Source organism: Streptomyces sp. AC555_RSS877 (assembly GCF_019049245.1).
Lineage (GTDB): Bacteria > Actinomycetota > Actinomycetes > Streptomycetales > Streptomycetaceae > Streptomyces.
Genome location: NZ_JAGMUK010000216.1, coordinates 156726 through 213819, shown reverse-complemented (window position 1 = coordinate 213819; position 57094 = coordinate 156726). Strand labels below are relative to the sequence as shown.

General features: G+C 70.8%; 51 protein-coding genes, 1 tRNA gene and 1 pseudogene (1 of these 53 running past the window's edge). 28 read left to right on the top strand and 25 right to left on the bottom strand.

Annotated features, from left to right (window positions below):
- The 3 genes from KUM49_RS43455 to KUM49_RS43445 all read left to right on the top strand — a co-directional run.
- A protein-coding gene (locus KUM49_RS43455) for an ABC transporter permease (RefSeq protein ID WP_308407003.1) crosses the window boundary here: on the top strand, positions 1–2060 show its 3' portion. Its footprint begins 430 nt before the window's first position; only the last 2060 of its 2490 coding nucleotides appear in the window; the start codon falls outside the window, past its left edge; it ends in the stop codon at positions 2058–2060.
- A 210-nt stretch (positions 2061–2270) separates the two neighbouring features.
- Positions 2271–3896 (top strand): DUF4157 domain-containing protein, encoded by a 1626-nt coding sequence (locus KUM49_RS43450; RefSeq protein ID WP_308407002.1) that lies wholly within the window; start codon positions 2271–2273, stop codon positions 3894–3896.
- Between the two features lie 583 nt (positions 3897–4479).
- Positions 4480–5151, top strand: a complete 672-nt coding sequence (locus tag KUM49_RS43445; RefSeq protein WP_217242461.1) for an IS3 family transposase — start codon at positions 4480–4482, stop codon at positions 5149–5151.
- Here KUM49_RS43445 and KUM49_RS49500 read toward each other — a convergent pair.
- Positions 5137–5370, bottom strand: a complete 234-nt coding sequence (locus KUM49_RS49500) for a recombinase family protein (protein ID WP_308407001.1) — start codon at positions 5368–5370, stop codon at positions 5137–5139. The genes KUM49_RS43445 and KUM49_RS49500 overlap by 15 nt on opposite strands.
- Before the next feature lie 199 nt (positions 5371–5569).
- Between KUM49_RS49500 and KUM49_RS43435 the strand changes: the two are divergent.
- Positions 5570–5692 (top strand): annotated as a pseudogene (locus KUM49_RS43435) (EamA family transporter); the annotation flags it as partial.
- A gap of 163 nt (positions 5693–5855) precedes the next feature.
- A complete protein-coding gene (locus KUM49_RS43430) occupies positions 5856–6131 on the top strand; it encodes a DUF1876 domain-containing protein (RefSeq protein WP_217242460.1) in 276 nt (91 codons plus the stop codon).
- Positions 6132–6135: 4 nt separating this feature from the next.
- Here KUM49_RS43430 and KUM49_RS43425 read toward each other — a convergent pair whose 3' ends face one another.
- From KUM49_RS43425 to KUM49_RS43400, 6 genes are all read right to left on the bottom strand, one after another.
- Positions 6136–7311 carry a serine hydrolase domain-containing protein gene (locus KUM49_RS43425; protein ID WP_217242459.1) on the bottom strand — a complete coding sequence of 392 codons (1176 nt, stop codon included), beginning with the start codon at positions 7309–7311 and terminating at the stop codon, positions 6136–6138.
- Positions 7312–7345: 34 nt separating this feature from the next.
- Entirely contained in the window at positions 7346–7816 is a 471-nt protein-coding gene (locus KUM49_RS43420; RefSeq protein WP_308407000.1) for an organic hydroperoxide resistance protein, read from the bottom strand.
- Positions 7817–7936: 120 nt separating this feature from the next.
- Positions 7937–8407: a MarR family winged helix-turn-helix transcriptional regulator gene (locus KUM49_RS43415; RefSeq protein WP_217242458.1), complete on the bottom strand. Its 471-nt coding sequence runs from the start codon at positions 8405–8407 to the stop codon at positions 7937–7939.
- A gap of 10 nt (positions 8408–8417) precedes the next feature.
- Positions 8418–9185, bottom strand: a complete 768-nt coding sequence (locus tag KUM49_RS43410) for an energy-coupling factor ABC transporter ATP-binding protein (RefSeq protein WP_217242457.1) — start codon at positions 9183–9185, stop codon at positions 8418–8420.
- Positions 9173–9934 (bottom strand): cobalt ECF transporter T component CbiQ, encoded by a 762-nt coding sequence (gene cbiQ, locus KUM49_RS43405; RefSeq protein ID WP_217242456.1) that lies wholly within the window; start codon positions 9932–9934, stop codon positions 9173–9175. Before cbiQ ends, KUM49_RS43410 begins: the two co-directional genes overlap by 13 nt.
- Before the next feature lies 1 nt (position 9935).
- Complete coding sequence (locus tag KUM49_RS43400) at positions 9936–10979, bottom strand: energy-coupling factor ABC transporter permease (RefSeq protein WP_217242455.1); 1044 nt, start codon at positions 10977–10979, stop codon at positions 9936–9938.
- Between the two features lie 179 nt (positions 10980–11158).
- Here KUM49_RS43400 and KUM49_RS43395 point away from each other — a divergent pair, with 179 nt between their 5' ends.
- Entirely contained in the window at positions 11159–11533 is a 375-nt protein-coding gene (locus KUM49_RS43395) for an SsgA family sporulation/cell division regulator (RefSeq protein ID WP_217242454.1), read from the top strand.
- Here the strand turns inward: KUM49_RS43395 and KUM49_RS43390 are convergent.
- Positions 11510–13192, bottom strand: a complete 1683-nt coding sequence (locus KUM49_RS43390) for a penicillin-binding transpeptidase domain-containing protein (RefSeq protein ID WP_217242453.1) — start codon at positions 13190–13192, stop codon at positions 11510–11512. The two genes, KUM49_RS43395 and KUM49_RS43390, sit on opposite strands and share 24 nt — an antisense overlap.
- 95 nt (positions 13193–13287) lie before the next feature.
- Entirely contained in the window at positions 13288–14931 is a 1644-nt protein-coding gene (locus KUM49_RS43385) for a penicillin-binding transpeptidase domain-containing protein (protein ID WP_217242452.1), read from the bottom strand.
- Positions 14932–15171: 240 nt separating this feature from the next.
- On the opposite strand from KUM49_RS43385, the gene KUM49_RS43380 reads away from it, so the two are divergent.
- Complete coding sequence (locus tag KUM49_RS43380) at positions 15172–15453, top strand: SCO0607 family lipoprotein (protein WP_217242451.1); 282 nt, start codon at positions 15172–15174, stop codon at positions 15451–15453.
- 21 nt (positions 15454–15474) lie between these two features.
- Here the strand turns inward: KUM49_RS43380 and KUM49_RS43375 are convergent, their stop codons facing one another.
- Entirely contained in the window at positions 15475–17217 is a 1743-nt protein-coding gene (locus tag KUM49_RS43375) for a dolichyl-phosphate-mannose--protein mannosyltransferase (RefSeq protein ID WP_217242450.1), read from the bottom strand.
- 63 nt (positions 17218–17280) lie between these two features.
- On the opposite strand from KUM49_RS43375, the gene rsmI reads away from it, so the two are divergent.
- From rsmI to galK, 13 genes are all read left to right on the top strand, one after another.
- Positions 17281–18138, top strand: coding sequence for a 16S rRNA (cytidine(1402)-2'-O)-methyltransferase (gene rsmI, locus KUM49_RS43370; protein WP_217242449.1), 858 nt, complete (start codon positions 17281–17283; stop codon positions 18136–18138).
- A gap of 324 nt (positions 18139–18462) precedes the next feature.
- Entirely contained in the window at positions 18463–18861 is a 399-nt protein-coding gene (locus tag KUM49_RS43365) for a hypothetical protein (RefSeq protein WP_217242448.1), read from the top strand.
- Between the two features lie 47 nt (positions 18862–18908).
- Entirely contained in the window at positions 18909–19787 is an 879-nt protein-coding gene (locus KUM49_RS43360) for a TatD family hydrolase (RefSeq protein ID WP_217242447.1), read from the top strand.
- Positions 19788–19927: 140 nt separating this feature from the next.
- Complete coding sequence (locus KUM49_RS43355) at positions 19928–21238, top strand: resuscitation-promoting factor (RefSeq protein ID WP_217242446.1); 1311 nt, start codon at positions 19928–19930, stop codon at positions 21236–21238.
- Between the two features lie 236 nt (positions 21239–21474).
- Entirely contained in the window at positions 21475–22419 is a 945-nt protein-coding gene (rsmA, locus tag KUM49_RS43350; protein WP_217242445.1) for a 16S rRNA (adenine(1518)-N(6)/adenine(1519)-N(6))-dimethyltransferase RsmA, read from the top strand.
- On the top strand, positions 22416–23312 hold the full coding sequence (locus KUM49_RS43345) for a 4-(cytidine 5'-diphospho)-2-C-methyl-D-erythritol kinase (protein WP_217242444.1): 897 nt from the start codon (positions 22416–22418) through the stop codon (positions 23310–23312). Before rsmA ends, KUM49_RS43345 begins: the two co-directional genes overlap by 4 nt.
- A gap of 266 nt (positions 23313–23578) precedes the next feature.
- Positions 23579–25387, top strand: a complete 1809-nt coding sequence (locus tag KUM49_RS43340; RefSeq protein WP_217242443.1) for an ABC-F family ATP-binding cassette domain-containing protein — start codon at positions 23579–23581, stop codon at positions 25385–25387.
- 194 nt (positions 25388–25581) lie between these two features.
- Positions 25582–27369 (top strand): PQQ-binding-like beta-propeller repeat protein, encoded by a 1788-nt coding sequence (locus KUM49_RS43335; RefSeq protein ID WP_217242442.1) that lies wholly within the window; start codon positions 25582–25584, stop codon positions 27367–27369.
- A 67-nt stretch (positions 27370–27436) separates the two neighbouring features.
- On the top strand, positions 27437–29296 hold the full coding sequence (locus KUM49_RS43330; protein ID WP_217242441.1) for a PQQ-binding-like beta-propeller repeat protein: 1860 nt from the start codon (positions 27437–27439) through the stop codon (positions 29294–29296).
- 263 nt (positions 29297–29559) lie between these two features.
- A complete protein-coding gene (locus tag KUM49_RS43325; protein WP_217242440.1) occupies positions 29560–30273 on the top strand; it encodes a LuxR C-terminal-related transcriptional regulator in 714 nt (237 codons plus the stop codon).
- Between the two features lie 189 nt (positions 30274–30462).
- Complete coding sequence (gene galT / locus KUM49_RS43320; RefSeq protein ID WP_217242439.1) at positions 30463–31524, top strand: galactose-1-phosphate uridylyltransferase; 1062 nt, start codon at positions 30463–30465, stop codon at positions 31522–31524.
- Positions 31521–32483, top strand: a complete 963-nt coding sequence (gene galE / locus KUM49_RS43315; RefSeq protein WP_217242438.1) for a UDP-glucose 4-epimerase GalE — start codon at positions 31521–31523, stop codon at positions 32481–32483. The genes galT and galE overlap by 4 nt, the downstream gene beginning before the upstream one ends.
- Before the next feature lie 55 nt (positions 32484–32538).
- The gene (galK, locus tag KUM49_RS43310) at positions 32539–33702 is read left to right on the top strand and encodes a galactokinase (RefSeq protein ID WP_217242437.1); all 1164 of its coding nucleotides are present in this window, start codon (positions 32539–32541) and stop codon (positions 33700–33702) included.
- Here the strand turns inward: galK and KUM49_RS43305 are convergent.
- Positions 33695–34150 (bottom strand): N-acetyltransferase, encoded by a 456-nt coding sequence (locus KUM49_RS43305; RefSeq protein WP_217242436.1) that lies wholly within the window; start codon positions 34148–34150, stop codon positions 33695–33697. The two genes, galK and KUM49_RS43305, sit on opposite strands and share 8 nt — an antisense overlap.
- A gap of 259 nt (positions 34151–34409) precedes the next feature.
- Here KUM49_RS43305 and KUM49_RS43300 point away from each other — a divergent pair, with 259 nt between their 5' ends.
- A complete protein-coding gene (locus KUM49_RS43300) occupies positions 34410–35183 on the top strand; it encodes a response regulator transcription factor (protein WP_217242435.1) in 774 nt (257 codons plus the stop codon).
- A 58-nt stretch (positions 35184–35241) separates the two neighbouring features.
- Here KUM49_RS43300 and KUM49_RS43295 read toward each other — a convergent pair whose 3' ends face one another.
- Complete coding sequence (locus tag KUM49_RS43295) at positions 35242–35739, bottom strand: MarR family winged helix-turn-helix transcriptional regulator (protein WP_217242434.1); 498 nt, start codon at positions 35737–35739, stop codon at positions 35242–35244.
- A 118-nt stretch (positions 35740–35857) separates the two neighbouring features.
- Here KUM49_RS43295 and KUM49_RS43290 point away from each other — a divergent pair, with 118 nt between their 5' ends.
- Both KUM49_RS43290 and KUM49_RS43285 read left to right on the top strand, forming a co-directional pair.
- The gene (locus KUM49_RS43290; protein ID WP_217242433.1) at positions 35858–36676 is read left to right on the top strand and encodes a trans-aconitate 2-methyltransferase; all 819 of its coding nucleotides are present in this window, start codon (positions 35858–35860) and stop codon (positions 36674–36676) included.
- The gene (locus KUM49_RS43285) at positions 36676–37044 is read left to right on the top strand and encodes a VOC family protein (RefSeq protein WP_217242432.1); all 369 of its coding nucleotides are present in this window, start codon (positions 36676–36678) and stop codon (positions 37042–37044) included. Before KUM49_RS43290 ends, KUM49_RS43285 begins: the two co-directional genes overlap by 1 nt.
- Here KUM49_RS43285 and KUM49_RS43280 read toward each other — a convergent pair.
- The 3 genes from KUM49_RS43280 to KUM49_RS43270 form a co-directional block, all read right to left on the bottom strand.
- A complete protein-coding gene (locus KUM49_RS43280; protein WP_217242532.1) occupies positions 37031–37633 on the bottom strand; it encodes a Uma2 family endonuclease in 603 nt (200 codons plus the stop codon). The genes KUM49_RS43285 and KUM49_RS43280 overlap by 14 nt on opposite strands.
- An 85-nt stretch (positions 37634–37718) precedes the next feature.
- The gene (locus KUM49_RS43275) at positions 37719–38396 is read right to left on the bottom strand and encodes a TetR/AcrR family transcriptional regulator (RefSeq protein ID WP_124003795.1); all 678 of its coding nucleotides are present in this window, start codon (positions 38394–38396) and stop codon (positions 37719–37721) included.
- Entirely contained in the window at positions 38393–39403 is a 1011-nt protein-coding gene (locus tag KUM49_RS43270) for a fatty acid desaturase (RefSeq protein WP_217242431.1), read from the bottom strand. Before KUM49_RS43270 ends, KUM49_RS43275 begins: the two co-directional genes overlap by 4 nt.
- Positions 39404–39694: 291 nt before the next feature.
- Here KUM49_RS43270 and ppc point away from each other — a divergent pair, with 291 nt between their 5' ends.
- A complete protein-coding gene (gene ppc, locus KUM49_RS43265) occupies positions 39695–42436 on the top strand; it encodes a phosphoenolpyruvate carboxylase (protein ID WP_217242430.1) in 2742 nt (913 codons plus the stop codon).
- 70 nt (positions 42437–42506) lie between these two features.
- Here the strand turns inward: ppc and KUM49_RS43260 are convergent, their stop codons facing one another.
- The 8 genes from KUM49_RS43260 to KUM49_RS43225 form a co-directional block, all read right to left on the bottom strand.
- Positions 42507–43187, bottom strand: coding sequence for an LPXTG cell wall anchor domain-containing protein (locus tag KUM49_RS43260; protein WP_217242429.1), 681 nt, complete (start codon positions 43185–43187; stop codon positions 42507–42509).
- Positions 43188–43325: 138 nt separating this feature from the next.
- On the bottom strand, positions 43326–43829 hold the full coding sequence (locus tag KUM49_RS43255) for a hypothetical protein (protein ID WP_217242428.1): 504 nt from the start codon (positions 43827–43829) through the stop codon (positions 43326–43328).
- A gap of 104 nt (positions 43830–43933) precedes the next feature.
- Positions 43934–44536 carry an aminoacyl-tRNA hydrolase gene (gene pth, locus KUM49_RS43250; protein ID WP_217242427.1) on the bottom strand — a complete coding sequence of 201 codons (603 nt, stop codon included), beginning with the start codon at positions 44534–44536 and terminating at the stop codon, positions 43934–43936.
- A 70-nt stretch (positions 44537–44606) separates the two neighbouring features.
- Positions 44607–45191 (bottom strand): 50S ribosomal protein L25/general stress protein Ctc, encoded by a 585-nt coding sequence (locus KUM49_RS43245; RefSeq protein WP_217242426.1) that lies wholly within the window; start codon positions 45189–45191, stop codon positions 44607–44609.
- 212 nt (positions 45192–45403) lie between these two features.
- Entirely contained in the window at positions 45404–46384 is a 981-nt protein-coding gene (locus tag KUM49_RS43240) for a ribose-phosphate diphosphokinase (RefSeq protein WP_217242425.1), read from the bottom strand.
- Between the two features lie 136 nt (positions 46385–46520).
- Positions 46521–47969: a bifunctional UDP-N-acetylglucosamine diphosphorylase/glucosamine-1-phosphate N-acetyltransferase GlmU gene (gene glmU / locus KUM49_RS43235; RefSeq protein WP_217242424.1), complete on the bottom strand. Its 1449-nt coding sequence runs from the start codon at positions 47967–47969 to the stop codon at positions 46521–46523.
- A 114-nt stretch (positions 47970–48083) separates the two neighbouring features.
- A tRNA-Gln gene (locus KUM49_RS43230) sits at positions 48084–48155 on the bottom strand.
- A gap of 8 nt (positions 48156–48163) precedes the next feature.
- Positions 48164–49045: a hypothetical protein gene (locus KUM49_RS43225; protein WP_217242423.1), complete on the bottom strand. Its 882-nt coding sequence runs from the start codon at positions 49043–49045 to the stop codon at positions 48164–48166.
- Positions 49046–49213: 168 nt separating this feature from the next.
- Between KUM49_RS43225 and KUM49_RS43220 the strand changes: the two genes are divergently transcribed.
- Positions 49214–50524 (top strand): sensor histidine kinase, encoded by a 1311-nt coding sequence (locus KUM49_RS43220; RefSeq protein WP_217242422.1) that lies wholly within the window; start codon positions 49214–49216, stop codon positions 50522–50524.
- 18 nt (positions 50525–50542) lie between these two features.
- On the opposite strand, the gene KUM49_RS43215 is transcribed toward KUM49_RS43220, so the two are convergent.
- Together KUM49_RS43215 and KUM49_RS43210 are read right to left on the bottom strand one after the other, a co-directional pair.
- A complete protein-coding gene (locus KUM49_RS43215; RefSeq protein WP_217242421.1) occupies positions 50543–51037 on the bottom strand; it encodes an SUKH-3 domain-containing protein in 495 nt (164 codons plus the stop codon).
- 214 nt (positions 51038–51251) lie between these two features.
- Positions 51252–51848 carry a YwqJ-related putative deaminase gene (locus tag KUM49_RS43210; RefSeq protein ID WP_217242420.1) on the bottom strand — a complete coding sequence of 199 codons (597 nt, stop codon included), beginning with the start codon at positions 51846–51848 and terminating at the stop codon, positions 51252–51254.
- A 297-nt stretch (positions 51849–52145) separates the two neighbouring features.
- On the opposite strand from KUM49_RS43210, the gene KUM49_RS43205 reads away from it, so the two are divergent.
- From KUM49_RS43205 to KUM49_RS43195, 3 genes are all read left to right on the top strand, one after another.
- Positions 52146–53135, top strand: coding sequence for an SMI1/KNR4 family protein (locus tag KUM49_RS43205; RefSeq protein ID WP_217242419.1), 990 nt, complete (start codon positions 52146–52148; stop codon positions 53133–53135).
- A gap of 8 nt (positions 53136–53143) precedes the next feature.
- Entirely contained in the window at positions 53144–55981 is a 2838-nt protein-coding gene (locus tag KUM49_RS43200; RefSeq protein ID WP_217242418.1) for an SUKH-4 family immunity protein, read from the top strand.
- 261 nt (positions 55982–56242) lie between these two features.
- Positions 56243–57094: cellulose-binding protein (locus KUM49_RS43195; RefSeq protein WP_217242417.1), on the top strand; the 852-nt coding region annotated here is incomplete at its 3' end.

The following is a 57094-nucleotide window of genomic DNA, read 5'->3' as shown; positions in this document are numbered from 1 at the left end:
GGGTCGGCGACCGGGTGCGAGTGGTCGTCGCCGGGGAGGCCCGTACGGTCCGGCTGACCGGGGTGTTCACCGTGTACGACTTCGCCGTCGCGGCGGGCGGCACGGTCACCGCGTTCGACCGCGCCACCGCGCGTGCCCTTTTCGCGCCGGGCCCCGGCCGGTACGGGTCGGTGACCCTGGAGGCCGCCGCGGGTACCTCCGACGAGGCCCTCGCGGACCGGGTGGCCGCCGTCCTGCCGCGCGGCCTGGACGTCGCCACCCGCGCGGAGCTGGACGCCGAGGCGGCGGCGTCCCCCGATCGAAAGAAACTCGGCACGATCCTGCTGCTGTTCGCGGGGATCGCTCTGTTCGTCTCCGCGTTCCTGGTGAGCAACACCTTCTCGATGCTCAGCGCGGTGCGCGCCCGCGAACACGCCCTGTTGCGCGCGGTGGGGGCGGGGCGGCGCAGGGTGCTGGGGCAGGTGCTCGCGGAGGCTGCCCTGGTCGGCACCGTCGCGGCCGTGGCCGGTTACGCGCTCGGCCTCGGTGTCGCCGCGCTGCTGGGAGCCCTGTTCGGACCGGCGGCCGGCCCCACGAGTACGGTCCGGCCCGCCGTCCTGGCCCCGCTTCCGCTGGTGACCGCCCTCTGCGTCGGCGTGGGATGCACGGCCGTCTCCGCGTACCTGCCCGCACGACGGGCCGCCGCCGTCGCCCCCGTCGCGGCACTGCGCACGGACCTGCCCGTACCGGCCGGTGTCTCCCGGCGCCGCGCCTGGATCGGCTTCGCCGCTGTGGCGCTGAGCGCGCCGGTCCTGGCCGTGGCCGGTGGGAACCTCGGCGTCCTGTGCCTGGCCACTCCGGTGCTGATGGCCGGCCTGATCCTGCTCACTCCGATGCTCGCACGGGGCGTCACCCGCGCGCTGCGGACGCCGGTGCGCCGGCTGACCGGGGTACGCGGCACCCTGGCCCTGGCCAACGCCCGCCGTGATCCGAGGCGTACGGCGGCGACCTCCGGGGCGCTCACCGTGTGCGTGGCACTGGTCGGCGCGGTCACCGTGGCGGTGTCCTCACTGGGCGCCACGGCGGAACGGGAAGCCGCGGCTTCCGTGCCCAGCGATCTGCGGATCACCGCGGTCGACTTCGCGGAGATCGGTGCCGCAACGGCGGCCCGGGTGGCGCGGCTGCCGCACGTGGCGGCGGTCAGCTCGGTGCGCGAGGCGGGTTTCGGCCTGCGCGACGGCTCTCGCCTGTGGACGGTCGTGGTCGATCCGCACGCCGTGGACGAGGGCCGCCTGGTCGGTCTCCGGGTGCGCTCCGGTGACCTCTCCGACCTGCCTCGGGGTATCGCGGTGACAGGGGCCCTGGCCGAGGAGCACGGCTGGCGGGTGGGCGATCGCGTGGTCGGCAGGCAGCTATCGGGCACGGGTACTGTCGACGGCCCGCCGCTGGACCGTGAGATCGTCGCGGTCTACGACGGCCCCGACGTCCTCGGTCCCGCCCTGCTGCCGGAGCGGGCCGTGACCGGACGCGGGACGTCCGCGGGCGAGGTGGACACGGTGCTGGTGCGGGCGGAGCCGGGTCGTACGGCTGCCGCCAAGGCGGAGATCCGCCGGGCGCTGCGCGATCCGGTGCTGCTGGTCGAGGACCGGGCGGACGCCGGGCGTGCGGCTCGCGACGCGTTCGGCTCGCTGTTGTCCGTGCTGTACGCGCTGCTCAGTGTGACCGTGGTCGTCGCGGCGCTCGGCGTCGCCAACACCATGAGCATGGCGGTCCTCGAACGCGGGAGGGAGATCGGCCTGTTGCGCGCGGTCGGCATGGAGCGTGCCGCGGTGCGGTCGATGCTGCGGGTGGAGTCGGTGGTGGTCTCGGCGCTGGGCGCGGGACTAGGCGTCCTGGCGGGCACTGCGGCCGGGGTGGCGGCGGTGGCCGGACAGGAAGGTGCCGTGGTCGGCGTGGACTGGGTGTTCCTGCTCGCGGTCTTCGCGGGCGCGGGCGTCATCGGTGTGCTCGCCGCGCTCGGCCCCGGCGTCCGGGCGACGAGGGCGCCGGTGACGCGCGCGGTGGGTGGCGAGGTCGGATGACGGGCAGCACGCGATGCCCTTGAGGGAATACCGGGGCGGGATTCAAGTGGAGCCTTTCGTCTCGTCCGGTGACGACGGTTCCCCGGATATATCTGAAGGGTCATCCACTTGGAGGTTGTGCTCGTGCACGCGCGTAAACCGATTCGCAGGGCAACAGGGAGCTGGGAACGATACGGGCGTGCGGAGGCGCATACGGATGCCGAGGGGCTCGTGGCTCTGCAACGTCTGGTGGGCAATGCCGTCGTGGCCAGAGCGGTCGAGGAGCAGCGGCACAGCCATGGCGCCGGCTGCGGACACGGATCCGAGGTGCAACGATCGGCGGTCCATGACGTGCTGGGCTCCGCCGGCCGTCCGCTGGACACCCCGTTGCGTACGGAGATGGAAGCCCGGCTGGGCGCCGACTTCGGTGACGTACGACTGCACACCGACGAGGCCGCCAGGGATTCCGCGGCGGAGGTCGGCGCACGGGCCTACACATCCGGTCATCACGTCGTCGTCGGCCACGAGGGCATGGACAAGCACACGCTCGCCCATGAGCTCACCCATGTGGTGCAGCAGCGCCAGGGCCCGGTGGCCGGGACCGACAATGGGTCCGGACTGACGGTCTCCGATCCGTCGGACCGTTTCGAGCGTGAGGCGGAGGCGAACGCGACGCGGGTGATGAGCCGGCAGTACGTCGACGAGGGGGCGGTTCAGCGCTCCACCCACGCGACTCGCGGCGCCGAGGACCCGGTGTCGACGCCGTCGGCGACGGCCGGTACCGCGTCGGTACAGCGGGCGGGCGGCAGACAGGCCGCGGCAGGAGCGCGCACCCCGGGCTCCGGGGAATCGTCCGGGTCGGAAGACGGAAAGGCGATGGCGCAGGCGGAACTCAAGTTCAAGTCGGATGCGAGGGTTTTGTGGGATCGCATCGGCCGCATCAAACCGCTGGCCGCGAAGCCCCGATTCAGGAAGGGGGTGGTGGACTGGCTGGCCACCGTCAGGAATGACATGGAAATGGCCGTGGACGGGGAGGCGGGCAGGAATGAGGTCAACAAGTCCGCCGTCGCCGACATCATGGCGGGGTTCCACGCCGACGATGTGAGGGGACACCAGGTCAATTACATGTGGTTCCTTCAGCACCAGGACACGGAAGGAATGTTCGAGGGAGGCCTGACGGGTCGCGCCACGGCCTCTTCGGAACACGGTCAGATCTGGTCGAAGATGGGCGCGGCCGAGGCCATCAATGATGCCAACGTAGGTCGCGGCGTCGCCTTGGAATCGTCGGTCCAGGGCTACATCTTCAACGGCCTCGGCTTCGGACTCCCCAGGTGGAACGATTCCCCGACCATGGGTGAACTGTGGCACCAGTTGTCCCGTACGTTCGCCAAGGACCTCACGAACTGGGTCACCGCTCATGTGTTGGACGGTATCGACAGCAGCAGCGTCCTCACCACGACCGAGTGGCCCGAGATCAAGAAGAAGATCGAGAGCGGTGAGGTCAACGGTCTGAACGTCCTCGTCTACGCGGCCTCCCCCGGTGAGAAGCGGCACGAGTTGCGGCCGGTGGACATGTTCACGGTGCAGACGCAGGAGGAGTTCGACAGCCTGCCCAAGGTGCCCGGCAACGACGAATGGCGAAAGAAGCAGTGGAAGATCGACTCCGAACAGAAGGACGCGCTGGAGGAGGTCTACGCACGTCAGCGGGATATCAACGGCCTTGACGCCTACCTGAAGAACGTGTTCAGGGAGCACGGCGGCGAGGACAAGGTCCGCTTCCGTGCCATGCGCACGCCGAACAACACCGCGGTCGGCACCTTCTCGCACCGCACCTTCACCTTCTACAAGCCCTCCTGATACCGAGCCGTTCCGGGGCAGGCAGCGGGCGCTGATCCTCGGAAGGACGCGTCCGTGCCTGCCCAGCGGAAGCACCGGCCGGAGCTGATCGACGAAGGAATGTGAGGGGTGCCTCTTGCCGGGTCGGCAAGCAGGGCGGCTTCGAGTTCCCGGTAGGAGTGGGCTGTCGGTGATGCCCCAGATCCAGATGGCGTGTTCGGGTGCGTCCCGGATCGCTCGGGTGGTCTTGGCGATGTTGTCGGCTCCCAGCAGCCGCAGCCTGCCGATGGCCAGGTTCCGCAAGGCTGCCATCGCCCGCGGCGCGTTGCCGGTGTGGACGGTGGAGGCGTCCTCGGCGAACACCACATCTCTGACATGGTGGCTGGAATTTTCGATTCCCCAGTGGCCGCGCACGTATCCGCCCAGGTCGGTGGGCTGGCCTGGTGTGAAGCTTCCCCTTGATCTTGGACACCTGGAGACTGGGGCCCGAGGTTCCAGAGGAAGTAGCACCAGGTGGGAAACAAGTACACGAAGCGGTACACAGAGGAGTTCAAGCGGGACGCGATCGCGCTCGTCGACTCCTCGGGCAAGACGGTCACCGGCCGTGGCCCGGGAACTCGGCATCAAGCCCGAGTCCCTGCGCGGCTGGTACCGCAAGGCCAAGACGGCCCGGGGCGAGGGCGACTCCGGCGAGTTGACCAGTGCCGAGCGCGAGGAGCTCAAGCGGCTGCGCAAGGAGAACCGCGAACAGCAGCAGACGATCGAGATCTTGAATCTAAGCCGCCTTCTTCGTGAAGGAGAACGACCGGTGAGCGAGTTGTGCCGGTTCATCCATGCGGAGAAGGCGAACTATCCGATCGTTCTGCTGTGCCGGGTCCTGCACGTGACCCGCTCCTCCTACTACGCCTGGCGCGCGAGCGGGGCCGCCCGGTGCGCCCGCCAGGCCGCCGACGACTCGCTCGCGCACGAGATCACCGTGCTGCACCTCGCCTCCCGGAAGACCTATGGTGGTCCGCGCATCCATGCCGAACTGCGGCGCCTGGGACGACGGGTGAACCGAAAGCGCGTCGCCCGCGTGATGCGACCGGCGGCGTCGGATGTTGCGAGCCATTTCGGGGACACCCCCCCCGCGAAGTCTGACGGATACTCGGGCTTCTCTGACGTATCGTCACTCATTGAAGATCATCTTGCACGTGCGTTGCGCAAGGTGTTGAAAGACAACAGTGATCGCTGGAGGGTAGTGAAGGTAAGTATCCACAGGTCAGCAGGCATTTGAGGGGTCCGACAGGTCGCGTCGGTTCGCCTCGCCGTGCAGCAGGATGCGCTTGTCGTCGGCTATCGAGAGAAGCTCTTCGAGGTCCTTGGGTTGTCGCATGAGGCGGTCGGGGTGGTAGACGATGACGTGCCGGATCTCTCCGTCGCCCATCGCCTTCAGCATCTCCTCCCACCCGGGCCGCTTCCGGTTGCGCTGCCATGCCGAACGGTTGTTGTCCACGTAGACATGGCCGCTTCAACACGAAGCTGGAGGCGTTCGGCGATCTCCCGGCAGATGCGTTCCTGTCGGTCGACTCCCGTCTGATCCTCGTCCCGCGTGTGGGAGATCCGGCAGTAGATCGCCGCGGGCTCGCCCGGCGTGATGGCGGTCTTGGGTAACTTCGATCGGCTCATGACAAACACTGTATGAGCCGGGTAGGACATCGATCATCGTGGGCGCGGCGATCGGTGCCGTGTTCTTCAAGGAGAGGTTCGGAGCCCCGCGCATCGCTGCGGCGGGGCTCCTGGTGCTCGGGATCGGGCTGATGCTGCACGCCGGGTAGGGGACATGGCCGTACGGTCACCGTGGCCAGCAGCTTGGCGTCTTGCCTGGGCGAACGTCCCGCGAGGGGCGGACCGTTCCGGGACCCGCGGGCGGCTCCTCAGGCCGTGCGCCCGTGCCGCCGGAGGAGCACCCTGGAAGCAGATGTTCCGGAGGTGATCGTCATGATGCACACCGCTGTGGGATGGCACGTCGAGCTGGAGTTCCGGGAGGACGATCAGCACACGCGAGCGGTCGCGATGGTCCGGCTGCCCGACGGTTCCGAGGTACGCGCGCAGGGGCACGCGAGCCGCCACCGCACCGACGCGAACCAGCCGAGGGTGGGGGAGGAGGTCGCGGGCGCGCGGGCCCTGAACGAGCTCGCCATGCGCCTGCTGACCAAAGCCCACGACGAGATCGACGAGGCGTCCGGCCGGACGTCCCACCCGATCAACGTCTGAGCCGCTACGCCGCCACGACGACGCCGCGCACCGCCCTGACCAGGGCCTGCGCCCGCGGATCCGCCGTCACGGTCTTGCGGAAGCCGTTCGTCACATAGCCGAGGGCGATGCCGGTCTCCGGGTCGGCGAAGCCGAGGGAGCCGCCGCGGCCCGGGTGGCCGAAGGAACCCGGGCCGAGGAGCGGCGACGCGCTGCCGTGCAGCATGTAGCCGAGGCCGAAGCGGGTGTTCACGACCAGGACGCGGTCGGGTCCCGCCGACTGCTCGGTCCGGGCCGCCTCCATGGTGGCCGGGTCGAAGAGCCGGACGCCGTCGACCTCGCCGATCAGCGCCGCGTAGAAGCGGGCCAGGCCGTCGGCGGTCGCGATGCCGTTGGTCGCGGGAAGGGCGGCCGCCCGGTACGCCGGGGCGTTCTGGTCGGGGAAGGGGGTGATCGCGGCGAAGGCGCGGCGGGTGAGGGAGGCGGGGTCGTCGTAGGCCTCGGTGACCGCCCGCTTGGGGCGGACGCGCAGGTTCGCTCCGGCGGCGGGTTCCGGCGTCTCGATCCGGCCCACCCGCCCGGTCCGTCCCGCCTCCTCCTCGGCCTGCGGCAGCCCGAGCCAGAGGTCGGCGCCCAGCGGGCCGGCGATCTGTGCCGCGATCCACTCGCCGGCCCACAGGCCGGTCACGCGCCGCACGAGTTCGTCGAGCATCCAGCCGTACGTCAGCGCGTGGTATCCGTGGTCGGTGCCCGGCTCCCAGACCGGGGCCTGGGCGGCGACCGCCTCGGCGCCCCGCGCCGGGTTCAGGGCCTCGCCGGGCGTGAGCGGACGGTCGAGGACCGGGAGGCCGGCACGGTGGTTCAGCACGTGCCTGACCAGCACCCGCTCCTTGCCCCGTGCCTTGAACTGCGGCCAGTACTCGCCCACCGGCGCGTCCAGGTCCAGCAGCCCGCGCTGGCGCAGCAGCAGCGGTACGGCGGCGGCGACGCCCTTGGTCGCCGAGCGCACGATCTGCGCGGTGCCGCGCCGCCAGGGTTCGGTCCCGTCGATGTCCCTGGTGCCGGCCCACAGGTCGACGACCCTGCGCCCGTCCCGGTAGACGGCGACCGCCGCGCCCCGCTCCCCGAGCGCCTCGAAGTTCCTCGCGAACGCTTCCCTGACCGGCTCGAAGCCCTCGGCGACCGTGCCGTTCACGTCCACGTCCGTACTCCTCGTCTCGCCGTGCGGGTCCCCCTCAGCCAAGCAGGATCGTCACGTCGATGTTCCCGCGGGTCGCGTTGGAGTACGGGCAGACCTCGTGCGCCGCGTCCACCAGCTTCGCCGCGATGTCCGCGTCGAGGACCGGCAGCGAGACGCTGAGGGCGACGGCGAGGCCGTAGCCGCGGTGCTGGTTGGGGCCGATGCCGACCTTCGCGGCGACCGTGGAACCGGACAGGTCGTAGCCGGACCGGCGGCCGACCATCACCAGCGCGTTGTGGAAGCAGGAGCTGTAGCCGGCCGCGAACAGCTGCTCCGGGTTGGTTCCGTTGCCGTCCCCGCCGAGCTCCGGCGGCATCGCGACCTTCAGTTCGATCTGCCCGTCCTGACTGGTGACGTAGCCGTCCCGGCCGCCGTGCGCGGTGGCCTCAGCGACGTATGCGATCTTCGTCGGACGGGTGTCGACGGAGACGGCGACGGCGGCACTTTCGACGGTCTCTTCGATCACGGCAGAACCTCCCCCAGCAAGTACATCGTGCACAAGGTACCGGCCGGTAGCCATGCCTTGCACGGCCGGGAGGGGCAACCGCGGGTAACGCGATGTCAACGAGTGATGCCGGGGCCGGGGTCAGCGGCCGCGCTCGGCCGCGGCCTCCGCCCGGTCCGCGAGCCGCCACAGCTCCTCGCGCAGCCGCGCGGCCTCCGCGCCGTCCAGCTCCGTGGCCGTGAGCAGGGCGCCGGGCACCCGCCCCGCGCGCTCCTTGAGTGCCTCCCCGCGCCCCGTGCACGCGACCAGCACCGAGCGCTCGTCGCTCACCGCGCGCTCCCGGCGCACGAGCCCCGCGCTCTCCAGTCGCTTCAGCAACGGCGACACCGTGCCGTAGTCGAGGCGCAGGGCGCCCGCCAGCTCCTTGATCGTGATCTCGCCGCGCTCCCACAGCACCAGCAGCACGAGGTACTGCGGGTAGGTGAGGCCGAGGTCCTCCAGGAGCGGCCGGTACGCGGCCGTCACCGCCCGCTGGGCGGCGTACAGCGCGAAGCACAGCTGGTCGTCCAGCAGCAGCGAGCCCTCGGCACCGGCGTCCTCTTGGTTCGTCACGCGCCCATTGTCACGGACGGCCTCCGGGCACCGGCGCCGGACGCGGATCGAAACCGAACGGCAGCTCCAGCCGGTGGGCGCGCATCAGCTCGTCGTCGGCCAGGAGTTCCCCGGTCTTCCCGTCGGCGGCGATCGTGCCGTCGCTCAGGATCAGCGAGCGCGGGCACAGCTCCAGGGCGTACGGCAGGTCGTGCGTGACCATCAGGACGGTCACGTCCAAGGACCGCAGGATGTCGGCCAGTTCGCGGCGGGAGGCGGGGTCGAGGTTGGAGGAGGGCTCGTCGAGGACGAGGATCTCCGGCTCCATCGCCAGCACCGTCGCGACCGCCACCCGGCGCCGCTGGCCGAAGGAGAGGTGGTGCGGGGGCCGGTCGGCGAAGTCCTGCATGCCGACCCGCTCCAGGGCCGTCCGCACGCGTTGCTCCAGCTCGGGCCCCTTCAGCCCGGCCGCCGCCGGCCCGAACGCCACGTCCTCGCGCACGCTCGGCATGAAGAGCTGGTCGTCCGGGTCCTGGAAGACGATGCCGACCTTGCGCCGGATCTCGGCCATGTGCTGCCTGCCGACGGGCAGTCCGGCGACCTTCACGGTGCCGGTGCCGCCGCTCAGGATGCCGTTGAGGTGCAGCACCAGAGTCGTCTTGCCGGCGCCGTTCGGCCCGAGCAGCGCGACCCGCTCGCCGCGGGCGATGGCGAAGTCCACGCCGAACAGGGCCTGATGGCCGTCGGGATAGGCGAAGGCGAGGCCGGAGACCTCGAGGGAAGCGGTCACAGCGTCCATCCCAGCAGACATACGACGAGGGCGGCGAACGGGAGGGTCAGCGCGGACGACCACTGCGCCCGGGACGCGGTCACCTCGTCGATGACCGGCATCGAACCGGCGTACCCGCGGCTGATCATGGCCAGGTGCACGCGCTCGCCGCGTTCGTAGGAGCGGATGAACAGCGCCCCCGCGGACTTCGCGAGGACGCCCCAGTGTTTGACGCCGCTCGCCTCGAAGCCCCGCGACTCCCGGGCGATCCGCATCCGCCGCATCTCGTCCGTGATGACGTCGCCGTACCGGATCATGAAGGAGGCGATCTGCACGAGCAGCGGCGGGAGCTTCAGCCGCTGGAGTCCGAGGAGGAGTTCGCGCAGTTCGGTCGTGGAGGCGAGGAGTACGGACGCGGCGACGCCGAGGGTCCCCTTGGCGAGCACGTTCCAGGCGCCCCACAGGCCGCTCACGCTCAGCTGGAGGCCCAGGACCTCGACGCGCTCGCCCTCCGCCACGAACGGCATCAGCACCGCGAAGGCGACGAACGGCACCTCGATCAGCAGCCGCTTGAGCAGGAAACCGGCGGGCACGCGGGCCGCGTACGCGACGCAGGCCAGGAGCACGGCGTACAGCCCGAACGCCCACATCGCCTCCCGCGGGGTCGACACCACGACCAGCACGAAGGCGAAGGTCGCCGCGAGTTTCGTGTGCGGCGGCAGGGCGTGCACGGGCGAGTGCCCGTGCCGGTAGAGCTTGTGCGCGTGCCCGGCACCCATGTCACACGCCCGTGCTGACGGGCGAGGTGTCGTTGGTGCGGCGCCTGCGCACCGCCCAGAACACGGTGCTGCCCGCGACGACCGTGACCCCGACGCCGATCACACCGGCGAGACCACCGGACAGGCGGGCGTCGTCCACGTCCTTGACGCCGTAGTCGGCGAGCGGGGAGTCCGCGGCCGCGTGCTCCTCGGTCTTCGCGTCGATGCCCTTGTCGGCGGCGACCTTCTCCAGACCGTCGGGGTTCGCGGAGGCGTAGAAGCTGACGAACCCTGCCAGGACGAGGGAGGTGACCAGGCCGACGGCCCACACCTTGCGGTGGGACCGGGCGGCGACCGGCACCGGTTCGGCGTCGGGCACGTCGACCAGCTCGCCGTTCACCCGCAGCTTCAGCTTCTGGTGCAGGCCACGGGCGCCGTACACGAGGTCCGGGCGGACGGCGACGACGGCGCCGACGGTCAGCGCGGTGATCGCGGCCTCGCCGACGCCGATCAGGATGTGCACGCCGACCATGGCGGTGGCGACCTTGCCGATCGAGACGTCGGTGGTGCCGCCGAGCCAGTAGAGGAAGGTGAAGGCGAGAGCCGCGGTGGGCACGGAGACCAGGGCGGCGACGAAGGAGGCGACGGTGATGGAGCGCCGCTTGCGGGGCAGCACCTTCACCAGCCCGCGGAAGAGGACGTAGGCGACGACCGTCGTGACGACGCCCATGACCGTGATGTTCACGCCGAGCGCGGTGAGGCCGCCGTCCGCGAACAGGATGCCCTGCATGAGCAGGACCACGGCAATGCACAGCACACCGGTGTAGGGGCCGACGAGGATCGCCGCGAGCGCACCGCCGAGCAGATGTCCGCTGGTCCCCGCCGCGACGGGGAAGTTCAGCATCTGCACGGCGAAGATGAACGCCGCCACCAGGCCGGCCAGCGGCGCGGTGCGTTCGTCCAGTTCACGGCGGGCGCCGCGCAGGCTCACAGCGACCGCGGCCGCGGCGACCGCGCCGGTCGCCACCGAGATGGGGGCGTCGATGAATCCGTCAGGAACATGCACCGTTCGATGATAGTGGCTTGTTGCGAACTACTTGCAAGAGAGGTGCACCACGAACAGCTGTCCGTAGCCAGGAGCAAGGAGCACGGCCCCGGGGGCGGAATCCGGGAAATATGCGACGCTGGAGAGGCAGTGGATGCACAGCTTCCGCACAGGTTACGCAGCGTGAGAGGCCCGTCACGATGTCTGTAGTCGAACAGTACGCGCGAGCCCACATCGTTTCGGACGCGGACGTCGTGGAGGACGAGGCCGTCCCGGTGATCCTTCGTTACGACCCCGAGACCGACCCGCGTTCGGTCCGGGTCGGTCTGCCGAGCACCCACGACGAGTGGACGTTCTCGCGCTCACTCCTCGAACAGGGGCTGCGCGCCCCGGTCGGCAGCGGAGAGGTCCGCGTGTGGCCGTGCGGCCGGGTGCAGGCCGTGGTCGAGTTCCACTCCGCGCAGGGCGTCTCGGTGGTGCAGTTCGAGACGAAGGCGCTGCTCAGGTTCCTGCGGCGGACGTACCTGGCGACGCCGGTGGGACGCGGGGAGTCAGCCGCCCAGCTTCAGCAGTGACGCCACGATCGGTCCCGCCGTCTCGCCGCCGTGGCCGCCCTGCTGGACCACGCCCGCGGCCGCCAGGTCGCCCCGGTACGCGGTGAACCAGCCGTTCGGCTTCTTCTGGCCGTCGACCTCCGCCGAACCGGTCTTCGCGCCGACGTTCCCGGTGACCCCGGACATCGCCTCGGCCGCCGTGCCGTAGGCCGCCGTGTACGCCATCAGCTCCCGCAGCTGGGAGAGGGTGCCCGCGGACAGGGTGCGCGAGGCCTTCGCCAGGGTGCGGTCGTCGACCGTCGGGGACACCAGGTAGGGCTGCTTGAAGGTGCCGGACGCGACCGTCGCCGACACCGACGCCATGTTCAGCGGATTCATCCGGACCCCGCCCTGCCCGATGAGCGAGGCCGCCATCTGGGCCGCGCTCTGCACCGGCACCGAGCCGTCGAAGGACGGCACACCGATGGCCCAGTTGTTCAGTCCCAGGCCGAACACCTGCTGGGCCTGCTTGGTCAGGTCGTCGTTCTCCAGGTCGGGCGCCTGGCTGATGAAGGCGGTGTTGCAGGACCGGGCGAAGCTCGCCTTGAAGGTGCCGCCCTTGATCTGGAACTTGTCGTCGTTCTGGAACTTCCAGCCGCCGTACGTGAAGTACTTCGGGCACGGATGCGGCTTGTCCGCCGACGCGAGCCCCTTCTCGATCAGCATCGACGAGGTGATGACCTTCATCGTGGAGCCCGGGGCGAGGGAGCCCTGGAAGGCGGTGTTGAAGCCGTGGGAGGCGTTCGCCGCGGCGAGGATCTCGCCCGTGGAGGGGCGCATCAGGACGACCGACGACCGTGCCTTCCTGGCCACCTGTGCCTCGGCCGCAGCCTGGAGCCTCGGGTCCAGGGTCGTCTTCACGGTGCCCGGCGTGCCCTTGCTCAGCTCCAGCAGGGTCTTGTCGGACGCCTTCGACGACTTCGCGGACGTGCCGCGCACGACCCGCAGCTCGATGCCCGCCTTGCCGCCGGCCGTCTTGCCGTACTTCTCGCGCAGCCCGTCCAGGACCGTGCCCAGCGATGGGTACTTCGCCTCGGTCAGCTCCCCGCCGTCCCGGTCGACCGCCTTGATCGGCGGGGTCCCGGACTCGCCGGTGACCAGGGTGTCGCCGTCCTGGAGGTCCGGGTGGAGGACGGAGGCGTGCCAGTCGACGACCGGCTTTCCGTCGCCGGTGCCGCGGACCACGGTGAGCGCGCTGTCGTACGACAGCGGCTTCTCGGTGCCCTTGTACGACACCGTCCCCTTCACGGAGAAGGGGACCTTGTCGCCGGTGCGCGCGCCCGCGGTGAGCGTGACGCCCTTGATGTGGGCGTCCTTGGTGTAGCCGGTCAGCAGGGCGGTGGCCGGCTTCGCGTCGTCGGTGGCGGCCGCGGCGGCGGTCACCTCGCCCTGCTGCCAGGCCGTGAGGAACTTCCGCGCGGCGGTGGTGACCTCGGTCGCCGACAGCGGACCGGACGGGATGTCCTTCGCCTTTTCCTCGGCGGTGGCGGACGTCGACTGGGTGCGGTCGTCGGCCGCGGCCCCGCCGCCGTACAGCGCGTAGACGCCGACGCCGGCGCCGCCGACCACCACGGCGATCATCCCGCCGATCACGGCGGGCTTGGTCTTCCGTCGCTCGGCGACGCGCCTTCTGTTACCCACAGCCTTCGATCCTCCGCAAGATCTCCAGGGTCCCCGTTGCCCTCATTCACCTCAACGACGACCCCACCCTAGAGTCCCGTCCCCTGCGGATGACTTCAGCCGGCAGCTCGTAGCACAGCTGCGACAATCGGCCCGGCCGCGTCGCCGCCGTGCCCGCCCTCCTCGGTCATCGCCGCCGCGGACACGTCGTCGCGGAAGCCGGTAAACCAGCTGTTGGACACGGCCTGCCCGTCGACCTCGGCGGAACCGGTCTTCGCGCCGATGTCGCCGCCGAGCCCGGCCATCGCCTTCTGGGCGGTGCCCTGGGTCGCGGTCAGCCGCATCATCTGCTTCAGCTGGGAGGCGGTGTTGTACGGCAGCCCCTTGGCGGTGGCCAGTTGGCGGTCGTCGAGCTGCGGCGACACCAGGTAGGGCTGGCGGAAGTCGCCGGTGATGGCGGTGGCCGTCACGGAGGCCATGTTCAGCGGGTTCATCTGGACCTGTCCCTGCCCGATGGCGTTGGCCGCGCGGTCCGGGCCGCCGGAGGCGGGGACACGGCCGTCGAAGGAGACGACGCCGGTCTTCCAGTCCAGGCCGATCCCGAAGCGCGTCTGCGCCTCGGTGGTCAGCGACTCGTCGGTGAGCGGCTTCTCGTCGATGAGCTTGACGAAGGCGGTGTTGCAGGACCGCAGGAAGCTGTTGGCGAGGGTGGCGTTCTCGTTGGGCTGCATGTTCGTGAGGTTCTTGAAGGTCTGGCTCTGCCACACGGCCGTGTTGTCGCAGGGCGCCGGACCGTTCATCGAGGTCACGCCGTTGTCTATGAGCATCGCGGCGGTGATGATCTTCATGGTGGAGCCGGGCGCGACGGTGCCCTCGAAGGCCGCGTTGAAGGCGTCCTCGCGGTTGTTCGCCACCGCCAGCACCTCACCCGTGCTGGGCTTGACGGCGACGACCGACGACTGGGCGTACAGCTTGACCGCCTTCTCCGCGGCGGCCTGCGCGGTCGCGCTGAGCGTGGTCTCCAGCTTGCCCGGCTTGCCCTCGACGAGCGTCAGCAGCGGGGTGTCGGCGGCGCCCCCGGCGGCGTGCCGGATCGCCAGTTCGACGCCGGGGGTGCCGCCGGCCTTGTCGCCGTACTTGCCGCGCAACGCGTCCAGGATCGGCCCCAGGGACGGGTACTTCTCCTCCGTCAGCACCGTCCCGTTCCGGTCCACGGCCTCGATCGGCGGGTTCGCCGACTCCTCGGTGACCAGGGTGTCGTCCCGCTGCAGCTCGGGGTGGATCACGGACGGCTGCCAGTCGACCAGCGCGCGCCCGGTGGTGACCCCGCGCACCACGGTCAGTTCGCTCTTGTACGTCAGCGGCTTGGACTTCCCGTCGTAGGCCACCTTCGCCTTCACCGTGTAGGGCACGGTGGCACCGGACGCCGCACCGGGAGTGATCTTCACGTCACTGATGTGGGCGGCCCCGGCGTAGGCCGTGAGCAGCGGCTCCGCCGCCGTGTCGTTGTTCGTGTACCCCGCCGCGTCCGCCGCGTCGCCCTTCTCCCAGGCCGCGAAGAACCTGCCGGTCGTCTCCTTGACCTCGTCCGCGCTCGGCGGCCCGCTCCTGACCTCGGCCGGACCGGCCGAACCCGTCCCGCCGCCCCCGTCCCCGCCGCCGTTCAGCGCGGACACGACGTTGTACGCCCCGTACCCCGCGCCGCCGACCATGACGGCGAACACACCGCCGATGACGGCGGTCTTCACCCCCTTGCCCATTGGGCTTCCCCTCCCCGTTGTGCCTTCCACGCATCTTCTGAACGCGTTCAGAAAGGCTCCTGATCGCTCGCACTCTATGCGGAAGCCGTGACGGCTGTAACGGGTGTTTCGCTTTTGTTGAGCGAATCGGTGGGAACACGTGACCGAATAGCACGACGCCCTACATTTGAGTACGGCTACTCATGCGGGCCCTCCCGCGCCTCGCCCAGGCTGGTCCCACCGACCAAGGGGGAGTCAATCGTGCGCAAGAACATCCCGGGCCTCGCACTGGCCGTCACGACCGCCGCCGTCCTGCTGACGGGTTGCTCGTCACAGGACGCGACCTGTGGCGGCGGCGAGTACGGCGTCCTCGCCGTGGGCAGCACCGGAAGCGCCTGCGTTCCCGACGACCAGGACCCGCCGAAGGGGTACGCCCGCTACCCCGAGGGCAAGGAGCCCGAGCACGTCGGCGACAAGTGGGACGTGTACTGGGAGACCCACACCGTCGACGAGAACGGCCGGATCATCGAGGTCTCCGGCTAGCCGGCACCAGGTGCCGGCCGGCTAGACCCAGGTGTCCAGCCACATCCGTGACCGCCACTGGTCTATCGGGATCGGGGTGCCCGTGAAGATCGGCCAGAAATAGACGAAGTTCCAGGCGATCAGCAGGACCAGGACACCCGCACCCGTGGCGCCCGCCACCCGGCGGGTGTCGCTGGAGCCGGGTGGGCCGATGATCGCGCCGAGGAGCATCGCGACGGCCAGGCAGAGGAACGGGACGAAGACGATCGTGTAGAAGAAGAAGATCGTGCGGTCCTGGTAGAGGAACCAGGGCAGGTAACCGGCCGCGATGCCGCAGGCGATCGCGCCGGCCCGCCAGTCGCGGCGGAAGAACCAGCGCCACAGGACGTACAGGATCGCGAAGCAGCCCACCCACCACAGCAGTGGCGTACCGATCGCCAGCACCTCACGGGCGCACTTCTCGCCCGCGTCGGCGGGGCAGCCGTCCTTGCCGGGCGCGGGGGACTCGTAGAAGTACGAGACCGGGCGGCCGGTGACGATCCAGCTCCACGGGTTGGACTGGTAGGTGTGCGGCGAGGAGAGGTTGATGTTGAACTTGTAGACCTCGTGCTCGTAGTGCCACAGGCTGCGCCACCACTCCGGGAAGAGCCACGACCAGCTGCTGCCCTTGCCGTCGGTCGCCGCCCAGTTGCGGTAGTAGCCGCCGGTGCCGTCGGACGGGGAGAGGATCCAGCCGGTCCACGAGACGATGTACGTGGCGATCGCGACCGGCACGGTGGCCAGGAACGCGAAGCCGAGATCGTGCTTGAGCACCGCCTCGTACGGGCGGCCCGCGCCCGCGACCCTGCGGGAGCCGACGTCCCACAGCACCGCCAGCACGCAGAAGAAGACGAGGACGTACAGGCCGTTCCACTTGGTGCCGATGGCCAGGCCCATCATCAGGCCCGCCAGCCAGCGCCAGGGGCGCCACCCGAAGCGGATGGTCTCGGCGATGTGCGCGTCGGGGCGGACCCGGCCGTCGGCGTCGGCCGGGAGCGCGGCGGCGAGCTTCTCACGCGCCCTGTCGCGGTCGATCAGCAGGCAGCCGAACGCGGCCAGCACGAAGAACATCAGCACGCCGTCGAGCAGCGAAGTGCGGGCCATCACGAACGCCAGGCCGTCCACCGCCATCAGTGCGCCGGCCAGGCAGCCGAGGAACGTGGAGCGGAACAGGCGGCGGCCGATCCGGCACAGCATCAGGATCGCCAGGGTGCCGAGCAGGGCGGTCATGAACCGCCAGCCGAAGGGGTTGAACCCGAAGATCAGCTCCCCGAGCCCGATGACGTACTTGCCGACCGGCGGGTGCACCACGTACGCCGGGTCCGTCGGGACCGGGACGTTCCCGTTGTTCGACAAAATCAGGTTGTTGACGTTCTTGTCCCAGTTGACCTCGAAGCCGCGGTGGACGAGGGCCCACGCGTCCTTCGCGTAGTACGTCTCGTCGAATATCACCGCCTTCGGGTTGCCCAGGTTCCAGAACCGGATGACGCCCGCGAACAGCGTCACCAGCAGCGGACCGCCCCAGGCGGACCAGCGGCCGATGCGCCCGGCGAACTCCTTGGACACCCCGAGGACCTGCCACAGCCGCGGGCTCGGCTCGACATAGGGCGGCACCAGGCGATCGCGGACGTCGCTTCTGGGCCCCGCCGCATAGCCGAAGCGGCGCAGCCGCTGCTGCCACGACGGCCGCTGGTCCTGGTGGGCCTGCTCCTGCCGGGTGTCCATGGAGGACGCGGTACTGGTCACCGCGCCATCGTAGGGAACGGCGCTGTGTGAGTCCCGTGGTTGGGCCCCTGCGAGGATGGAAACGTGACAGTTACGCCCGGAACCCTGGTCCTTGCCGGTACTCCCATCGGCGACATCTCCGACGCCCCGCCCCGGCTCGCCGAGGAACTGGCCGGTGCCGACGTCGTCGCCGCCGAGGACACCCGCCGACTGCGACGGCTCACGCAGGCGCTGGGCGTGACGCCCAAGGGGAGGGTCGTCTCCTACTTCGAGGGCAACGAGGCCGCCCGGACGCCCGAGCTGGTCGAGGCGCTGGTGGGCGGCGCCCGGGTGCTGCTGGTGACGGACGCGGGCATGCCGTCCGTGTCCGACCCCGGGTACCGGCTCGTCGCCGCCGCCGTCGAGAAGGACATCCGGGTCACGGCCGTACCGGGGCCGTCCGCCGTGCTCACCGCGCTCGCGCTGTCCGGGCTGCCCGTCGACCGGTTCTGCTTCGAGGGGTTCCTGCCCCGGAAGGCGGGCGAGCGGCTGTCCCGGCTGCGGGAAGTGGCCGAGGAGCGGCGCACCCTCGTCTACTTCGAGGCCCCGCACCGGCTCGACGACACCCTCGCGGCGATGGCCGAGGTGTTCGGCGCCGACCGGCGGGCCGCCGTGTGCCGGGAGCTGACCAAGACGTACGAGGAGGTCAGGCGCGGCGGGCTGGGTGAGCTGGCGGCGTGGGCGGCGGAGGGCGTACGCGGGGAGATCACCGTCGTCGTGGAGGGGGCGCCGGAGCGCGGCCCCGAGGAGCTCGACGCCGTGGAGCTGGTGCGGCGGGTGCGGGTGCGCGAGGAGGCGGGGGAGCGGCGCAAGGAGGCGATCGCCGCGGTGGCCGCCGAGGCGGGACTGCCCAAGCGGCAGGTGTTCGACGCGGTGGTGGCGGCGAAGAACGCGGGGGCGTGAACAGGGAGAACAGGGGGCGGATCGGGAGGACGAGGGGGCGTAAGGGTGGGCGCACGGCTTGTTGTGTGCACCCGGCGTACGCATCTTGTGAGCTGGCGCACACGACCCCTGAGCAGGGCGTATCTCCTCTGAGCGAGCGCCCCATGCATGCGCAAAGAGTCGGCCTGGAAGGCAAAGCCCCAAGACGGTCAAGGGGGCGGTTTGGCAAGGGACGCCCAAATCGACGCCAACACTCGACAGGCTTGCTGCGTTCATGCTGGTGGAGGCGTCCACTGAAGCGAGGGGCTCATCCGTCCCTCGATCCAGCGGACAACAGGAGCTGGCATGAGTGAGATCGCAGGGCAGACCGGACTCCGCGCCGGCGCCACGGCCGTCGTCCACGAGTCGTATTCCTTCGCCTGCATGCGCTGCGGGCACGGATGGGAGCAGTCGTACGAGATAGAGCACCACGTGGACGCCGACGACCACGAGTTCGTGCTGTACGTGGCGAACGGCCAGGTCGTGCCCTCCCCGCTCTCCCGGCCCACGTGCAGCAACTGCGACAACCACGTCGTACGGATCATGCGGCCGGGCCGGGTCGCGTCGGCCCGCGACGCGGCGTACCGGCAGCACCGCACGCCGCCCGCCGGTCCGGCGGAGGCACCGGCGTCCGACGCCGAGGGGCAGCAGCATCACTGGCACCTCTCCGACCTCCTGCACCCGTTCCAGCGCAAGGCGAGCTGACCCGCTCCGGCACCGTCGAAGGCATGCCCCTTTCGTAGGATCGGGGCATGCCTTCGAACGCCGACAAGAACGCCGCCCCGCCGCTCCCGGAACCCCTGCGGGTACCGGTCGCCGACTCCCACACCCACCTCGACATGCAGTCGGGGACCGTGGAGGAAGGGCTGGCCAAAGCAGCGGCGGTGGGCGTGACCACGGTCGTGCAGGTCGGCTGCGACGTGGCCGGCTCGCGGTGGGCGGCCGAGACGGCCGAACGCCACGACGCCGTCCACGCGACCGTCGCCCTGCACCCGAACGAGGCCCCGCGGATCGTTCACGGCGACCCCGACGGCTGGTCCCGGCAGGGCGCGCGCACCCCCGGCGGCGACGCGGGTCTCGACGAGGCCCTCGCCGAGATCGACCGGCTGGCGGCGCTGCCCCAGGTCAAGGGCGTCGGCGAGACGGGCCTCGACTACTTCCGCACCGGCCCCGAGGGCAAGGAGGCGCAGGAGAGGTCCTTCCGCGCCCACATAGAGATCGCCAAGCGGCACGGCAAGGCCCTGGTCATCCACGACCGGGACGCCCACGCCGACGTCCTGCGCGTGCTGAAGGAGGAGGGCGCCCCCGAGCGGACCGTCTTCCACTGCTACTCCGGCGACGCCGAGATGGCGGAGATCTGCGCCCGCGCCGGATACTTCATGTCCTTCGCCGGCAACGTCACCTTCAAGAACGCCCAGAACCTGCGGGACGCCGTGGCCACGGCGCCGGCGGAACTGCTCCTGGTGGAGACCGACGCGCCCTTCCTCACTCCGGTGCCGTACCGCGGACGGCCCAACGCCCCGTATCTCATTCCGGTCACGGTGCGGGCGATGGCCGCAGTGCGCGGCGTCGACGAGGACGCGCTGGCGTCGGCACTCGCCGCCAACACGGCACGCGCGTTCGACTACTGACCACGACCTGTCCGTCCCCCGACCACCCGACGGCAACGCTGGGTAGCCGCGTCGCTTTGGAGAGTGACGATCGCTCCGCTAGGTTCTGGGGGCCCGATCCGGACCCCTCTGGACCCCTCCGGCCCCTGGAGCGTGTCGGCGTGAGCAACTCGCAGCACCAGACGTACGAGACGTACGGCCCGAGCAAGCCGTACACCGACGTGCACAGCGCCCCGACGCTGGCCTACGGCGTGTACGTGGCGCCGCCCCCCTACGACGACACGTACACGCCCGCGCACGAGGCGCCCGCCCCCGTCGTACGCGCCGAGGGAAGCGGGCGGGCCGCGCGGCGGCGCAGGGCCCGGAACACCGAGCGCTCGGACGGCACCGTGCGCCGGCTGCTCCCCCAGGCGCTGGTCGTGGCGTTCCTCGCGGGTGGCACCACCGCCTTCGTCGCCGAGGACAAGGCGATCGAGCTCAGCGTCGACGGCCGGCCCCGCACCCTGCACACCTTCGCGGACGACGTCTCCGAACTGCTCGCCGAGGAGGGCGTGCAGGTCGGCCCGCACGACGTGGTCGCGCCCGCCCCCGGCGAGGACCTGGCCAGCGGCGACGAGGTCGCGGTGCGCTACGGCCGCCCCGTACGGCTCACGATCGACGGACACCGGCACGAGGTGTGGACCACGGCACGCACGGTGGAAGGGGCGCTTCAGCAGTTGGGAGTGCGTGCGCAGGGCGCCTATCTGTCGGTCTCGCGCTCCCTGCCCATCGGGCGCCGAGGGCTCGCACTGGACGTGCGGACCGAACGCGCCGTGACGGTCATGGCGGACGGGCGGGCCCGCACGATCCGTACCAACGCGGCGACCGTCCGGGAAGCCGTCGAGCAGGCCGGGATCACCCTGCGCGGGCAGGACACCACGTCCGTCGCTCCGGACAGCTTCCCGCGCGACGGGCAGACCGTCACCGTGCTGCGGATCACGCGCATCAAGGAGGTCCGCGACGAGGCGATCCCCTTCGAGGTGGAGCGGACCGAGGACCCCTCCCTGTTCCGGGGCACCGAGATCGTCGACCGGGCCGGGCAGCCGGGGCTGCGGCGGATCACGTACTCCCTGCAGACCGTCAACGGGGTCCGGCAGAAGCCGCGGCGGACCCGGACCGAGGTCGTGCGGGAGCCGCGCGCGCAGGTGGTCAGGGTGGGCACGAAGCCGCTGCCGATGTCCGTGCGGGGCGCCGACGACCTGGACTGGCAGGGCCTCGCGACCTGCGAGTCCGGGGGACGGCCGGGCGCGGTCGATCCTTCGGGGACGTACGGCGGGCTGTACCAGTTCGACACCCGGACCTGGCAGAGCCTCGGCGGCAAGGGGCGCCCGCAGGACGCCTCGGCGGCGGAACAGACGTTCCGGGCGAAGAAGCTGTACGTGCGCCAGGGGGCGAGCCCCTGGCCGCACTGCGGGACCCGCTTGCAGGGGTGAGCGTCGGGCGTCCCACGACCGAGCTGCGGGCAGTCGTGCCGCTGAGGCGATGGGGGTCCCCCCGCTCGAGCGAAGTCGAGAGTGGGGGAGGGTGGGCGCAGCGGCACCCCGCAACGCCGGGCTGCGCGACCCACCCTGGCCCAGCCCCGACGCCGAGCGGGTGCCGCCCCGGCGGCCTGACTGCCTGCAGCTGGGGCCGTACGCCCGCGGCCTGGCCCGCCCGTACCCTTGTCCCCGTGAACAGCCCCACCTCCGACGCCCTCCTGGGCCCCGCCGACGTCCGCGAACTCGCGGCAGCGCTCGGTGTGCGTCCCACCAAGCAGCGCGGTCAGAACTTCGTGATCGATGCGAACACGGTCCGCCGCATCGTCCGCACCGCCGGGGTCCGCCCCGACGACACGGTGGTCGAGGTGGGACCGGGACTCGGCTCGCTCACGCTCGCCCTGCTGGAGGCCGCCGACCGGGTCGTCGCCGTCGAGATCGACGACGTCCTCGCCGGCGCGCTGCCCGCCACGGTCGCGGCGCGGATGCCGGACCGGGCCGACCGGTTCGCGCTGGTGAACTCCGACGCCATGCAGGTGCGGGAGCTGCCGGGCCCCGCCCCGACCGCGCTGGTCGCGAACCTGCCGTACAACGTGGCCGTGCCGGTCCTGCTGCACATGCTCGACACCTTCCCGAGCATCGAGCGCACCCTCGTCATGGTCCAGGCCGAGGTCGCCGACCGGCTCGCCGCTCCGCCCGGTTCGCGGGTCTACGGCGTCCCGTCGGTCAAGGCGAACTGGTACGCCGAGGTCAAGCGGGCCGGCTCCATCGGCCGCAAGGTCTTCTGGCCCGCCCCGAACGTCGACAGCGGGCTGGTCTCGCTGGTGCGGCGGGCCGAGCCGCTCAAGACCACCGCCTCCCGGCACGAGGTCTTCGCCGTCGTCGACGCCGCGTTCGCGCAGCGGAGGAAGACCCTGCGGGCCGCGCTCGCCGGCTGGGCGGGGTCGGCGGCCGCCGCCGAGGCCGCCCTGATCGCCGCCGGGGTCTCGCCGCAGGCACGCGGGGAGGCCCTGACGGTGGAGGAGTTCGCCCGGATCGCCGAGAACAAGACAGACGCCGAGAACACGTCGGACGCCGGCGACAAGACGGACGCCGACAACGCGGGCAACGCCGACACCGAGGAGCAGGCCGAGCAGTGAGCGTCACCGTGCGGGTCCCCGCCAAGGTCAACGTCCAACTCGCGGTCGGCGCCGCCCGTCCCGACGGCTTCCACGACCTGGCCAACGTCTTCCTCGCGGTCGGCCTCTACGACGAGGTGACGGTGACCCCGGCCGACGAACTGCGCGTGACCTGCGCGGGGCCGGATGCGGGCCAGGTCCCCCTGGACCGCACGAATTTGGCGGCGCGCGCGGCGGTCGCCCTCGCCGAGCGCCACGGCCTCGACCCCGCCGTGCACCTCCACATCGCCAAGGACATCCCGGTGGCGGGGGGCATGGCGGGCGGCAGCGCGGACGGCGCCGGAGCCCTCGTCGCCTGCGACGCGTTGTGGGGCACGAACGCCTCCCGCGAGGAACTCCTCGACATCTGCGCCGAGCTGGGCAGCGACGTGCCGTTCAGCCTGGTCGGCGGGGCGGCCCTCGGCACCGGGCGCGGCGAGAAACTGCGGCTCCTGGAGGTGGGCGGGACCTTCCACTGGGTGTTCGCGATGGCGGAGCGCGGGCTGTCCACGCCGGCCGTCTTCCGCGAGTTCGACCGGCTGGCGGAAGGGCGGGACGTTCCCGAGCCGGTCGCCTCCCAGCCGCTGCTCGACGCCCTCGCCAAGGGCGATCCCCACGCGCTCGCCGCCGCCGTCTCCAACGACCTCCAGCCCGCGGCCCTCTCCCTCTTCCCGGAACTCGCCGACACCCTTGCGGCCGGGCGGGCCGCCGGTGCCCTGGCCACCCTCGTCTCGGGCTCGGGCCCGACCACGGCGTTCCTCGCCCGGGACGCCGAGTCGGCGACGAAGGTGGCGGAGGCCCTGCACACGTCCGGCACGTGCAGGAGCGTACGGACGACTTCCGGGCCGGCACCGGGGGCCACGATCAGGCGCTGATCCCCGGGTGGGGGTGCGTCCCTGGGGGGCTCCGCCCCCAGACCCCCGGACCTGTGCCCACCCACCACCCGACTCGGTGGGTCGAGAGGTGACCGTTGCAACCCACCGAGTCGGGTGGTGGGTGGGCGAAGGCCGTGGGCCTGGGGGCGGAGCCCCCAGGAGACGGGACGGGAAGGGGCGGCGGGGGCGAGAACCCCGGCCCGGGGATGACCACCCGCCCCGCCGACTACTCTGGAAGGTCGATCGTCCCCCTTGTCAGGAGAGTAATGGCCGTCAATCTGGTCAATGTCGAGAACGTCAGCAAGGTGTACGGCACCCGTGCCCTGCTGGACGGCGTCTCGCTCGGCGTCTCCGAGGGCGACCGCATCGGGGTGGTCGGGCGGAACGGCGACGGCAAGACGACGCTGATCCGGATGCTCGCCAAGCTGGAGGACGCCGACACCGGCCGGGTCACGCACTCGGGCGGACTGCGGACCGGGGTGCTGACCCAGCACGACTCCCTCGACCCGACGGCCACCGTCCGACACGAGGTCATCCGGGACATGGCCGACCACGAGTGGGCCGGGAACGCGAAGATCAGGGACGTCCTCACCGGGCTGTTCGGCGGGCTCGACATGCCAGGGTTCCCGCAGGGGCTCGACACCGTCATCGCCCCGCTCTCCGGCGGTGAGCGGCGCCGCATCGCGCTCGCCAAGCTGCTCATCGAGGAGCAGGACCTGATCGTCCTGGACGAGCCCACCAACCACCTCGACGTGGAGGGCATCGCCTGGCTCGCCCGGCACCTGCGCGAGCGCCGCTCCGCGCTCGTCTGCGTGACCCACGACCGGTGGTTCCTGGACCAGGTCTGCACCCGGATGTGGGACGTGCAGAAGGGCGACGTCTACGAGTACGAGGGCGGCTACTCCGACTACGTCTTCGCGCGCGCCGAGCGTGAGCGCATCGCCGCCACGGAGGAGACCAAGCGGCAGAACCTGGTCCGCAAGGAGCTGGCGTGGCTGCGACGCGGCGCCCCGGCCCGTACGTCCAAGCCGCGCTTCCGCGTGGAGGCGGCCAACGAGCTCATCGCGGACGTGCCGCCGCCCCGCGACAGCAGCGAGCTGATGAAGTTCGCCTCGACGCGGCTCGGGAAGACCGTTTTCGACCTGGAGGACGTGACCGTCCAGGCCGGTCCCAAGGTGCTGCTCAAGCACGTGACCTGGCAGCTCGGCCCGGGCGACCGGATCGGTCTGGTCGGGGTGAACGGCGCCGGGAAGACCTCCCTGCTGCGGGCCATGGCCGAGGCCGCCCTGACGCAGGGCGAGACGCAGCCGGCCGGCGGGCGGATCGCCGTGGGCAGGACCGTGAAGCTCGCCTACCTCTCCCAGGAGGTCGCCGAACTCGACCCGACCTGGCGGGTGGTGCAGGCAGTCCAGCAGGTGCGGGAGCGCGTCGACCTCGGCAAGGGGCGCGAGATGACCGCCGGGCAGCTGTGCGAGACGTTCGGCTTCAACAAGGAGAAGCAGTGGACGCCCGTCGGTGACCTGTCCGGCGGTGAGCGGCGCCGGCTGCAGCTGCTGCGTCTCCTCATGGACGAGCCCAACGTCCTCTTCCTCGACGAGCCCACCAACGACCTCGACATCGAGACGCTGACCCAGCTGGAGGACGTACTCGACGGCTGGCCCGGCTCCATGGTCGTCATCTCCCACGACCGGTTCTTCATCGAGCGCACCACCGACCGCGTCTTCGCCCTCCTCGGCGACGCCACCCTGCGGATGCTGCCGCGCGGCATCGACGAGTACCTGGAGCGGCGCCGGCGCATGGAGGAGGTGGCGGCCGCCTCGGTCCCCGCACCGGCCGTCACCAAGGCCGTACCGGAAAAGAGCGCAGCCGACCAGCGCGTCGCGAAGAAGGAACTCCAGAAGATCGAGCGGCAGTTGGACAAGGTCTCCCAGAAGGAGACCAGGCTGCACGCGCAGATCGCGGACAACGCCACGGACTTCGAGAAGGTGGCCAAACTCGACGCCGAGCTGCGGGACTTGGCCGCCGAGCGGGACGACCTGGAGCTGCGATGGCTGGAACTCGCCGAGGACGCGTGAAGGGCGCGTGAAGGCGCATAACGAGGGCGTCACGGGCCGGTCCTCCCTTGGGAACAGGGGGAGAACCGGCCCGGTGCGTTGTCGGCCCCGAGTGATAGAAAGAGCCGTCTGAGAACTTTCTGAGTACGACTCTGGGTCCATCACGCACCTCAGGGCGTGGCTAAAAATCAGTGACTGAACGGGGGGACGCGCTGATGACTCAGCCGCCCAGCCAGCCGCCGCAGGGTGGCTTCGGAGCGCCGCAGGACCAACCACCACAGCAGCAGGGCGGCGGCTTCGGAGCGTCGCCACCGCCACCGCCGCCGCAGGCTCCCCCGCAGCCCGGTTACGGCTATCCGCAGCAGCCCGCGCAACCGTCCGGCCCGTACGACCAGTCCGGTCCGTACGGCGGGCAACAGCCGGGCCCCTATGGTCAGCCCGGACCGTACGGCCAGCCGCAGCAGCCGGGACCGTACGGCCAGCCGCAGCCGGGGCCGTACGCGCAGCCGCAGGGGTACGGCTATCCGCCGCAGCCCCAGTTCCCGGGCGCGCCCGGCACCCCGCCGCCCGGCTCCGGCAACCGGTTCAAGGGCAAGCCGGCCGTCATCATCGGTGCCGCCGTGGCGGTGCTGCTCGTCATCGGCGGGACCGTGTTCGCGGTCACCGGCGGCGGTGACGACGGCAAGGAGCCGATCGCCCAGAAGAGCGACGACCCCAAGCCCACCGCGTCCGACTCCCCGGTCAACCCCGGTGACGGCAGCGGTGCCGGCGGCGCGGACCCGGAGAACCTCAACGAGGGCCGGCAGGCCGGCGAGGCCAAGGTGCTCTGGTACAAGGAGGCACCCGACGCGCCCGGTGACGGTGCCGAGGCCCCCGGCATGTGGATCACCGACAAGACCGCGGTGAAGGCGGCGTACAAGCAGCTCGTCGCCTACAACGTCGGTGATGGCGCCCCCACCTGGGACACGGTCACCTTCCCGCAGAAGATCTGCGCGGTCACCCCGCAGCAGACGTCCGACGACAAGATCGTCGTCGCGTACATGGACGGCGTCAGTGACCGCGCCGAGTGCAACCAGCTCCAGGAGATCGACCTCAACACCGGTGCGAAGGGCTGGACCGGCGAGGTCGCGGACGGCGCGCTGTTCGACAGCACCGCCTCGATCGAGCTCTCCATCACCGGCAAGACGCTGATGGTGGGCCGCTCGCAGTCCGGCACGGCCTACGACGTGAGGACCGGGAAGAAGCTCTTCGACAAGAAGCGGTACGGCGACGCCTGTTTCCCGAAGGCGTTCGCGGGCGGCGCCCGGCTGGTCGTCGCCGCGTCCTGTAACGCCGGCCAGGCGACGGAGCACGACGAGGTGCAGGAACTGGATCCCACGACCGGCAAGGTCAGGTGGACCCAGAAGTTCGGCAAGGGCTGGTCCGTCGAGCACACGTACTCCCTCGACCCGCTGGTCATCTACAGCACCAACGACGACAAGGACGCGTGGAACATCTCCGCGGTCACCGCCGCAGGCAAGTTCCGCTCGCAGGTCGCCTTCGACGAGGACTTCGCCCCCGAGTGCGGCTGGGGATTCCTCGGCGGTGACCTCCAGGCATGCGAGGGCGTGGCCGCCGACGCCGACACGCTCTACCTGCCCACCGAGGCGACCACCGGGGCGAACGAGGTCGTCGCGATCAACCTCGCCGACGGCAAGGAGAAGTGGCGCGTCAAGTCCCCCGCGGACGAGTCGATGCTGCCGCTGAAGGTCGAGGGCGGCAAGCTCATCGCGTATGTGCAGCCGTCGTACGACTCGGGCGGCCGGATCGTGTCGATCCCGACGACCGGCGGCAAGCACACCCCGTCGACGCTGCTGCAGATGCCGACGGGCACCGCGGACATCGAGAGCAGCTTCTACTCGAAGGCCATCGACTGGGTCGACGGACGCTTCTACATCTCGACCACCCGGCTGGCCGGGGACACCGACGAGAAGGAGAAGTTGATGCTCGCCTACGGCAAGTGACTCTTCCCCCTCGGTTCCCCGCCCTTCCCGCCGTCCCCGCCGACTCCGCTCCCGAGGTACTCACGTCATGACCCAACCGCCCCCTCCGCCGCCCAACCAGCCCCCGCAGCAGGGTGGTTTCGGCCCGCCGCAGGACCAGCCGCCGCAGCCGGCACAGCCCGCTCAGCCCGGGCAGCCTCAGCAGCCGCCGGGCCAGCAGCAGCCCGGTTACGGCTACCCCCAGCCGCCCCAGCCGCCGCAGACCCCTCCGGGCTACGGCTATCCGCAGGCGACGGCACCCCAGACCCCGCCGCCGCCCCCCGGCTACGGTTACCCCGGCCAGCAGCCCAACCCCTACGGCCAGCAGCCCAACCCGTACGGGCAGCAGCCCGATTACGGCTACCCGCAGCAGACCATGCCGCTGCAGCCGCAGCCGGGCCAGCCGGCCGGCGGCGGGCGGAAGTTCAACGCGCAGCTGGCCATCATCGTCGCGGCCGTCGTGGCGATCGCGCTGATCGTCGGCGGCGGTGTCTGGTACGCGTCGACCTCCGGTGACGAGGGCGGCAAGAAGGACGACACCGCGAGCTCCGGCGGCGGCACCGGCGGCACCGACGACAAGGACGGCGGGAGCACCGGCGGCGGCGACACCGACGGCTCCGGCGGCACCACCGGCACCTCGACCACCCCGGTGGAGAAGGTGCCCGGCAACCCCGCCTCCAAGGTCCTCTTCCAGGTGCCGGCGCCCGAGGTCGGCAAGGACAGCACCATCTCCACGGCCGGTTCCTGGCTCACCGACAAGGTGTACGCCAAGAGCGGCGTCGCCGAGGTCGTCGGCTACGACCCCGACAAGGGCACCAAGCTGTGGACGATCAAGCTCCCCGGCCCGGTGTGCCAGGGCAGCAACCACGTCACCACCGACGGCAGGACGGCGGTCATCTACCAGCCGGAGATGCCGACCAAGGCAGAGCCCTCGCACGGCTGCAGCCAGGTCGCGGGGCTCGACCTCGCCGCCGGCAAGAAGCTGTGGACGAAGACCGCCAACTCCGGTGACGAGCCGATCAGCTTCAACAACGTCACCGTCAGCGCGGACACCGTCGCCGTGGGCAGCTCCAGCGGCGGCGCCGCCTTCGACCTCGGCTCCGGCAAGCAGCTGTGGGCCCCGAAGCCGACCGACACCTGCTACGACGCCGGGTACGGCGGCGGCGCGAAGCTGGTCGCGGTGCGCAGGTGCGGTTCGTACGACGCGCCCGAGCTGCACATCCAGACCCTCGACCCGAAGTCCGGGAAGGTGATCTCCGAGTACAAGATGGCGCAGGGCATCGCCTACGCCAGTGTCGTGTCCACCGACCCGCTGGTGGTGGCCGCCGACATCGGCGAGGCCGCCAAGGACGGCAGCGGCATCTCGGACTTCTTCTCCATCGACAACAAGACCGGCAAGCTGCGCACCCGCATCTCGGCGCCCAGCGACCAGTACGCGGCCAGCTGTGACGGCATCACCAAGATCGAGGAGTGCCACCAGATCGCGGTCGGCAACGACCGGCTCTACCTGCCGACCGAGGAGGACGACGGCGCCGAGAAGTACTCGCGGGCCAACGCGATCGTCGCGATCGACCTCGCCACCGGCAAGCCGACCGGCCAGCGCGCCGACTCGGGCGACGACTACACGATCTCCCCGCTGCGCATGGACGGCACCAACCTGATCGCGTACAAGCGCCCGCCGTACGACAAGGGCGGTCAGATCGTCAGCATCGACGGCGGCTCGTTCAAGGAGACCAAGCTGCTGGAGAACCCGGCCACGGAGTCGGTGCGGGACGTGGAGACCAGCATGTCGCCGGACTACTCGGAGTACCACTACTCGCAGGGCCGCCTGTTCATGTCCGCGCTCTTCGCCAGTCACCTGTCGGGATCCGACAAGGAGTATCTGGTGATCGCGTTCGGCGCGAGCTGACCTGCCCGAACCGGCTTCGCGCACGGCCCCGCCCCAGCTCAGGGGTGGGGCCGTGCGCGTACCGCTCATCACCCTCGAATGCACGGAAAACCAGAATTTCCGTCGATCCGGGGCACTTCTCTCCCGGTAGGGGAAGCGCAACGTCGAACAAGCGTGTAGCTTCCGGGGGCATGAAGGGCGGGGGAGCCGGGAGGGGGCTTCTGTCCGTGCGGACCAGTGGGCATCCATAGTGCGGATCCATTGGGGGACTGGGGGGTTGCTCGATGGGAGTGCGGCTCATGGTGGTCGACGACCACCGTTTGCTCGCCGAGGCGCTGGCCTCGGCGCTGAAACTGAGGGGGCACCGGGTGCTCGCCGCGGCGGCGCCCGCCGCCGGCGCGGCGGACCTGGTGATCAGCCGGGCGCCGGAGGTGTGCCTGCTGGGCACGGCGACACCGGCGGAGCCGGGGATGTTCGACCCGGTGGTCCGCATCAAGCGGGAGCGTCCGCAGGTGGCGGTGCTGGTGCTGGGCCCGGTGCCCAACCCGCGCGGGATCGCGGCGGCGTTCGCGGCGGGGGCCTCCGGCTACGTACGGCATGACGAGCGGATCGAGGGGGTCGAGCGCGCGATCATGAAGGCCCGGGCGGGGGAGGCGGCGGTGGCGCCGCAGCTTCTCCAGGGCGCGTTCAGTGAACTGCTCAACCCGGTGGCCCAGCCGGACGACGAGGGACAGCGTCTGCTGCAGATGCTGACCCCCCGGGAGGTCGAGGTCCTGGTCCGGGTCGCCGACGGCGAGGACACCCGCCTGATCGCGGCCGGCATGGGCATCGCCCCGTCCACGGCCCGCACGCACGTCCAGCGGGTCCTGATGAAGCTGGGCGTGGGATCGAGGCTGGAGGCGGCCGCGTTGGCGGCGCGCACGGGACTGCTGGACAGGGCGGGACCGGTGTCCCACTCGTCACCGGGGGCGGGAGCGGGGGCGGGAGCGGAGTTCTAGACGCCGGGCGCCTTTGAGCGCCTTTCGGCTCAGCGAAGCGTGGGGTGGGGCGGGACGGAGATCCTCCGTCCCGCCCCACCCTCATGTTGACGTTTTTTGTTTGATTGTGATGTTGACTGGCCTGGTGGCTCGTGTTTCGATGTGTTTGGTTCTGTTTGATGATTGAGTGGCTCGAATAGGGAGTCCGCAGTGAAGAAGACCTCGACCCGACTGGCCGACGGTCGCGAGTTGATCTACTACGACCTGCGCGACGACACCGTGCGGGACGCGGTCGACCGCCGGCCGCTGGATCCGACCGTCACCACGTCCGAGGTCCGCCGTGACGTGCTGCTCGGCGACGAGGTCGCCATCGCCTCGCACCGCCAGGGCCGCATCTACCACCCGCCGGCCGACGAGTGCCCCCTGTGCCCGTCCCAGGGCGACCGGCTGAGCGAGATCCCGGACTCCTCGTACGACGCGGTGGTCTTCGAGAACCGGTTCCCCTCGCTGGCCGGCGACTCGGGCCGCTGCGAGGTGGTCTGCTTCACCTCCGACCACAACGCGTCCTTCGCCGACCTCACCGAGGAGCAGGCCCGCCTGGTCCTGGACGCGTGGACCGACCGGACGTCGGAGCTGTCGCATCTGCCCTCGGTGGAGCAGGTGTTCTGCTTCGAGAACCGTGGCGCGGAGATCGGTGTGACGCTGGGCCACCCGCACGGGCAGATATACGCCTACCCCTTCACCACGCCGCGCACCGCGCTGATGCTGCGCTCGGTGGCCGCTCACAAGGAAGCCACCGGCGGGGAGAACCTCTTCGACGCGATCCTGGAGCGCGAACTCGCCGACGCGCGGGTCGTCCTGGAGACCGAGCACTGGGTGGCCTTCGTGCCGTACGCGGCGCACTGGCCGTACGAGGTGCACCTGTACCCGAAGCGCCGGGTGCCGGACCTGCTCGGCCTCGACGAGGAGGCGCGCACAGAGTTCCCCCAGGTGTATCTGGAACTCTTGAGGCGCTTCGACCGGATCTTCGGGGAGGGCGAGCCTCCGACGCCGTACATCGCCGCCTGGCACCAGGCGCCGTTCGGCGCGCTGGAGAACTTCGAGGGCGTCAGCCGTGACGACTTCGCGCTGCACCTCGAGCTTTTCACCATCCGCCGCACGTCCGGCAAGCTGAAGTTCCTCGCGGGGTCCGAGTCCGGCATGAACGTGTTCATCAACGACATCCGGCCGGAGGCCGCGGCCGAGCGACTGCGAGAGGTAGCGAGTTCATGAGCGGTAAGTACCTGGTCACGGGTGGTGCGGGGTACGTCGGCAGTGTGGTCTCCCAGCACCTGCTGGAGGCGGGTCACGAGGTCGTCGTCCTCGACAACCTCTCCACCGGCTTCCGCGAGGGCGTCCCGGCCGGGGCCGCCTTCGTCGAGGGCGACATCCGCGACGCAGCCAAGTGGCTCGACCCCTCCTTCGACGCCGTCCTGCACTTCGCCGCCTCCTCCCAGGTCGGCGAGTCGGTCGTGAAGCCCGAGAAGTACTGGGAGAACAACGTCGGCGGCACCATGGCCCTGCTCGGCGCCATGCGCGAGGCGGGCGTGCACAAGCTCGTGTTCTCCTCCACGGCCGCCACGTACGGCGAGCCGACCGAGGTCCCGATCGTCGAGTCGGCGCCGACCCAGCCCACCAACCCCTACGGCGCCACGAAACTCGCGGTCGACCACATGATCACGAGTGAGGCGGCGGCCCACGGGCTCGGTGCCGTGTCGCTGCGCTACTTCAACGTGGCGGGCGCGTACGGCGCGTACGGCGAGCGGCACGACCCCGAGTCGCACCTCATCCCGCTCGTCCTCCAGGTCGCGCAGGGCAGGCGCGAGGCGATCTCCGTCTACGGCGACGACTACCCGACGCCGGACGGCACCTGCGTGCGCGACTACATCCACGTGGCGGACCTGGCCGAGGCCCACCTGCTCGCGGTCGAGGCCGCCACCCCCGGCGAGCACCTGATCTGCAACCTCGGCAACGGCAACGGCTTCTCCGTCCGCGAGGTCGTCGAGACGGTCCGGCAGGTCACCGGCCACCCGATCCCCGAGGTCGTGGCCCCCCGCCGCGGCGGCGACCCGGCGGTCCTGGTGGCGTCGGCCGCCACCGCCCGCGAGAAGCTGGGCTGGAACCCGTCCCGCGCGGACCTCGCGGGGATCGTCGCGGACGCGTGGGAGTTCGCGCAGCGGCGCGGAAACTAGCGGCAACGCGGCAACCAGCCGCACCAGTACGTACGGAAAGGTCAGGGGTCAGGGCATGAGCGAGGCTGTCGCAGGGGCTGTCGCCGAGCGGTTCGAGGAGCTGTACGGGACCGGGCCCGAGGGGGTGTGGGCGGCGCCGGGCCGGGTCAACCTCATCGGCGAACACACCGACTACAACGACGGCTTCGTCATGCCGTTCGCCCTGCCGCACGTCACCGTCGCCGCGGTGTCCCGGCGCGAGGACGGCGTCCTGCGCCTGCACTCGGCGGACGTCGACGGCGGCGTCGTCGAACTGCGCCTCGACGACCTGTCCCCGGAGTCCGACCGTGGCTGGACGGCGTATCCGGCGGGCGTGGTCTGGGCGCTGCGCGAGGCGGGCCACACGATCACCGGCGCGGACGTCCACCTGACGTCGACGGTGCCGTCCGGTGCGGGCCTGTCCTCGTCGGCGGCGCTGGAGGTCGTGGTGGCGCTCGCCCTGAACGACCTGTACGACCTCGGCCTCAAGGGCTGGCAGCTGGCCCGCCTGTGCCAGCGCGCCGAGAACGTCTACGTCGGCGCCCCCACCGGGATCATGGACCAGACCGCGTCCGCCTGCTGCGAGGCCGGCCACGCCCTGTTCCTCGACACCCGCGACCTCTCCCAGAAGCAGATCCCCTTCGACCTGGCCGCCGAGGGCATGCGCCTGCTGGTCGTCGACACCCAGGTCAAGCACGCCCACAGCGACGGCGAGTACGGCAAGCGCCGCGCCGGCTGCGAGAAGGGCGCCGACCTGCTGGGCGTGAACGCCCTCAGGGACGTGCCGTACGACGAACTGGACGCGGCCCTTGCCCGCCTCGGCGACGAGGAGGAGGTCCGCCGCCTGGTCCGCCACGTCGTCACCGAGGACCAGCGGGTCGAGCGGGTGGTGTCCCTGCTGGAGTCGGGCGACACCCGCGCGATCGGCCCGGTGCTGGTGGAGGGCCACGCCTCGCTCCGGGACGACTTCCGCATCTCCTGCCCGGAGCTGGACCTGGTGGTGGACACGGCGCTGGGCGCGGGCGCGCTGGGCGCCCGGATGACCGGCGGCGGCTTCGGCGGCTCGGCGATCGTCCTCGCGGAGGCCGCCGACGTCGACACCATCACCAAGGCCGTCCAGGAGGCCTTCGCCGCGGCGGCCTTCACCGCCCCGCGGGTGTTCGAGGCGGTGCCGGCGGCGGGGGCGCGCCGGCTCAGCTGAGCCGCTTCGTCAGCGTGTACTCCGTGATCCCCGGCGGATAGTCGGGGATCACGCACACCACCTCGTACCCCTGCTTCTGGTAGAACCGCGGCGCCTGGAAGTCCCAGGTCTCCAGGCGTACGGCCGCACAGCCCCGTTCCCGACGGGCCATCCGCTCCGCCTGCGCGAGCAACGTGGAGCCCAGGCCCGCGCCGCGGTGGCGGTCGTCGACCCACAGGTACGTCACGTGGAGCCAGGTCGCCCACGTGTGGCCGACGAGGCCGCCGGCCAGCCGGTCGGCGTCGTCCAGGATCCAGACGTGCAGCGGGGATTCGCGTTCGTCGGGGGTGCCGCGCAGGGCGCGCAGCACGGGGGAGGCCGCCGTGTTCGTCTCCCGCAGCCGGAACCGGAGAAGATCGCGCCGTTGTCTGTCGACTCCTGTCTCCATACGAAACATGCGGCTCACCATAAACGCGTCGGACAGCCAGTTCTGCAAATTGCCTTCCGCTCCCGCCCCCCGGCCGTACTCTGATGAACAGCACCGGTGGGGGCCGGTGTGCTCAGGGGGCGAGACAGTCGGGTACGACGCCCGAAGTGGGGGTAGCGGTTCTGTACGGCGGCGGCCGTGCGGTGACGGGTGCCCCTGGGCGTCGTATCCGCGCACATGTCGTCGTTCTCCGGACCTTGGGGTATCCCCTGCTCTTCAGGAGCCTGGGGAAGGGGGTTTCGTGGTTCGCATCCGAGTTCTGGTCGTCGATGACCATCGCATTTTCGCCGAGTCACTCGCCGCCGCGCTGGCGGCCGAGCCCGACGTGGACGTGTCCGCGGCGGGCAGCGGTCCCGCCGCGGTGCGCAGTCTGGAGCGCGCGGCCGCCGAGGGGCGCCGCTACGACGTGCTGCTGGTCGACGCCGACCTGGGCGGCAACGTGCCCGGCGTCCGGTCCGCGACGCCGGTTCAGGAGGTGGGCGAGGACGGCCTCGTCGACGGGATATCCCTGGTCGTCGGGGTGCGTTCGTCGCAGCCCGCCGTCCGGATCGTCGTGCTCGCCGAGAAGGACGACCCGCGGCGGGCCGCGCTCGCCCTGCAGGCCGGTGCCTCCGGGTGGGTCGCCAAGGACTGCTCGCTGTCCCGGCTGCTGACGGTCATCCGAGGGGTCCTGCGCGAGGAGACGCACCTGCCGCCCGCCCTGCTCACCGGCGTCCTGCGGGAGCTGACGGCCGCGCGCAAGCACCGCACCGAGAGCGAACAGCTGGTGGAGTCCCTCACGCCGAGGGAGCGCGAAGTGCTGCGCTGCATGGTCGCGGGCCTGGGCCGCAAGGCCGTCGCCGAGCGCCTGTTCCTCTCCCCGCACACCGTCCGCACGCACATGCAGAACGTGCTCGGCAAGCTCGGGGTGCACTCCACGCTGGCGGCCGTCGCGCTGGCGCGCCGGGCGGGGGTGGGTCCGGTGGACCTGGGGCCTGCCGGGCGGATCATGCCGGAGGAAAGCAGCAGTGCCTGATCAACGGCGGTGTGCGGGCCGACCCCCGCGCCTCCGGCGGGATCCGCGCGGAATGCCCTCAGCCGGGGATGTTGTCGAACGGGGCGGTCAGCTGGCGTAGCAGTCCGGCCAGTTCGCTTCGCTGGGCGCGGGACAGCTCCGCGAGGATCGCCCGCTCCTGGTCCAGGAGTCCGGCCAGGGCCTGGTCCGCGCGGTCGCGGCCCTCTGCCGTGAGGCGGACCAGCACTCCCCGCCGGTCGCTGGGGTCGGGCAGCCGCTCGACCAGGCCCTTCTTGGTCAGGCGGTCGATGCGGTTCGTCATCGTGCCCGAGGTGACCAGCGTCTGGGTCAGCAGTTGCCCCGGCGAGAGCTGGTACGGCGTTCCCGCTCGCCTCAGCGCCGTCAGCACGTCGAACTCCCACGGCTCCAGGCTGTGCTCGGCGAAGGCCAGCCGGCGGGCCCGGTCCAGGTGCCGGGCCAGTCTGCTCACCCGGCTCAGTACCTCGAGCGGTTCCACGTCGAGGTCCGGGCGCTCCCGGCGCCATGCTGATACCAGCCGATCGACCTCGTCCTCCATGACGATCAGTGTAGTGGTTGTGTCGATGTGAAGTCTCTTGACATCAACATTCTTGACGGCGAGCTAAATGGGGGTCAGGCTGGGAACCCGTCAGAACGCCACGACGAGGAGGCCCCCCATGTCCGCCGCCGCCCCCACCTGGGACCCCGCCCAGTACCTGCGCCACGCCGGCCACCGCGCCCGCCCCTTCGTCGACCTCCTCGCCCGCGTCCCCGACCTCCCCGGTGACCCGCCCCGCATCGCCGACCTCGGCTGCGGTCCCGGCAACGTCACGACCCTGCTCGCCGACCGCTGGCCCGCCGCCCACATCACCGGGTACGACAACTCGCCGCCGATGCTCGACAAGGCGCAGGTGGACCACGCCGGGCCCACCCCCGGCGGCGGCCGCCTCGACTTCGCCCACGCCGACGCACGGAACTGGGCGCCTGCGGAGCCGTACGACCTGATCGTCAGCAACGCCACCCTCCAGTGGGTGCCGGGGCACGTGGAACGGTTCCCGGAGTGGGTGGCGGGCCTGAAGGCGGGCGGCACGTTCGCCTTCCAGGTCCCCGGCAACTTCGACGCCCCCAGCCACCGGCTGATGCGCGAACTCGCCCACTCCGCCCGCTGGGAGCACCGCCTCGCCGACACCCTGCGCCACGACGACGCCGTCCTCGCACCCGAGGCCTACCTGGAGAAGCTGACCGACCTCGGCTGCACGGCCGACGTCTGGGAGACGACGTACGTCCATCTCCTGGAGGGCGAGGACCCGGTCCTCGACTGGGTGAAGGGCACCGGCCTGCGCCCCGTCCTGGCAGCGCTCGACGACGACCGGGCGGCACGGGAGCAGTACGTCGCCGACTACCGGGCGGCCCTGCGCGAGGCCTATCCGGCCGGCACGCACGGCACGCCCTTCCCCTTCCGCCGCATCTTCGCGGTCGCCCGCAAGGAGGCGTGATGATCACCGCAGTGGACCACGTACAGCTCGCCGCCCCGCCCGGCTCCGAGGAGCGGCTGCGGGCGTACTACGTCGATGTCCTCGGGATGACGGAGATCCCCAAGCCCTCGGTGCTCGCGGCGCGCGGCGGGTGCTGGTTCCAGGCGGGCGGCGTGCAGCTGCACCTGGGGATCGAGACCGACTTCCGGCCCGCGAAGAAGGCCCATCCAGGGCTGCGGGTGACGGACATCGGGGCGTTCGCGGTGCGGCTGGAGACGCGGGGCGCGACGGTCATCTGGGACGACGACCTGCCGGGTCACCGGCGCTTCCACGCCGAGGACCCCGTCGGCAACCGGCTGGAGTTCCTGGAACCGGTCACAGCTCCTTGAGGGCGTCCAGCGTGATCTCGAGGTCGAGGTCGTAGGGGACGCCGAGCTTGAGCCGGTCGTGGTGGATGCCGGTCAGCGCGTAGGTCTTCGACAGGGGGTCGAGCTCGTAGACGCGCACCACGGGGTGTCGGCTCTCTCCGGCCGTCTCGACCAGCCAGAAGTGGGGAATGCCGGCGGCGGCGTACTTGCGGGGTTTGGTGTCCCGGTCGCGGGCCTCGGAGTCGGGGGAGACGACCTCGACGGCGAGCAGCACGTCGGCGGCCTCGAACCGGGTCTGCTCCAGGCCGGTGACGGCCTCGGCGCGGACGACGGAAACGTCGGGCTCGGGGCCGTTGCGCCGGTCCAGGGCAACGGTCACCTCGCGAAGGACCTTCACCTGCCCCGGAGCCGCGCCCCGCAGCCCGGTCACCAGGAGGTCGATCATGCGGCTGTGGAAAACCCGCTGCGGAGTCACGAAGACAAGGCTCCCGTCGATCAGCTCGGTGTGCGCCGGGAGGTCAGGCAGCGTGAACAGGTCGTCCACGGTGTACCCGTCCTGCGGCGGCACCGGCCAGCGGCAGCCGTGCTTGGCGGTCGGCTCGGCGGTCATGGTTCCTCCCATGGACGGGATTCTCGGCCTGCGGCACCACGGTAACGGGCGGAATCAGCAGGCGTCATCACAAAGAGTGACCGCGTCAGCTCTTCCGGCGCCCTATCAAATGCGGCTTCGCCTCCAGCCCGTCCAGCCCGTGCCACGCCAGGTTCACCAGATGGGCGGCGACCTCCGCCTTCTTCGGGCGGCGGACGTCCAGCCACCACTGGCCGGTCAGCGCGACCATCCCGACCAGCGCCTGCGCGTACAGCGGAGCCAGCTTGGAGTCGAAGCCGCGGTTCTTGAACTCGCGGCCGAGGATGTCCTCCACCTGGGTGGCGATGTCCGAGATCAGGGACGCGAAGGAACCCGTCGACTGGGGGATGGGGGAGTCACGGACCAGGATCCGGAAACCGTCCGTGTACTCCTCGATGTAGTCCAGCAGCGCGAAAGCCGCCTGCTCGCACAGCTCACGCGGATGACCGGCCGTCAACGAGCTCGTCACCATGTCCAGCAGGCGCCGCATCTCACGGTCGACCACCACCGCGTACAGCCCCTCCTTGCCGCCGAAGTGCTCGTACACCACCGGCTTGGACACCCCGGCCTTCGCCGCGATCTCCTCCACCGACGTGCCCTCGAAACCCTTCGCGGCGAAGAGGGTGCGACCGATCTCCAGCAGCTGCTGGCGACGCTCCGCACCGGTCATCCGGGTGCGACGCGCACGCCGCGGCTTCTCATTGCTCGGGGTGCTGCTGGAGTCGGTCGCCACGGCGTCAATCATGCCGCCTCAGCCGTCTCCCTCTCGCGTCGGGAACCGTCCTCACCCGTGTTCCGGCGGGAATCGATACGCGAGCGTGACGGCCAGCGCACGTCATAGGCCCAGCCGAGCATCTCGAACCAGCGGATGAACCGCGCCGAGGAGTCCAGCTGGCCCCGCTCCACCCCGTGCCGTGCCGAGGTCGGGTCGGCGTGGTGCAGGTTGTGCCAGGACTCACCGCACGACAGGACCGCCAGCCACCACACGTTGCCCGAGCGGTCACGCGACTTGAACGGCCGCTTGCCCACCGCGTGACAGATCGAGTTGATCGACCAGGTGACGTGGTGCAGCAGGGCCACCCGGACCAGCGAACCCCAGAAGAAGCCGGTGAACGCGCCCCACCAGGACATCGTCACCAGACCGCCGATCACCGCGGGCAGGGCCAGCGACAGCATCGTCCAGTAGATGAAGTGACGCGAGATCGTCCGGATCGCCTTGTCCTTGATCAGGTCCGGGGCGTACTTGTCCTGCGGCGTCTGCTCCTCGTCGAACATCCAGCCGATGTGCGCCCACCACAGGCCCTTCATCAGCGCCGGGAGCGTCTCCCCGAAGCGCCACGGCGAATGCGGGTCGCCCTCGGCGTCGGAGAACTTGTGGTGCTTGCGGTGGTCGGCCACCCAACGCACCAACGGCCCCTCGACGGCCATCGAGCCCATGATCGCCAGCGCGATACGCAAGGGCCTCTTCGCCTTGAAGGAACCGTGGGTGAAGTAGCGGTGGAAACCGATGGTGATGCCGTGGCACCCCAGGTAGTAGAAGAAGACCAGAAGGCCGAGGTCCAGCCAGCTCACGCCCCAGCCCCAGGCCAGGGGCACGGCTGCCAGCAGTGCGAGGAACGGGACGGTGATGAAGAGCAGCAAGGTGATCTGCTCGATCGAGCGCTTCTGCTCGCCACCCAGGGTGGCGGAGGGCGCGGACGTCTCGTCGGCCGGCTTCGAAGAGCCTTCGATCACGTCGGAGCTTGAGGTCATGCGTGTCCCCTGTGGGGTCTTGAACTGAGGCTGGTGCCGGGCAGCGAGAACCGTGCGGTGCTTCCTACGGTTCCGTAACCTACGGCATCGTAAGTATGGCAGCGGGTCGCCCTACGGCAAGAGCCCGACATTCTGCGCCTCCGCATGGACACCTATCCTTGGGTCGGTCGGACAGCGCGGTCCGCTCTGATGTTCTTCCCGGATGGTCCGGCCCGTATGCGGCAGCAGCCGCCTGACCGCCATCCGGGTTCCCCTCTCGCACGAGCTTCAACACTGCAAGGAGCCGCACCTGTGAGCAGTGCCGACGACCTGACCACGAGCACCACGTCGACCAGCAGCGAGCTGCGCGCCGACATCAGGCGACTGGGTGACCTCCTCGGCGAGACCCTTGTCCGACAGGAGGGTCCCGAGCTGCTCGAACTGGTGGAGAAGGTCCGCCGCCTCACCCGTGAGGACGGCGAAGCCGCCGCCGAGCTGCTGCGTGGCACCGAACTGCAGACCGCGGCCAAGCTGGTCCGCGCCTTCTCCACCTACTTCCACCTGGCCAACGTCACCGAGCAGGTCCACCGCGGCCGGGAACTGCGCGCCAAGCGCGCCGCCGAGGGCAGCCTCCTGGCCCGAACGGCCGACCGCCTCAAGGACGCCGACCCCGAGCACCTGCGCCAGTCGGTCGCCAACCTGAACGTCCGCCCGGTGTTCACCGCCCACCCCACCGAGGCCGCCCGCCGCTCCGTCCTCAACAAGCTGCGGCGCATCGCCGCGCTCCTGGAGACCCCGGTCATCGAGGCCGACCGCCGCCGCTACGACACCCGCCTGGCCGAGAACATCGACCTGGTGTGGCAGACCGACGAGCTGCGCGTCGTACGCCCGGAGCCCGCCGACGAGGCCCGCAACGCCATCTACTACCTGGACGAGCTGCACGCCGGCGCGGTCGGTGACGTCCTGGAGGACCTGACGGCCGAGCTGGAGCGGGTCGGCGTCAAGCTCCCCGACAACACCCGGCCCCTCACCTTCGGCACCTGGATCGGCGGTGACCGCGACGGCAACCCGAACGTCACGCCGCAGGTCACCTGGGACGTCCTGATCCTCCAGCACGAGCACGGCATCAACGACGCCCTGGACATGATCGACGAGCTCCGCGGCTTCCTCTCCAACTCCATCCGCTACACCGGCGCCACCGACGAACTCCTCGACTCCCTCGGCACCGACCTGGAACGCCTCCCGGAGATCAGCCCCCGCTACAAGCGCCTCAACGCCGAGGAGCCCTACCGCCTCAAGGCCACCTGCATCCGGCAGAAGCTGGAGAACACCAAGACCCGCCTGGCCAAGGGCATCCCGCACGAGGAGGGCCGCGACTACCTCGGCACCGCCGAGCTGCTGCACGACCTCACCCTGATCCAGAGCTCCCTCAGGGAACACCGCGGCGGCCTCTTCGCCGACGGCCGCATGGACCGTACGATCCGCACCCTCGGCGCGTTCGGCCTCCAGCTCGCCACCATGGACGTACGCGAACACGCGGACGCCCACCACCACGCCCTCGGCCAGCTCTTCGACCGGCTCGGCGAGGAGTCCTGGCGGTACGCCGACATGCCCCGCGAGTACCGGGCCAAGCTGCTCGCCAAGGAGCTGCGCTCCCGCCGTCCGCTCGGGCCCACCCCGGCGCCCGTGGACGCGGCCGGCGAGAAGACCCTCGGTGTCTTCCAGACCGTGAAGCGGGCCCTGGAGGTCTTCGGACCCGAGGTCATCGAGTCGTACATCATCTCGATGACCCAGGGCGCCGACGACGTCTTCGCGGCGGCGGTGCTGGCCCGCGAGGCCGGCCTGCTCGACCTGCACGCCGGCTGGGCGAAGATCGGCATCGTGCCGCTGCTGGAGACCACCGACGAGCTCAAGGCCGCCGACACGATCCTCGAGGACATGCTCTCCGACCCGTCCTACCGGCGCCTGGTCGCGCTGCGGGGCGACGTCCAGGAGGTCATGCTCGGCTACTCCGACTCCTCGAAGTTCGGCGGCATCACGACCTCGCAGTGGGAGATCCACCGCGCCCAGCGTCGCCTGCGTGACGTGGCGCACCGGTACGGCGTGCGCCTGCGCCTCTTCCACGGCCGCGGCGGCACCGTCGGCCGCGGTGGCGGCCCCTCGCACGACGCGATCCTCGCCCAGCCCTGGGGCACCCTGGAGGGCGAGATCAAGGTGACCGAGCAGGGCGAGGTCATCTCCGACAAGTACCTCGTGCCGTCCCTCGCGAGGGAGAACCTGGAGCTGACCGTCGCGGCCACCCTCCAGGCCTCCGCCCTGCACACCGCGCCCCGCCAGTCCGACGAGGCGCTGGCCCGCTGGGACGCGGCGATGGACGTCGTCTCCGATGCCGCGCACGCCGCGTACCGCAGGCTCGTCGAGGACCCGGACCTGCCGACGTACTTCCTCGCGTCGACGCCGGTGGACCAGCTCGCCGACCTGCACCTCGGCTCGCGGCCCTCCCGCCGCCCCGGCTCGGGCGTCTCCCTCGACGGACTGCGGGCCATCCCGTGGGTGTTCGGCTGGACCCAGTCCCGCCAGATCGTGCCCGGCTGGTTCGGCGTCGGCTCGGGCCTGAAGGCGCTGCGCGAGGCTGGCCTCGACACAGTGCTCGACGAGATGCACGAGCAGTGGCACTTCTTCCGCAACTTCGTCTCCAACGTCGAGATGACCCTCGCCAAGACGGACCTGCGGATCGCCCAGCACTACGTCGACACCCTCGTCCCCGACGAGCTCAAGCACGTCTTCGACACCATCAGGGCCGAACACGAACTCACCGTGCGCGAAGTCCTCAAGGTGACGGGGGAGAAGGAACTGCTCGACGCCACACCCGTGCTGAAGCAGACCTTCAGCATCCGCGACGCCTACCTGGACCCGATCTCCTACCTCCAGGTCACCCTCCTCAAGCGTCAGCGCGACGCGGCAGCCGCGGGCGAGCAGCCCGACCCGCTGCTGTCCCGGGCGCTGCTGCTGACGGTCAACGGCGTGGCGGCGGGCCTGCGCAACACCGGCTGACGGCCCTCCCGGACACAAAGGTGCCCCCGCGCCTCGTACCCGAGGCCCGGGGGCACCTTCCTATGTGCGATCAGGCCTTACGGCGACGGAACACCAGGTAACCGCCCCCCGCGACCAGCGCGGCCGCGAGGCCGGACAGCAGGCCGACCGGGGCGCCGGAGCCGGTCTCGGCGAGGTCGCCGCCGGTGCCCTGGCCGGACGGGGAGGAGGAGGCCGACGGACCCGCCGACTCACCGGAGGAAGAGCCCGGACTCGGCGACGCGGACGGGTCGGCCGACCCACCCGCCGACGAGCTCGGCGAGGCAGACCCGGACGGCGTCGAACCGCCGCCGCCGTCCCCCTCGTCCTCGCAGTCCGTCCAGAACACCTTGTGCTTGGCGGCGCCGTTCTCGCCCTCGAAGTTCCAGAACAGCTTGTAGTGACCGTCGGGCAGGGACAGGTCGTCCGTACGGCCGTGGCCGTCGGCGTCCAGGGTGATCTCGCCGGACTTCACCGTCTCGCCCTTGACGTCGGCCGTCGGGGCCCACGCCTCGATGTGCCAGTCGACCTCCTGGACGGCGTCGAAGCCGAAGGCGTCGAGATAGAAGGTGCAGACGTGAGGCTCGTTCTTGCGGAGCTCCTCGCCGGTGGTGGCGTCGTGGATCTTCACGGTGCCGTTGTCGCCGGAAGGGGTGGCGTGTGCGAGGGGAGCGGCCAGGAAGGCCGCCGCGACGACGGCGGACAGGACGCCGGCGCGAGGGAGGATACGCATGGGGCAGTAGTCCATCTTCGAGATGTGAACGGGAAGATGTGGAGGGGGCGGCTCAGCTTCCAGCCCCTGCCGTGACCAGGTCAATCACGAACAGGCAACACTCAGTTCCTCCACACGACCTGAGAACGGCGAAACCCCTTAGACCGTCACGAACGCGGCCGTCAGCAGCGCGATCCCCGACCCCGCCATCACCCACGCGATGCGCGTCCGCCGCAGCCCGCCCGCCACCACGACCGAGGCGAGCAGCAGCGCGCCACCCATCGGCACCCACGAGTAGAGGATCCCGGAGGGACCGGAGCGCACCACGTCGTCGCTGCCGGGCTTCACCACCACGGTGTACGTCCGTCCCTTGCGCACGGCGACCGTGTGCTCGATGACCACGCTCCCACGGGCGGCCGACCCCACCGACGCCGGCGTGTACGGCCCCGTACAGGTGTCCTCGCCGCACCGCGTCACCTCGACCGTGCCGCGCTCCCGCCCCTTGGTGAGCATCACGTGCTGGGCCGTCCCCCAGGACGCCCACACACCGGCGATCAGGATCAGCGCCGCGACCGTACCCATCGCCACGAGCCGCCCCCACCGCAGCGCGGTCACGGAGGCCTGGCGGGAGGTGGTGGCAGTGGCAGGCATGGCGGGGATCATTGGCCATGGCACTGCGGCCGGTCAACTTCGGCGGGCGTCGGGGGCGGAAAAGTCGCCAGTTGTACGTACCTTTCCCCAGCCCTTCCCCAGGCCCGCTGCTCACCTCAGGAGTTGTACGTCCCCTGCGCCCGCTCCAGCCCGTCGATCACCAGACACTCCACCGCGTCCGCCGCCCGGTCCACGAAGTAGCCCAGCTCCTTGCGCTCCGCCGACGAGAAGTCCTTCAGCACGAAATCCGCGACCGGCATACGCCCCGGAGGCCGCCCGATCCCGAACCGCACCCGGTGATAGTCCGCACCCATCACCTTCGTCATCGACTTCAGACCGTTGTGCCCGTTGTCCCCGCCACCGAGCTTCAGCCTCAGCACCCCGTAGTCGATGTCCAGCTCGTCATGGACGGCCACGATGTTCGCCACCGGCACCTTGTAGAAGTCCCTGAGCGCGTTCACCGGCCCACCCGACAGGTTCATGAACGACATCGGCTTGGCCAGCACCACCCGCCGGTTCGCCGGCCCGGGCGGCCCGATCCGCCCCTCCACGACCTGCGCCTGCGCCTTCCCAGCCCGCTTGAACCGGCCCCCGATCCGCTCCGCGAGCAGATCGGCGACCATGAAGCCGACGTTGTGCCGGTTGGCGGCGTACTCGGGCCCGGGATTACCCAGCCCGACGATCAGCCAAGGGGCGCCTGCATCGGTCGTCACGTACACGTCTCCTTGATACGCGCCGACCGCCGCCCCCGAGGGGAGCGGCGGCCGGCAGCCGGTATTCCGGGGAGGATCAGGCCTCGGTGGCCTCGGCCTCGCCCTCCGCCGGGGCCTCCTCGGCCTGGGCGGCCAGGATCTGGAGGACGACCGCGTCCTCGTCGGTCACCAGCGTGGTGCCCTCGGGCAGCGGGATGTCCTTGGCGAGGATGGAGTCGCCGGCCTCCAGGCCCGCGATGGAGACGGTGACCGACTCCGGGATGTGCGTGGCCTCGGCCTCGACGTTCAGCGTGCTCAGCACGTGCTCGAGCAGGTAGGCGCCCGGCGCGAGCTCACCCTCGGTGTGGACGTAGACCTCGACGTTGACCTTCTCGCCACGCGTCACCAGAAGCAGGTCGACGTGCTCGAGGAAGCCCTTGATCGCGTCGCGCTGCACGGCCTTCGGGATCGCCAGCTGGGTCTTGCCCTCGATGTCCAGCGTGAGCAGGACGTTCGGGGTGCGCAGGGCGAGCTGCAGCTCGTGGCCCGGCAGCGTGATGTGAGCCGGCTCGGAACCGTGACCGTAGACAACGGCGGGAACCTTGTTGTCACGGCGGATACGGCGGGCCGCACCCTTGCCGAACTCGGTACGGGTCTCGGCGGCGAGCTTGACGTCAGCCATGGTCACTCCTCGTAGAACAGTCGGGGAAGGTGGTCACCCGGCCAAACAATCGGCCTGCTACGAAGAGCGCGTCGATAACGGACAGCCGATCCACCGTCGTAGAAAACGGAGAACGGCCTCCCTCGCCGAGCAACTTCAGCAGTCTACTCAGAGAGGGAGGCCGCACCCAAAAGGATCTTCAACCAGGTACCGGGAACGAGCCCGAGGAACCCTTACTGCTCGTCGAACAGGCTCGTCACCGAACCGTCCTCGAACACCTCACGGACCGCACTCGCGATCGTCGGCGCGATCGACAGCACCTTGATCTTGTCCAGGTCCGCACCCAGCTCACCCGGCGTCGGCAGCGTGTCCGTGAAGATGAACTCGCTCACCCGCGAGTTCTTCAACCGGTCCGCCGCCGGACCCGACAGCACACCGTGCGTCGCCGTCACGATGACATCCTCCGCACCGTGCGCGAACAGCGCGTCCGCGGCCGCGCAGATCGTGCCACCGGTGTCGATCATGTCGTCGACCAGCACACACACCCGGCCCTTGACCTCACCCACCACCTCGTGGACGGTCACCTGGTTCGCCACGTCCTTGTCGCGCCGCTTGTGCACGATGGCCAGCGGAGCGCCCAGCCGGTCACACCAGCGGTCGGCGACCCGCACCCGGCCCGCGTCCGGAGACACGACCGTCAGCTTGCCCTTGTCGACCTTCTTGCCCACATAGTCCGCGAGGAGCGGCAGGGCGAACAGATGATCCACCGGCCCGTCGAAGAAGCCCTGGATCTGATCCGTGTGCAGATCCACGGTCAGGATGCGGTGAGCACCGGCCGTCTTCATCATGTCCGCGATCAGACGCGCCGAGATCGGTTCACGCCCACGGTGCTTCTTGTCCTGCCGCGCGTAACCGTAGAACGGCACGATGACGGTGATGGAGCGGGCCGACGCCCGCTTCAGCGCGTCGATCATGATCAACTGCTCCATGATCCACTTGTTGATCGGAGCCGTGTGGCTCTGGATCAGAAAGCAGTCCGCACCGCGAGCCGACTCCTGATAGCGCACATAGATCTCGCCGTTCGCGAAGTCGAAGGCCTTCGTCGGGACAACCCCGACACCCAGCTGCTGGGCGACCTCCTCGGCAAGCTCGGGGTGGGCGCGGCCGGAGAAGAACATCATCTTCTTCTCGCCGGTCGTCTTGATCCCGGTCACAGCACTGTCTCCTCAGAGGTGTTTCAACTGGGTACCGATAGACCTTCTCCGCTGGCTGCGAGAGGCCGTCTCAGCTGGTGGGGCGTGCGGGTATGCACCTATCACGGTACGCCGTGTCCGACGCACCCGTTTCCGGTCAGCCTTCGCTCTCACCCTGCCGGGCAGCCGCCTCAGCCGCCTTCGCAGCCGCGCTCCCCGGACGCTTACGGGCCACCCAACCCTCGATATTCCGCTGCTGACCGCGGGCCACGGCCAGCGAACCGGGCGGCACGTCCTTCGTGATCACGGACCCCGCGGCGGTGTACGCACCGTCCCCGACCGTGACAGGCGCCACAAACATGTTGTCCGAACCGGTACGGCAGTGCGACCCCACCGTCGTGTGGTGCTTGTCCTGCCCGTCATAGTTCACGAACACGCTCGCCGCACCGATGTTGGTGTGGTCCCCGATCGTCGCGTCACCGACATACGAGAGATGCGGGACCTTCGTCCCCTCCCCGATGGAGGCATTCTTCGTCTCCACATACGTACCGACCTTCGACCCGGCACCCAGACGCGTACCCGGCCGCAGATAGGCGTACGGCCCCACAGTCGCCCGCGGACCGACCTCCGCCCCGTCCGCCACCGTGTTGTCCACCCGAGCCCCCGCACCCACCCGCGTGTCCCTCAGACGGCTGTTGGGCCCCACCTCGGCACCCTCACCCAGATGCGTCGAGCCCTGCAGCTGCGTCCCCGGATGCACGACCGCGTCCTGCTCGAAGGTGACCGTGACATCCACCCAGGTCGTGGCCGGATCGACGACGCTCACGCCGGCCAGCATCGCGCCCGTCAGCAGCCGGTCGTTGAGAATCCGCCGCGCCTCCGACAACTGCACCCGGTTGTTGATCCCGGCGATCTCCCGATGATCACCGGCGACCGAGGCACCCACACGATGCCCCGCCTCACGCAGAATCCCGAGAACGTCGGTCAGATACTCCTCACCCTGCGAGTTGTCCGTACGGACCTTCCCCAGCGCGTCCGCGAGAAGCTGCCCGTCGAAGGCGAACACCCCGGAATTGATCTCCCGGATCGCCCGCTGCGCATCGGAAGCGTCCTTGTGCTCGACGATCGCCGTGACGGCCCCGGAGACGTCTTCACGCACGATCCGGCCGTAACCGGTCGCGTCCGGCACCTCGGCCGTCAGCACGGTCACCGCGTTGCCGTCGGCGGAATGAGTGGCGGCGAGCTGCCGCAAAGTCGCACCGGTGAGCAAAGGAGTGTCCCCGCACACGACGACCACGGTCCCCTCCACCGGACCGCCCAGTTCCTCCAACGCCATCCGCACGGCATGCCCCGTACCGTTCTGCTGCGCCTGCACCGCCGTGCGCACCTCGGCGTCGGTCTCCGTCAGATGCGCGGTGACCTTCTCACGGGCGTGGCCCACGACCACGACCAGGTTCTCCGGCTGCAACTCACGCGCAGCGGCGAGCACGTGGCCCACGAGGGACCGGCCACAGATATCGTGCAGAACCTTGGGTGTGGCCGACTTCATACGGGTGCCCTCACCCGCTGCGAGAACGACGACGGCTGCCGGGCGAATGGCGCTCACGGGGTTGCCCTTCGGCTGTGGAGGGGGAGGGGTGGACATCCGCAGGATACCGGGGCGTTTCGTGGGGGACATGAGAGTGGGCCCTGACAGTGCTGTCAGGGCCCGGTTCAGCAGCTCCGCCGGCTGGATTCGAACCAGCGTCTCAAGGCTCCAAAGGCCTGCGGGATGCCGCTACCCCACGGCGGATTGCTGCCTCAAACCTTACCGGAGGACGGAAGGGCATGATCCCGCCCGGCGGAGTCCACCATCCCGGACCACCAGCCTTCGATGCGGCGGTACAGATCTGCGCTCTGAGAGACGCTGACGACCAAGCAACCCCGATAGCCCTCGCCCACGTTCTTTCGCACGGTCTTCGGGTTGTGCTTCTTGATCGTCGTCTTCTGGAAGGTCGAGACGTCCACGCCGACCAGGTCGGCCCAATAGCGCTTGGCCGCCTCGATGTCAGCAGTCATGTGGATCATCACGCGGTACTGAATCCGCCCCGGCGCCACGCCAAGCAGGTTCAGCCAAGCCCCGTAGATCTTGATGACGCCGGGGTCGCTGTTGACGAAGATCACCTTTTCGCGGCGGTCGTACGGCTTGTCCTTCGAGCCCTCCGCCCAGTAGAGCGCGACACCGGCGAGGAACAGATCGCGGTGGGACAGTGCACCGATCTCTTGTGAGGCAGTCATCTTGGTCCGCTGCCGCTGCTCGTCCCGCACCGCCAGCTCGTGCTCCCAACGCTTCCGTCCCGCCAGCTTCGCCTGCTCCGTCGGATCGCGTCGCTCCGGCTTCGGCAGATCCCGTACCCACAGCGAGATCGAACTCTTGGAGCACCCCAACTCCACCTGGATCTGGTCGTACGTCCAGCCCTGGAGCCGGAGTTCCCTCGCCTTGTCCCGCAGGTCGTCCTTCGCGTTCGGGCGCTTCGTCCATTCCGGAGGCGGCTCGCCCTCCAGGAGGCGGTTGAGGATGTCGTTGTTGTCGACGTGCAGGTGGTCGCGGATCTGGCGTCGGCTGAGTCCTGCCCGCCGCAGCGTCACCGCCTGCTCCCGCAAGGCCTCGAAGTCCATGTACTTGCTCGCTGAATGTGCCATGGGCATACCGTCCGGGCGGAATCCGATCTTCCGGAGTCGAACGGTGAGCGATTCAGCAGTTCGAGGGATATCGGTCGGTTTCGTTGCCGTTCGATCACGGACTGTGGTGTAGGCCAGTCGCGGAAACTCACCGGAAAAGGGGCGCCCGGCGCCCGTAGGCTGGGAGGCATGACCACGACGGGGGAAGAACATGCCACGGCCTTGGGAGGGCCGTGGTGGTGGGCCAGGTGGCGCAGTGCGGTGCTGGACGTGGGTCTGGCCGTGGCGTCCGCGGTGGAGTGTGGAGTGGAGGGGGTTCCGTTCGCGCGGGACGCGGGGATTCCGGACGCCGCGGGGGTGGTGTTCGGCGTCCTGGCCGGGTCGGTGCTGGTGCTGCGCCGCAAGTGGCCGATCGCCGTCGTGCTGGTGGCGATCGCGATCACGCCTGCCTGGATGGGCTTCCTGATGGGCATCGTGGGTCTGTACACGCTGGCGGCGTCCGAGCTGCCGCGGCGGATCATCGGTTCCCTGGCGGGGATGCAGCTGGTGGGGACGTTGATCGTGACGTTCGTGCGGGTGCGGCAGGGGGTGGCGCAGGGTGACTGGACGATGGGGGACTGGTTCGTCCCCTTCGCCTCGCTCGCGACCTCGATCGGCCTGACCGCGCCGCCGTTGCTTCTCGGGCTGTATGTGGGGGCGCGGCGGCGGTTGATGGAGAGCTTGCGGGAGCGGGCGGACAGTCTGGAGCGGGAGCTTCAGTTGCTTGCGGAGCGGGCCGAGGAGCGGGCGGAGTGGGCTCGCAACGAGGAGCGGACGCGGATCGCCCGTGAGATGCACGATGTGGTGGCGCATCGGGTGAGTCTGATGGTGGTGCATGCCGCGGCGCTTCAGGCCGTTGCCCGTAAGGATCCCGAGAAGGCGGTGAGGAATGCCGCGCTGGTGGGGGACATGGGGCGGCAGGCGTTGACGGAGTTGCGGGAGATGCTCGGGGTGTTGCGTACGGGTGGGGCGGCCGTGCGGCGGGACAGTGTGCCGTTGGTGGCTGTGGGGGTGGCGGCGGCCGCGGCGGCGTCTCGGGTGGTGGACGACGAGGGTGTGGCGGACGGGCCGTGTCTGTCGGATCTGGATGTGCTGGTGGGGCAGTCGGCCGCGGCGGGGATGGTGGTCGATCTGTCGGTGGAGGGGGAGACGCGGTCGTATGCGGCGAGGATCGAGCGGACGGCGTTCCGGGTGGTGCAGGAGGCGTTGACGAACGTCCACAAGCATGCGGCGGGGGCGAAGACGCACGTGCGGCTCGCGCATCGGGTGTCGGAGATCGCGATGCAGGTGGAGAACGAGCCGCCGCCGGAGCTGATGTCGGCGTCGTCGGCGCGGTTGCCGTCCGGGGGTAACGGGTTGGTGGGGATGCGGGAGCGGGTCGTGGCGTTGGGTGGTGTGTTCGTGTCGGGGCCGACGGATGCGGGGGGTTTCCGGGTGTCGGCGGTGATTCCGGCCTCGTAGTGCGGTTGGTCGGGTGTCTCAGCCTGCTGTGAGGCGGGTCGGTTCGATGCCGGAGACGAGGGTGGCGAGGGCCTGGTCGAGGTCGGGGGCGAGGTACCAGTCGCCGGTGTGGTCGAGGGCGTAGACGCGGCCTTCGGTGTCGATGGCGAGGAGGGCCTGGGTGTCGGTTTCTGCGCCGAGGGGGCAGACCTCGGTGTCGAGGGCGCGGCCCAGGTCGGCGAGGGTGCGGGCCATGTGGAGGCCGTGCAGGGGGTCGAGGTGCAGTTCGGCGGGGGCGATCTGGCGGCCGGGGCCGGTGGGTGTGAGGTGGAGGCCGCCGAATTCGGCCCATGCTTCGACGGCGGCGGGGAACACGGCGTGGCGGTGTCCGGCGGGTGAGGCGTGTTCCCGCAGGGCGTCGGCCCAGATTTCGGCCTGCTTTATGTCCCAGCGTCCGGGTTGCCAGCCGGCGGCGCGCAGGGCGGCGTCGACGGGTACGGGGAAGCGTGTGGTGGAGGTGCGGTCGGGGTGCATCTTCCCTTGGTTCGTCGAGATCGTCGAGGTCGCGGTTGTCGGGGTGACGTGGCGTGGGGTGGTCGTGACCGGTGCCTTGTCGATGATGTGCGTTCTGTTGGGGTGCGTTCTGTCTTGTACGCCCCGTGGTGTCCCATCGGGTGGTGTGCGTCCGGGTGGTGTGCTTCCGGTGGTTGACGTCCCGGTGTTGTACGTGGGGGTGTGCCTGATCGACTCAGTCGCCGGTCGTCGTGGAGTCGACGACGCGGACGCCGAAGTGGGCGCTGAGGGCGGCGCAGGCGCGGCAGGGGGCGGCGAAGCTGCCGTGCAGGGGGTCGCCGTCCTCGCGGATGTGTCTGGCGGTGAGTTTGGCCTGTTTGAGGGCTCTGCGGGCCTCGCCGTTGGTCATCGGTCTGCGGGCCGCGCGTTTGCTGCGGGCGGCGTCGATGGCGGTGATGTGGCGGGAGATCAGCATGGTTTCGGCGCAGCGGCCGGTGAAGCGGTCGCGCCGGTCGCTGGGGAGGCTGTCGAGGAAGTCCTGGACCAGGGGGTGCAGGGCGGGGGGCTGGTCGCCGCGGGCGGCGGTGCCGGTGAGGGTGGCGCCGCGTACGGAGAGTGCGGCGGCGACGGTGGGGAGTATGCCGTCGCGGCGGTGGCGCAGGGTGGGGGCGTGTGGGGTGTCGGTGCTGCTCCAGCCGATGCGGGGATCGCCGGACGTGCCGTTGTGCGGGCCTGTGTGCGGACCTGTGTGCCGGACGGTCCGGGGGTCGCCGGACGTGCCTGGTCGCGGTCCTGGGTGTGGTCCCGTCTGTGTCGCGTTCATGATCGTCATCCCCTCACGAGCATCCCCCGGACGACACAGAGTGCCAAATGCCGTGGCTGCTGCGGAAGCTGGGGCGGTGCGACACGCCCGGGTTTGGGCGGGCTGTCACGGCGGGGTGACGGCTGGTCACGGAAGCGGAGGGGTGCTGACCGGTGCCCGGTGACCGGTCTTGTCGTACCGCATAGGCTGTCGGCACCGCGATCCGCGCGGTCGACGCGTGGAGACGGACGAGACAGTCGTTACGGGGCGTAGTGGCCGATGGTGGTCGTTACGGGTCGTACCAGAGTGCCGCAGGGGGCAACCGCCATGACGACAGGTCGGCTCGGGCAGCAAGCCGCGCCGCCGAACGCGGCCTACGCCGGGCAGGTCGTGCATTTCCCGGATCCGGTCCGGGCGGCCCGTCACCCGAGAGGGGTACGGGTGGACGAGCACGGCTACCCCGACTTCTCGCCCTACGCGCGTGCGGTCGCGGAGATCGCCGATCCGCCGGAGGGTTTCGGGGTCGACGAGTTGCGGCTGACGGACTACGTGTCGGCGAACGCGGCCCTGGCGGCCACGGGGCACGAGTTGTGGGACACGGTGCCCGCGGTGGCGACGCCGCACGGCTGGACGTGGCATCACGCGGCGACCTCGCGGCGGCTGGAGCTGGTGCCGGTTGACGTGAAGGCGTTGTTGCGGCATCACGGCGGTATCGCGACGGCGGCGGTGGACCAGAACAAGAGGGGTACGCGGCCGCTTCAGGAGACGCGTCCCGCGCACTTCGGGCTGCCGAAGTCGGGTGTGGCGGTGACGGAGTCGCAGGTGCTGGGCGTCGAGGAGGACCTCGGGTACCGGCTGCCGGGCGCGTACCGGTCGTTTTTGAAGGCGGCGGGCGGGTGTGCGCCGGTGGGCGCGGCGCTGGACGCCGAGTTGGGTCTGCTGATCGACCAGCCGTTCTTCACGGTGCGGGACGAGGCGGCGGTCAACGACCTCGTGTACGTCAACAAGTGCCTGCGTGACCATCTGACCAAGGACTATCTGGCGGTCGGTTTCGTGCAGGGCGGCTTGCTGGCGGTGAAGGTGAAGGGCGAGCGGGCCGGTTCGGTGTGGTTCTGCGCCTACGACGACGCCCGGGACGTGGATCCTTCGTTGCCGCCGGCGCAGCGGGTGGAGCGGTTGCTGCTGCCGTGCGGTGACGACTTCGACGCGTTCTTGTCGCGGCTGGCGGGCAATCCGCCGGAGTTGGAGACGGTGGCGAACCTGATGGTGGACGGCGGGTTCGCGCGGTCTGTTCCCGTCTCGTCGGTGGGGGAGTGAGCTGGACGATGGTGACGTTTGCGCAGGCGCAGGAGCGCGCCGAAGAGTGGATCAACGGGGATGTGCCGCCGTACCAGCATCGTGAGGTGCGGGTACGGGAGTTCGACCTCGGGTTCGTGGTGTGGGCCGAGGACCGTGCGGACGGGCCGCGTTCGGACGGCGGCGCTCAGCGGCTGGTCATCGCCCGGGACAGTGGGGAGGCCACGTTGTGGCCCTCGCTGGCGGTGGGCGAGGTGATCCGCCGGTACGAGGAGGAGTACGGCCGTGCGGATGCCGTCGCCGACGCGGTGCCGGCTCCCGCGGCCCGGGTCGACCTGAATCAGACGTCGTTCTTGCTGACTCCGCCGGAGTGGTTGCAGGAGGCGGCGGACAAGTTGGGGATTCCGGACCGGCGGAGTGCTGCGGCTTCCGGCGGTGCCGGGGGTTCCGGTTCCGGTGCGGCCGCCGCTTCCGGTCCGGCCGCCGCTTCCGCGGGGGCTGGTGCCGGCGGTGCGTCCCGGGGCGGTGACGCGCTTCCTCGGACGCAGGCCGGACCTTCCGGTGTCGTGCCCGCCGGGGCGACGCCCTGGGCCGGGACCGACACCAACGGGGATGGCGGTGAGGACCGTTCGGTGCCGTTGCCCGCGACCGTGTTCGCGCCGCCGCTGAGTGGTGCCGACGACGAGGACGCGTCGCCGGACGCCAAGACGGCGCTGATCTCGGGCGGCAGCGGGCTTCCGCCGACGGCGTTCGCGCCGGCGGTCGACGATCCGAACGCGCCGGGTGCGCAGGGCGGCCCCCCGGGGGCCGGGGCTCCGGGTGGGCCGACCGGTCCGGGTGCGCGGTCGTCGTACGGGTATCCGCAGGCTGGGGGCGTGCCGGGTGTGCCTTCGGGGGCGCCGCATTCGCCTCCGCCGCCCGCGCCGTCGTCGTACGGCTATCCGCAGGCTGGGGGTGGGCCGGGTGTGCCTCCCGGTGCGACGCCTCCGTCTGCGCCGGGTGCGCCGTCGTCGTACGGCTATCCGCAGGGGACCGGGGGTGGCGCCGGGACTGCTCAGCCTCCGGCCGCCGGGGCCGGTGTTCCGGGCGGGCGGTCGCTCGCGCCGAACGCCGGGGACATCGCCGACGCCGCGACGAGCAAGGCGGCGCCTCCGCCGCGCCGCGCCGGGGCCAACCCGCCGCCTCCGCCGGGTGCCCCGGGGACGCCGGGCGCGCGTCCGGGTGGTCCGCCCGCGCCGACCGGGCCCGGTGCGCCGGGTGCGCCGGCGGGCGGGTACGTGCCGACGCAGATGGTGTCGGCGCTTGGCCCCGACGGTCCTCAGGGACCTGCCGGCGGGCCGGGAGCTCCGCAGGCTCCGGGGGCGCCGAATCCGCCCGGTCCGCCGGTTCCGCCCGGTGCTCCGACCCCGCCCGGCGGTACGCCTCCGGGCGAGGTCCACCATGCCGCCACGATGTTTGCCGATCCGGGGCGGACGGGCCCTGGCGGGCCTGGGCCGCAGCCGCCGGGAGCTCCTGGGGCGCCCGGTACTCCTGGTGCGCCTCAGCCCCCTGGTGCGCCGGGCATGCCTCGCGGGCCTCAGCCGCCTGGCGCCCCCGGTGCACCCGGTGCGCAGGGCTCTTCCGGGGGTGCGCGAGGCGCCGTGCACCACGCGGAGACCATGTTGGCCGGGCCTCCGGTGGGCGGACCCGGCGCGCCTCCGCCGCCGCCTCCGCCGGCCCCCGGCGCGCCCGGCGCAGCTCCCGGCGCTCCGCAGCCGATGCCGCCCGGCGCCATGCCGCCGCCCGGTGGGATGCGGCCGCCTGGTGGCATGCCGCCGCCCGGTGCGATGCCGCCGCCCGGGCAGCCCGTGCCGGGGCAGCCGGCGGCGTACGGCTATCCGCAGCAGCAGGGGCAGCCGACCGTCGGGCCCGGCTATCAGGCCGTACTGCGGTACCGCGCGCAGGACGGTTCCGAGCAGCAGCTGATCCGGCGTTCGGCGCCGGGGACCCCGCATCCGGAGTGGCAGATCTTCCACGAGCTGCGAGCGATGAACGTGCCGCCGGACCAGGTGCTGGAGCTGCACACGGAGCTGGAGTCCTGTGAGCTGCCGGGTGCGTACTGCGCGCGGATGATCCGGGAGCAGTGGCCGCAGGCGAGGATCGCGAGCATCGCGCCGTACGGCACGGATCACGCGAGCCGGCAGCAGGGGATGCAGCAACTCATAGAGCACCAGGGTGAGTTGCACCAGGTCGCCGACGGGCCTGCCCGCCCGGCCCCGATCCGGGCGCCGTTGCCGCAGGTGCAGCCCGCGCCGCCCATTCCGCCGGAGGGTGTGGCGCAGGAGGTGGCGGGCGCGTTCGGGCCGGGGGTGTTCCGGTTCGAGCAGGCGGCCGTGTCCCGGCAGGGCGTGCCGTCGGTCGTGGCGCACTCGCTGGTGGTCGCGGGGCTGCCGATGGACATGGGTCCGTTCTTCTGGGCGCAGGCCCAGCCGGGGCGGCCGGTGCCGACGCTGGCGGAGCTGGCGGCCGAGCGCGGGGTGCAGCCGGCCTCGGACGCGGGCTCGTACCTCGTCATGGGCAGCGACTTCGGCCGGGCGATCTGCGTGCAGTACGGCACGGCGAACATCGTGGCGGTGCCCGTGGAAGCGGGGCCGGGCGGTGCGCCCGTACCGCCGCAGTTCGTGAACACGGGGCTGCCCGAGTTCCAGCGGTGTCTGGCGCTGCTCGGCCGGATGTGGCGGCTCCGGTTCGGGCTGAACCAGGAGCAGGCGGGACGCTGGACCGTCGACTTCCAGGCCCAGCTCGCCGCGCTCGACCCGGCGGCGCTCGGTTCGCCGGAGAGCTGGTGGTCGGTGCTGCTGGAGCAGATGTGGGACGGGCTGCTGTGAGGCGCCCCGGCTGAGCGGGACGCGCTCCGCGCGGTGAGGGCCGGACCCGGTCGTGTGATCGGGCCCGGCCCTTACGCGTGTGCCGGCTGACCGGGGAGCGGGGAGGACGGAGCGGGGAGGACTGGGGGCCTGGGAACGTGACACTCGCGCGGAGTGTCGCGTTATGAACACTTCCGTCCGATATATCAAGATGGCCGCGAAATCATCATGTCGCATCCGTTCGTGTCGGTTCGGGTCCGTTCGGCGGAGAGGGGTTCCAGGATGAGCAGCGCTTCGGTCGCGCCACATGGATTCATGGCTGTCATGGCTGTTCGGGGGCGCGGCTACCGTCCCGAACAGGTCGACGCGTACGCCGGCGCCCTCTCCCGGGACCGCGACGCCGCCTGGGAGCGCGCCGCCCGTCTCACCGTCCTCGCCAGGGAGATGGAGACGGAGGCGGCGCTGCTGCGGGAGACCGTGGCGGAGCTGGCTCCGCAGACGTACGAGGCGCTCGGGGAGCGTGCGCGGCGGCTCTTCGAGCTCGGGCAGGAGGAGGCCGACGCCGTACGGGAGGGCGCGCGGCAGGAGGCGCAGCGCCTTGTGACGGAGGCGCGGGAGCACGCGGACGCCGTGCGCGAGGCCGCGCAGGCGCACGCCGACGCCGTACGCTCCGAGGCCGACGAACGCGCCCGGCAGCGCCTGCTCGCGGCGCGCGCCGAGGCCGACGACATCCGCGTCGGTGCCCGGCGCGAGGTGAAGGAGGGCCGCGGGGAGGCCCTTGCGGCGTTGCGCGAGGTACGGCAGCGCACCACCGCGATGCTCGACGAGCAGGCCAAGGAGCTTGCCGGGCGTTGGGCGGAGGCCGAGCGGGAGGCGGAGGAGCGGGCGGCCGCGCTGGACGCGCGCACCGCCGAGCGGGTGGCGCGGGCCGAGGCCGTCCTGTCGGAGGCGAAGCAGGCGTTCGCCGACGGGGAGGCGTCGGCGCGGCAGCGGCAGGAGGAGGCGCAGACGCGGGCGGCCGAGGTGGTCGCGGAGGCACGGGCGCGGGCGGAGCGGATCGCCAGGGAGACGGAGCGGGTGCTGCGGGAGCACGGCGAACGGTGGGACGACGTGCGGGCGCAGATGGATCACGTA

Excerpts from the sequence above, each read along its gene's own strand:
- galK (WP_217242437.1), top strand. The coding sequence starts at position 32,539 with ATGAGCGAGGCTGTCGCAGGGGCTGTCGCCGAGCGGTTCGAGGAGCTG.
- KUM49_RS43205 (WP_217242419.1), top strand. The coding sequence starts at position 52,146 with ATGACGACAGGTCGGCTCGGGCAGCAAGCCGCGCCGCCGAACGCGGCC.
- KUM49_RS43395 (WP_217242454.1), top strand. The coding sequence starts at position 11,159 with ATGTCTGTAGTCGAACAGTACGCGCGAGCCCACATCGTTTCGGACGCG.
- KUM49_RS43330 (WP_217242441.1), top strand. The coding sequence starts at position 27,437 with ATGACCCAACCGCCCCCTCCGCCGCCCAACCAGCCCCCGCAGCAGGGT.
- KUM49_RS43285 (WP_217242432.1), top strand. The coding sequence starts at position 36,676 with ATGATCACCGCAGTGGACCACGTACAGCTCGCCGCCCCGCCCGGCTCC.
- KUM49_RS43410 (WP_217242457.1), bottom strand. The coding sequence starts at position 9,185 with ATGGACGCTGTGACCGCTTCCCTCGAGGTCTCCGGCCTCGCCTTCGCC.
- cbiQ (WP_217242456.1), bottom strand. The coding sequence starts at position 9,934 with ATGGGTGCCGGGCACGCGCACAAGCTCTACCGGCACGGGCACTCGCCC.
- KUM49_RS43340 (WP_217242443.1), top strand. The coding sequence starts at position 23,579 with ATGGCCGTCAATCTGGTCAATGTCGAGAACGTCAGCAAGGTGTACGGC.
- KUM49_RS43215 (WP_217242421.1), bottom strand. The coding sequence starts at position 51,037 with ATGCACCCCGACCGCACCTCCACCACACGCTTCCCCGTACCCGTCGAC.
- KUM49_RS43290 (WP_217242433.1), top strand. The coding sequence starts at position 35,858 with ATGTCCGCCGCCGCCCCCACCTGGGACCCCGCCCAGTACCTGCGCCAC.
- KUM49_RS43365 (WP_217242448.1), top strand. The coding sequence starts at position 18,463 with ATGAGTGAGATCGCAGGGCAGACCGGACTCCGCGCCGGCGCCACGGCC.
- KUM49_RS43385 (WP_217242452.1), bottom strand. The coding sequence starts at position 14,931 with ATGGGCAAGGGGGTGAAGACCGCCGTCATCGGCGGTGTGTTCGCCGTC.
- KUM49_RS43275 (WP_124003795.1), bottom strand. The coding sequence starts at position 38,396 with ATGATTGACGCCGTGGCGACCGACTCCAGCAGCACCCCGAGCAATGAG.
- KUM49_RS43255 (WP_217242428.1), bottom strand. The coding sequence starts at position 43,829 with ATGATCCCCGCCATGCCTGCCACTGCCACCACCTCCCGCCAGGCCTCC.
- KUM49_RS43280 (WP_217242532.1), bottom strand. The coding sequence starts at position 37,633 with ATGACCGCCGAGCCGACCGCCAAGCACGGCTGCCGCTGGCCGGTGCCG.
- KUM49_RS43200 (WP_217242418.1), top strand. The coding sequence starts at position 53,144 with ATGGTGACGTTTGCGCAGGCGCAGGAGCGCGCCGAAGAGTGGATCAAC.
- KUM49_RS43295 (WP_217242434.1), bottom strand. The coding sequence starts at position 35,739 with ATGGAGGACGAGGTCGATCGGCTGGTATCAGCATGGCGCCGGGAGCGC.
- KUM49_RS43360 (WP_217242447.1), top strand. The coding sequence starts at position 18,909 with ATGCCTTCGAACGCCGACAAGAACGCCGCCCCGCCGCTCCCGGAACCC.
- KUM49_RS43430 (WP_217242460.1), top strand. The coding sequence starts at position 5,856 with ATGATGCACACCGCTGTGGGATGGCACGTCGAGCTGGAGTTCCGGGAG.
- KUM49_RS43225 (WP_217242423.1), bottom strand. The coding sequence starts at position 49,045 with ATGGCACATTCAGCGAGCAAGTACATGGACTTCGAGGCCTTGCGGGAG.
- KUM49_RS43325 (WP_217242440.1), top strand. The coding sequence starts at position 29,560 with ATGGGAGTGCGGCTCATGGTGGTCGACGACCACCGTTTGCTCGCCGAG.
- KUM49_RS43305 (WP_217242436.1), bottom strand. The coding sequence starts at position 34,150 with ATGGTGAGCCGCATGTTTCGTATGGAGACAGGAGTCGACAGACAACGG.
- KUM49_RS43335 (WP_217242442.1), top strand. The coding sequence starts at position 25,582 with ATGACTCAGCCGCCCAGCCAGCCGCCGCAGGGTGGCTTCGGAGCGCCG.
- KUM49_RS43210 (WP_217242420.1), bottom strand. The coding sequence starts at position 51,848 with ATGACGATCATGAACGCGACACAGACGGGACCACACCCAGGACCGCGA.
- KUM49_RS43220 (WP_217242422.1), top strand. The coding sequence starts at position 49,214 with ATGACCACGACGGGGGAAGAACATGCCACGGCCTTGGGAGGGCCGTGG.
- KUM49_RS43260 (WP_217242429.1), bottom strand. The coding sequence starts at position 43,187 with ATGCGTATCCTCCCTCGCGCCGGCGTCCTGTCCGCCGTCGTCGCGGCG.
- KUM49_RS43270 (WP_217242431.1), bottom strand. The coding sequence starts at position 39,403 with ATGACCTCAAGCTCCGACGTGATCGAAGGCTCTTCGAAGCCGGCCGAC.
- KUM49_RS43245 (WP_217242426.1), bottom strand. The coding sequence starts at position 45,191 with ATGGCTGACGTCAAGCTCGCCGCCGAGACCCGTACCGAGTTCGGCAAG.
- galE (WP_217242438.1), top strand. The coding sequence starts at position 31,521 with ATGAGCGGTAAGTACCTGGTCACGGGTGGTGCGGGGTACGTCGGCAGT.